This window comes from Kitasatospora sp. NPDC003701 (assembly GCF_053587085.1).
Genome location: NZ_JBSFNM010000059.1, coordinates 1 through 55,314 on the forward strand (window position 1 = coordinate 1; position 55,314 = coordinate 55,314).

Annotated in this window: 50 protein-coding genes, 1 pseudogene and 1 riboswitch (1 of these 52 only partly in view); of the genes and pseudogenes, 27 read left to right on the forward strand and 24 right to left on the reverse strand. The window is 73.2% G+C overall.

Going from position 1 to position 55,314, the window contains the following annotated elements; all coding sequences use genetic code 11:
• Positions 1–86: pseudogene (locus ACWDRR_RS35670) on the reverse strand (Holliday junction DNA helicase RuvB C-terminal domain-containing protein); the annotation flags it as partial.
• A 42-nt stretch (positions 87–128) separates the two neighbouring features.
• Complete coding sequence (locus ACWDRR_RS35675; RefSeq protein WP_449776419.1) at positions 129–401, reverse strand: DUF6343 family protein; 273 nt, start codon at positions 399–401, stop codon at positions 129–131.
• A 74-nt stretch (positions 402–475) separates the two neighbouring features.
• Between ACWDRR_RS35675 and ACWDRR_RS35680 the strand changes: the two genes are divergently transcribed.
• Complete coding sequence (locus ACWDRR_RS35680; RefSeq protein WP_449776420.1) at positions 476–664, forward strand: I78 family peptidase inhibitor; 189 nt, start codon at positions 476–478, stop codon at positions 662–664.
• Here ACWDRR_RS35680 and ACWDRR_RS35685 read toward each other — a convergent pair.
• Positions 615–1,400, reverse strand: coding sequence for a phosphatase PAP2 family protein (locus tag ACWDRR_RS35685; RefSeq protein ID WP_449776421.1), 786 nt, complete (start codon positions 1,398–1,400; stop codon positions 615–617). The two genes, ACWDRR_RS35680 and ACWDRR_RS35685, sit on opposite strands and share 50 nt — an antisense overlap.
• 232 nt (positions 1,401–1,632) lie before the next feature.
• Positions 1,633–2,400, reverse strand: a complete 768-nt coding sequence (fabG, locus tag ACWDRR_RS35690; RefSeq protein ID WP_449776422.1) for a 3-oxoacyl-ACP reductase FabG — start codon at positions 2,398–2,400, stop codon at positions 1,633–1,635.
• Positions 2,401–2,793: 393 nt separating this feature from the next.
• Between fabG and ACWDRR_RS35695 the strand changes: the two genes are divergently transcribed.
• Positions 2,794–3,690, forward strand: coding sequence for a MarR family winged helix-turn-helix transcriptional regulator (locus ACWDRR_RS35695; RefSeq protein ID WP_360643754.1), 897 nt, complete (start codon positions 2,794–2,796; stop codon positions 3,688–3,690).
• Between the two features lie 132 nt (positions 3,691–3,822).
• Here ACWDRR_RS35695 and ACWDRR_RS35700 read toward each other — a convergent pair whose 3' ends face one another.
• Complete coding sequence (locus ACWDRR_RS35700; RefSeq protein ID WP_449776423.1) at positions 3,823–4,689, reverse strand: aldo/keto reductase; 867 nt, start codon at positions 4,687–4,689, stop codon at positions 3,823–3,825.
• Between the two features lie 317 nt (positions 4,690–5,006).
• Here ACWDRR_RS35700 and ACWDRR_RS35705 point away from each other — a divergent pair, with 317 nt between their 5' ends.
• The 11 genes from ACWDRR_RS35705 to ACWDRR_RS35755 all read left to right on the forward strand — a co-directional run bounded on the left by ACWDRR_RS35705 (position 5,007) and on the right by ACWDRR_RS35755 (position 15,765).
• A complete protein-coding gene (locus tag ACWDRR_RS35705) occupies positions 5,007–6,779 on the forward strand; it encodes an ABC transporter transmembrane domain-containing protein (protein WP_449776465.1) in 1,773 nt (590 codons plus the stop codon).
• Between the two features lie 43 nt (positions 6,780–6,822).
• Complete coding sequence (locus ACWDRR_RS35710; protein ID WP_449776424.1) at positions 6,823–8,595, forward strand: ABC transporter ATP-binding protein; 1,773 nt, start codon at positions 6,823–6,825, stop codon at positions 8,593–8,595.
• A 153-nt stretch (positions 8,596–8,748) separates the two neighbouring features.
• Positions 8,749–8,994 (forward strand): LapA family protein, encoded by a 246-nt coding sequence (locus tag ACWDRR_RS35715; RefSeq protein ID WP_449776425.1) that lies wholly within the window; start codon positions 8,749–8,751, stop codon positions 8,992–8,994.
• 32 nt (positions 8,995–9,026) lie between these two features.
• A complete protein-coding gene (locus ACWDRR_RS35720) occupies positions 9,027–9,755 on the forward strand; it encodes an amino acid ABC transporter ATP-binding protein (protein ID WP_449776466.1) in 729 nt (242 codons plus the stop codon).
• Positions 9,756–9,779: 24 nt separating this feature from the next.
• The gene (locus ACWDRR_RS35725; protein ID WP_449776467.1) at positions 9,780–10,658 is read left to right on the forward strand and encodes a glutamate ABC transporter substrate-binding protein; all 879 of its coding nucleotides are present in this window, start codon (positions 9,780–9,782) and stop codon (positions 10,656–10,658) included.
• Between the two features lie 12 nt (positions 10,659–10,670).
• Complete coding sequence (locus ACWDRR_RS35730; RefSeq protein ID WP_449776426.1) at positions 10,671–11,315, forward strand: amino acid ABC transporter permease; 645 nt, start codon at positions 10,671–10,673, stop codon at positions 11,313–11,315.
• The gene (locus ACWDRR_RS35735; protein ID WP_449776427.1) at positions 11,312–12,175 is read left to right on the forward strand and encodes an amino acid ABC transporter permease; all 864 of its coding nucleotides are present in this window, start codon (positions 11,312–11,314) and stop codon (positions 12,173–12,175) included. Before ACWDRR_RS35730 ends, ACWDRR_RS35735 begins: the two co-directional genes overlap by 4 nt.
• A gap of 175 nt (positions 12,176–12,350) precedes the next feature.
• A complete protein-coding gene (locus ACWDRR_RS35740; RefSeq protein ID WP_449776428.1) occupies positions 12,351–13,265 on the forward strand; it encodes a LysR substrate-binding domain-containing protein in 915 nt (304 codons plus the stop codon).
• Between the two features lie 86 nt (positions 13,266–13,351).
• The gene (locus ACWDRR_RS35745) at positions 13,352–13,918 is read left to right on the forward strand and encodes a cysteine dioxygenase (protein ID WP_449776429.1); all 567 of its coding nucleotides are present in this window, start codon (positions 13,352–13,354) and stop codon (positions 13,916–13,918) included.
• Positions 13,919–13,931: 13 nt separating this feature from the next.
• The gene (locus ACWDRR_RS35750; protein WP_449776468.1) at positions 13,932–14,969 is read left to right on the forward strand and encodes a YeiH family protein; all 1,038 of its coding nucleotides are present in this window, start codon (positions 13,932–13,934) and stop codon (positions 14,967–14,969) included.
• Positions 14,970–15,054: 85 nt separating this feature from the next.
• Positions 15,055–15,765, forward strand: a complete 711-nt coding sequence (locus ACWDRR_RS35755; protein WP_449776430.1) for a spermidine synthase — start codon at positions 15,055–15,057, stop codon at positions 15,763–15,765.
• A 27-nt stretch (positions 15,766–15,792) separates the two neighbouring features.
• Here ACWDRR_RS35755 and ACWDRR_RS35760 read toward each other — a convergent pair whose 3' ends face one another.
• The 4 genes from ACWDRR_RS35760 to ACWDRR_RS35775 form a co-directional block, all read right to left on the reverse strand.
• Positions 15,793–18,063, reverse strand: coding sequence for a glycosyl hydrolase family 18 protein (locus ACWDRR_RS35760; protein ID WP_449776431.1), 2,271 nt, complete (start codon positions 18,061–18,063; stop codon positions 15,793–15,795).
• A gap of 360 nt (positions 18,064–18,423) precedes the next feature.
• Positions 18,424–20,427 carry a hypothetical protein gene (locus ACWDRR_RS35765; RefSeq protein ID WP_449776432.1) on the reverse strand — a complete coding sequence of 668 codons (2,004 nt, stop codon included), beginning with the start codon at positions 20,425–20,427 and terminating at the stop codon, positions 18,424–18,426.
• Positions 20,428–20,560: 133 nt separating this feature from the next.
• Entirely contained in the window at positions 20,561–21,553 is a 993-nt protein-coding gene (locus ACWDRR_RS35770) for a TetR/AcrR family transcriptional regulator (RefSeq protein WP_449776433.1), read from the reverse strand.
• A gap of 72 nt (positions 21,554–21,625) precedes the next feature.
• Positions 21,626–22,141 carry an NUDIX hydrolase gene (locus ACWDRR_RS35775; protein ID WP_449776434.1) on the reverse strand — a complete coding sequence of 172 codons (516 nt, stop codon included), beginning with the start codon at positions 22,139–22,141 and terminating at the stop codon, positions 21,626–21,628.
• Positions 22,142–22,217: 76 nt separating this feature from the next.
• Here ACWDRR_RS35775 and ACWDRR_RS35780 point away from each other — a divergent pair, with 76 nt between their 5' ends.
• On the forward strand, positions 22,218–23,441 hold the full coding sequence (locus tag ACWDRR_RS35780; RefSeq protein ID WP_449776435.1) for a serine hydrolase domain-containing protein: 1,224 nt from the start codon (positions 22,218–22,220) through the stop codon (positions 23,439–23,441).
• A gap of 46 nt (positions 23,442–23,487) precedes the next feature.
• Here the strand turns inward: ACWDRR_RS35780 and ACWDRR_RS35785 are convergent, their stop codons facing one another.
• The gene (locus tag ACWDRR_RS35785) at positions 23,488–23,811 is read right to left on the reverse strand and encodes a nuclear transport factor 2 family protein (protein WP_449776436.1); all 324 of its coding nucleotides are present in this window, start codon (positions 23,809–23,811) and stop codon (positions 23,488–23,490) included.
• A gap of 144 nt (positions 23,812–23,955) precedes the next feature.
• On the opposite strand from ACWDRR_RS35785, the gene ACWDRR_RS35790 reads away from it, so the two are divergent.
• Positions 23,956–24,384 (forward strand): DUF6325 family protein, encoded by a 429-nt coding sequence (locus tag ACWDRR_RS35790; RefSeq protein ID WP_449776437.1) that lies wholly within the window; start codon positions 23,956–23,958, stop codon positions 24,382–24,384.
• Between the two features lie 7 nt (positions 24,385–24,391).
• Complete coding sequence (locus tag ACWDRR_RS35795; protein ID WP_449776438.1) at positions 24,392–24,766, forward strand: SHOCT domain-containing protein; 375 nt, start codon at positions 24,392–24,394, stop codon at positions 24,764–24,766.
• Between the two features lie 168 nt (positions 24,767–24,934).
• On the opposite strand, the gene exaC is transcribed toward ACWDRR_RS35795, so the two are convergent.
• Both exaC and ACWDRR_RS35805 read right to left on the reverse strand, forming a co-directional pair.
• Positions 24,935–26,458: an acetaldehyde dehydrogenase ExaC gene (gene exaC, locus ACWDRR_RS35800; RefSeq protein ID WP_449776439.1), complete on the reverse strand. Its 1,524-nt coding sequence runs from the start codon at positions 26,456–26,458 to the stop codon at positions 24,935–24,937.
• 290 nt (positions 26,459–26,748) lie between these two features.
• Positions 26,749–27,696, reverse strand: coding sequence for a terpene synthase family protein (locus ACWDRR_RS35805; RefSeq protein WP_449776440.1), 948 nt, complete (start codon positions 27,694–27,696; stop codon positions 26,749–26,751).
• Between the two features lie 292 nt (positions 27,697–27,988).
• Here ACWDRR_RS35805 and ACWDRR_RS35810 point away from each other — a divergent pair, with 292 nt between their 5' ends.
• Complete coding sequence (locus ACWDRR_RS35810) at positions 27,989–30,979, forward strand: ATP-binding protein (protein ID WP_449776441.1); 2,991 nt, start codon at positions 27,989–27,991, stop codon at positions 30,977–30,979.
• A gap of 236 nt (positions 30,980–31,215) precedes the next feature.
• Positions 31,216–32,295 carry an aldose epimerase family protein gene (locus tag ACWDRR_RS35815; RefSeq protein WP_449776442.1) on the forward strand — a complete coding sequence of 360 codons (1,080 nt, stop codon included), beginning with the start codon at positions 31,216–31,218 and terminating at the stop codon, positions 32,293–32,295.
• A 154-nt stretch (positions 32,296–32,449) separates the two neighbouring features.
• On the opposite strand, the gene ACWDRR_RS35820 is transcribed toward ACWDRR_RS35815, so the two are convergent.
• The gene (locus ACWDRR_RS35820; protein ID WP_449776443.1) at positions 32,450–32,956 is read right to left on the reverse strand and encodes a GNAT family N-acetyltransferase; all 507 of its coding nucleotides are present in this window, start codon (positions 32,954–32,956) and stop codon (positions 32,450–32,452) included.
• Positions 32,957–33,263: 307 nt separating this feature from the next.
• Between ACWDRR_RS35820 and ACWDRR_RS35825 the strand changes: the two genes are divergently transcribed.
• From ACWDRR_RS35825 to ACWDRR_RS35845, 5 genes are all read left to right on the forward strand, one after another.
• Positions 33,264–34,541, forward strand: a complete 1,278-nt coding sequence (locus ACWDRR_RS35825) for an extracellular solute-binding protein (protein WP_449776444.1) — start codon at positions 33,264–33,266, stop codon at positions 34,539–34,541.
• 110 nt (positions 34,542–34,651) lie between these two features.
• Positions 34,652–35,656: a carbohydrate ABC transporter permease gene (locus tag ACWDRR_RS35830; protein WP_449776445.1), complete on the forward strand. Its 1,005-nt coding sequence runs from the start codon at positions 34,652–34,654 to the stop codon at positions 35,654–35,656.
• A gap of 43 nt (positions 35,657–35,699) precedes the next feature.
• Entirely contained in the window at positions 35,700–36,605 is a 906-nt protein-coding gene (locus ACWDRR_RS35835) for a sugar ABC transporter permease (RefSeq protein WP_449776446.1), read from the forward strand.
• Positions 36,606–36,638: 33 nt separating this feature from the next.
• Positions 36,639–38,351 carry a glycoside hydrolase family 13 protein gene (locus ACWDRR_RS35840; RefSeq protein WP_449776447.1) on the forward strand — a complete coding sequence of 571 codons (1,713 nt, stop codon included), beginning with the start codon at positions 36,639–36,641 and terminating at the stop codon, positions 38,349–38,351.
• 25 nt (positions 38,352–38,376) lie between these two features.
• The gene (locus ACWDRR_RS35845) at positions 38,377–39,396 is read left to right on the forward strand and encodes a LacI family DNA-binding transcriptional regulator (RefSeq protein ID WP_449776448.1); all 1,020 of its coding nucleotides are present in this window, start codon (positions 38,377–38,379) and stop codon (positions 39,394–39,396) included.
• 59 nt (positions 39,397–39,455) lie between these two features.
• On the opposite strand, the gene ACWDRR_RS35850 is transcribed toward ACWDRR_RS35845, so the two are convergent.
• Positions 39,456–39,656, reverse strand: a complete 201-nt coding sequence (locus ACWDRR_RS35850) for a hypothetical protein (protein ID WP_449776449.1) — start codon at positions 39,654–39,656, stop codon at positions 39,456–39,458.
• A gap of 168 nt (positions 39,657–39,824) precedes the next feature.
• On the reverse strand, positions 39,825–41,150 hold the full coding sequence (locus ACWDRR_RS35855) for a transglycosylase family protein (protein ID WP_449776450.1): 1,326 nt from the start codon (positions 41,148–41,150) through the stop codon (positions 39,825–39,827).
• Positions 41,137–41,263: riboswitch (cyclic di-AMP (ydaO/yuaA leader) on the reverse strand. It overlaps the preceding gene by 14 nt.
• A 426-nt stretch (positions 41,264–41,689) precedes the next feature.
• On the opposite strand from ACWDRR_RS35855, the gene ACWDRR_RS35860 reads away from it, so the two are divergent.
• Positions 41,690–43,810, forward strand: a complete 2,121-nt coding sequence (locus ACWDRR_RS35860; RefSeq protein WP_449776451.1) for a hypothetical protein — start codon at positions 41,690–41,692, stop codon at positions 43,808–43,810.
• A 92-nt stretch (positions 43,811–43,902) separates the two neighbouring features.
• Here ACWDRR_RS35860 and ACWDRR_RS35865 read toward each other — a convergent pair whose 3' ends face one another.
• Positions 43,903–44,823 carry a hypothetical protein gene (locus ACWDRR_RS35865; RefSeq protein WP_449776452.1) on the reverse strand — a complete coding sequence of 307 codons (921 nt, stop codon included), beginning with the start codon at positions 44,821–44,823 and terminating at the stop codon, positions 43,903–43,905.
• Positions 44,824–45,337: 514 nt separating this feature from the next.
• On the opposite strand from ACWDRR_RS35865, the gene ACWDRR_RS35870 reads away from it, so the two are divergent.
• Positions 45,338–45,583, forward strand: a complete 246-nt coding sequence (locus ACWDRR_RS35870; protein WP_329490764.1) for a DUF397 domain-containing protein — start codon at positions 45,338–45,340, stop codon at positions 45,581–45,583.
• Between the two features lie 294 nt (positions 45,584–45,877).
• Here ACWDRR_RS35870 and ACWDRR_RS35875 read toward each other — a convergent pair whose 3' ends face one another.
• Positions 45,878–46,399 carry an ATP-binding protein gene (locus ACWDRR_RS35875; protein ID WP_449776453.1) on the reverse strand — a complete coding sequence of 174 codons (522 nt, stop codon included), beginning with the start codon at positions 46,397–46,399 and terminating at the stop codon, positions 45,878–45,880.
• Positions 46,400–46,816: 417 nt separating this feature from the next.
• On the opposite strand from ACWDRR_RS35875, the gene ACWDRR_RS35880 reads away from it, so the two are divergent.
• Positions 46,817–47,683, forward strand: a complete 867-nt coding sequence (locus ACWDRR_RS35880) for a helix-turn-helix domain-containing protein (RefSeq protein WP_360641711.1) — start codon at positions 46,817–46,819, stop codon at positions 47,681–47,683.
• A 42-nt stretch (positions 47,684–47,725) separates the two neighbouring features.
• On the opposite strand, the gene ACWDRR_RS35885 is transcribed toward ACWDRR_RS35880, so the two are convergent.
• Together ACWDRR_RS35885 and ACWDRR_RS35890 are read right to left on the reverse strand one after the other, a co-directional pair.
• The gene (locus ACWDRR_RS35885; protein ID WP_449776454.1) at positions 47,726–48,331 is read right to left on the reverse strand and encodes a TetR/AcrR family transcriptional regulator; all 606 of its coding nucleotides are present in this window, start codon (positions 48,329–48,331) and stop codon (positions 47,726–47,728) included.
• Positions 48,332–48,553: 222 nt separating this feature from the next.
• A complete protein-coding gene (locus tag ACWDRR_RS35890) occupies positions 48,554–50,068 on the reverse strand; it encodes an MFS transporter (protein WP_449776455.1) in 1,515 nt (504 codons plus the stop codon).
• Positions 50,069–50,155: 87 nt separating this feature from the next.
• Between ACWDRR_RS35890 and ACWDRR_RS35895 the strand changes: the two genes are divergently transcribed.
• Positions 50,156–50,638 (forward strand): MarR family winged helix-turn-helix transcriptional regulator, encoded by a 483-nt coding sequence (locus ACWDRR_RS35895; RefSeq protein ID WP_449776456.1) that lies wholly within the window; start codon positions 50,156–50,158, stop codon positions 50,636–50,638.
• Positions 50,639–50,738: 100 nt separating this feature from the next.
• Here the strand turns inward: ACWDRR_RS35895 and ACWDRR_RS35900 are convergent, their stop codons facing one another.
• From ACWDRR_RS35900 to ACWDRR_RS35920, 5 genes are all read right to left on the reverse strand, one after another.
• A complete protein-coding gene (locus tag ACWDRR_RS35900; RefSeq protein WP_449776457.1) occupies positions 50,739–51,686 on the reverse strand; it encodes a M56 family metallopeptidase in 948 nt (315 codons plus the stop codon).
• 132 nt (positions 51,687–51,818) lie between these two features.
• Positions 51,819–52,382 carry a DUF5134 domain-containing protein gene (locus ACWDRR_RS35905; protein WP_449776458.1) on the reverse strand — a complete coding sequence of 188 codons (564 nt, stop codon included), beginning with the start codon at positions 52,380–52,382 and terminating at the stop codon, positions 51,819–51,821.
• A 261-nt stretch (positions 52,383–52,643) separates the two neighbouring features.
• Positions 52,644–53,429 carry an amino acid ABC transporter ATP-binding protein gene (locus ACWDRR_RS35910; protein ID WP_449776469.1) on the reverse strand — a complete coding sequence of 262 codons (786 nt, stop codon included), beginning with the start codon at positions 53,427–53,429 and terminating at the stop codon, positions 52,644–52,646.
• Between the two features lie 41 nt (positions 53,430–53,470).
• The gene (locus ACWDRR_RS35915; protein ID WP_449776459.1) at positions 53,471–54,502 is read right to left on the reverse strand and encodes an amino acid ABC transporter permease; all 1,032 of its coding nucleotides are present in this window, start codon (positions 54,500–54,502) and stop codon (positions 53,471–53,473) included.
• Positions 54,499–55,314, reverse strand: the 3' portion of a protein-coding gene (locus ACWDRR_RS35920; protein ID WP_449776460.1) for an ABC transporter substrate-binding protein. 57 nt of this gene lie beyond the right edge of the window; the window shows 816 of its 873 coding nt (coding positions 58–873); the start codon falls outside the window, past its right edge; it ends in the stop codon at positions 54,499–54,501. Before ACWDRR_RS35920 ends, ACWDRR_RS35915 begins: the two co-directional genes overlap by 4 nt.

Consider the following 55,314-nt stretch of genomic DNA (forward strand, 5'->3'; position numbering starts at 1 on the left):
GGCTCGGCGACCTCCTCGACCGTCTCGGCCTCCTCACCCACCGCGACCGCCAGTGTCGACAAACCGACCGGTCCGCCGCCGAACAGCAGTCGGCCGGGCCGACTTCCCACTCCGTGGGAGATACCGCGTCAGAGCTCGGTCCGGCGGCGCCGGATGACGACGACGAGATCGACGACGGCGAACAGGGTGAGGATTCCGCAGGCCACCGCGAAGCCGGTGAGGGTGCCCCGGCTGGGCGCGCCGTACTCCGGTGAGTTGGCCGCCCAGACCGCGAAGGCCACCGTGGCGATCGCGAACAGCGGGGTGAACGTCAGCGAGAGCAGATAGCGCAGTTTGAGGTCGCTCCGGGCGGTCCTGGGTTCGGTGCCGCTGCGCCAGCGCCGAGGCGTCGTGGCTCGCATACCCGTGCACCTCCCGTCGGCCGGGTGCGGTCTACGATTCCAGCGTACGTCCGGGGCACGAGCGGGGAGGCGCGATGACGGAGGCGGACGCGGAGGGCTACGCGGGGCTGCGGGTGGAGCGGGCGCAGGAACTGGCCCGTCGGCACGGCTGGGCATCGGTCCGGGTGCTGGCGCCCGACGCGATGATGACCATGGACCACCGGGAGGGGCGGCTCAACCTCGCGGTGCGCGACGGGGTCGTGGAACGCAGCTGGGAGGGGTGAGCGGGGGCCGCTGCCGCCGGGCGAGCCGGCTCTCGACGGCGCTCACCAGGGGCTCCAGCAGGGGCAGCGTGAGCAGCACCAGCAGGCCGGCGGCCCAGCCGGCCAGCACGTCGGTGACCCAGTGGGTGCCCAGGTAGACGGTGGTGAGCCCGACCGAGCCGGCGGTGGCGCCCGCGAGCGCCGCGCCGCAGCGCCGCAGCCGGACCGCCAGGTAGGCCAGCACTCCCCAGGTGACCACGGCGTTGGCGGTGTGCCCGGAGGGGAATATGGTGCCGCCGGAGAAGAGTTCGGGCGAGCCGACGTAGTGGGCGTAGTGCGGACCCAGCCGGCCGGTGACGATCTTCACCGCGCCGACCGTGACGTTGAGCAGCAGCAGGGCGGTGCCCATCACCAGCAGCGGGCGCAGCCGCCGCAGCCGGTGGGCCCGCCAGCCGAGCCAGGCGAAGGCGGCGACGGCGGACGGGCCGCGCTGCCCGGCCACCACCCAGTTGTCGAGCAGCGGTTCGAGGCGGGGCCACCGTTCGTAGGGGCGGGCGAGGCGCACCGTCCAGTCGAGGTCGACCAGCGGGGTGTCGAGGAGGACGCCCGCGACCACCACCAGGTAGCCGAGTGCGGTGAGCGCCAGCAGGCCGGTCCGCCGTCTGCCGAGCGGTGGCCAGCCCGGTTCTCCGGGGGTGCGGCGCGGGCGCTTGCGGCGGGTGGTCGGGTTCTCCTGCAATTCACTCGGCGCTTGCACGCCGGTGACCCTACCCAGCAGGTCGGCGCGACTCCCGGCGGAATTCGGAATTCTTCGGGGAGGCGTTTGAATGACCGGATCACTGTCATTCCCGTCCGATTTTCCGATATTCCCTTATCGAATATCCGAGCGATCGTCGAGCACGGATTCCCAAGGGCCGGCAAAGCACACGGAGTGGGAGACCGGCCTCGCCGGTTCCCACTCCGTGGTAACCCTGTGTAGGTTCGGTGGGTCAGTCGAGGGGGCCGCCGGCCACGTAGATGACCTGGCCGGAGACGAATCCGGCGCCTTCGCCGGCCAGGAACGAGATGGTGTTCGCGACGTCCTCGGGCACGCCGACCCGCTGCACCGGAATCTGCGAGGCGGCGGCGCGCTTGAACTCCTCGAACTCCATCCCGACCCGGGCGGCGGTGGCCGCCGTCATGTCGGTGGCGATGAATCCGGGGGCGACGGCGTTGGCGGTGACGCCGAACCGGCCCAGCTCGATGGCCAGGGTCTTGGTGAAGCCCTGCAGACCGGCCTTGGCGGCGGAGTAGTTGGCCTGACCGCGGTTGCCCTGGGCCGAGGACGAGGACAGGTTGATCACGCGGCCGAAGCCGGCGTCCACCATGTGCTTCTGCACCGCGCGGGTCATCAGGAAGGCGCCGCGGAGGTGAACGTTCATGACCGTGTCCCAGTCGGACTCGGACATCTTGAAGATCAGGTTGTCGCGCAGCACGCCCGCGTTGTTCACGAGGACGACCGGGGCGCCCAGTTCGGCGGCGATCCGGTCGACCGCGGCCTGCACCTGTCCGGCGTCCGAGACGTCCGCTCCGACGGCGATGGCCCGGCCGCCGGCGGCGGTGATCCGGTCCACGACGTCCTTGCCGGCCGCCTCCTCCAGGTCCAGTACGGCGACGGCGTAACCGTCGGCCGCCAGGCGCTCGGCGGTGGCGGCGCCCAGGCCGCGTGCGGCGCCGGTGACGACGGCGACCCTGGGGGCGGTGCTCTGCTCGGTCATGCTCGCTCTCGTCTCTCTCGGATCTCGCCGGGAGGCTCCCGCGGAGTCGCCCGGCGGAGGGTGGACCGCTGAGTGGGCCATACCCTACCGGCGAGTAGGGTGCGCGGCCAGGGCGGAAGGCGCAGGTGACCGAGGGTAAGGACCGGCCGGTCGGCTTTCTCCTGCGAACGGGTTACCGCCGGGTCGGCACGGCGCGTAAATATGCCAATGTTGCCGAACCTGCGTCTACTATCCGCCCCCGCCTGCCAGCGAGGGCCAGCCGTTTGTATAGTGTCCGCCAGCAGCCACCGGCTGCACGGCTGGAGCGCCCTCCCTCACAGCGGGACGCCCACTCGCCGTTACTGCCCCACCCGGGTGTCCCACACACACCGGGTGTGACATCGGGACGGATACATGGTGCTGGGGGAGATCCCGACGACCCGCGTGTCCGCGCGACTGCAGCAGTCGCCCGGGCACCTGATCCGCGTTGCACAGCAGGTACACACCCGTCTGTGGTCCGAACACGTCGGAGCCGATCTCACGGCTCCGCAGTTCGCCGTTCTGCTGGTCCTCGCCCTCGAACCGGGTGCTGACCAGCGGACGGTCGGCGAGCGCGCCTCGCTGGACAAGGCCACGATGGCCGAGATGGTCGCCCGGCTGGTCCGGCGCGGCCTGGTGCTGCGACGCCGCGATCCGGCCGACGGCCGGCGCAAACTGCTCGCTCTCTCGCAGAGCGGCGCACAGGCGGTGCGCGAGGCCACCGGCGGAGTGGTCCGTGTGCAGCGCACGCTCTTCGAGCCGCTCGCGGCCGAGGAGCAGCTGGAGATTGTCCGGGTGATGGCCAAGATAGCCAGGCTTGAACCCGCCGCGGTCGCCGTCCTCACCGACGCGCGGCCGATGCTGGACGCCCAGCGGGCGATCGGCTATCTGATCAGGGTGAGCCAGCAGGTGCACACCAAGCTCTGGTCGGAGCACGTCGGTTCGGAGCTGACGGCGCCGCAGTACGCGGTGCTCGACGCCCTCGAACTGGAACCGGGCGCGGACCAGCGCACGGTCGGTGAGCTGGCCTCGCTGGACAAGGCCACGATGGCCGAGATGGTCAGCCGGCTGGTCCGGCGCGGCCTGGTGCAGCGCCGGCGCGACCCCTCGGACGGGCGGCGCAACCTGCTGTCGCTCTCGCCGGCGGGTCAGGACCTGCTGCACCGCTCGGCTGCGGGCGTCGCCCAGGTCCAGCGGTTGCTGCTCGCTCCGCTGGACGAGGACGAGCACGAACCCGCGATGGCGCTGATCGCCAAGGCGGCCAGGCTCTAGGCCTCGCCGTCGAGTTCCAGCCAAAACGATTCGCCAACGTACCGAAGGCCGCCGACCCGAATGTGGGAAGGCGGCCTTCGGTGTTGACGCTCCTTCAGGAGCACGGCGCGGACGCCGTGCTCACCGAGGGTGTCAGCTCCAGTCGAACTCCTCCGGGTCCGGGCCGATCCGCACGCCGGTGGCGATGCCGGCGATCGCGGCGAGGTCGGCCCCGTCCAGCTCGAAGCCGGCCACGTCCAGGTTCTCCTTGATCCGGGACGGGGTGACCGACTTGGGGATCGCGACGATGCCGCTCTGCAGGTGCCAGCGGAGCACCACCTGGGCCACCGTGCGGCCGTGCTTCTCGGCGATCTGCACCAGCGCGGGCTCGGCGAGCAGCTCCTTGCCCTGGCCCAGCGGGCTCCAGGCCTCGGTGGCGATGCCGTGCCGGGAGTGGAAGGCGCGCAGCTCGTCCTGCGGGAAGTACGGGTGCAGCTCGACCTGGTTCAGCGCCGGGGCGACGGAGGCCTCGCCGAGCAGGCGGGTGAGGTGCTCGGTGCCGAAGTTGGAGACGCCGATCGACTTGACCCGGCCGTCGGCCTGGAGCTGCTCGAACGCCTTCCAGACGTTCAGGTAGCTGCCGTGCATCGGGCGCGGCCAGTGGATCAGGTAGAGGTCGAGGTACTCCAGGCCGAGCTTGGCCAGCGAGGCGTCGAACTCGCGCAGCACCGCGTCGCGGCCCTGCTCGCCCGACCAGTCGCGGGTGCCCGAGTTCCAGAGCTTGGTGGTGATGTAGAGGTCCTCGCGGGCGACGACGCCGCTCGCGATCGCCTCGGTGATCGCCTGGCCGGTGCCGGCCTCGTTCTCGTAGATCGCGGCGGTGTCGATCGAGCGGTAACCCGTCTCGATGGCGGTGCGGACGGCGGCCGTGGCCTCCGCGTCCGGCACCTGCCACACGCCGAAGCCCAGCTGCGGGATCTGCGAGCCGTTGTTGAGGGTGACGCTGGGGATGGTGCTCACGGGAAGGGGTGCCCTCCTGGTTGTCCATACGGTTCGAGTGGATCAACCGGCGCGTTGTCCGGATTGTTCCCGGCCGGGCAAAGAATTTTCCGACGCGTTGTACCGGCGTGCGCAGGCGGTGGGGAGGGGGGCGCGTGTCGCGGAAAACCTGTTGCGCAGATCACACCTGCCTTGACAGTCTCACTGCCATGACCTCCTGACCAGCACCTCCGGCCGTGACCGCACCGACCCCTCCCTCCCTTCCCCCGTGCTCCCGGCGCCACCGCGCGAGGAGCACGTCCGTGCCATTCGCCCGTACCACCCGCAAACGGAGCGTCATGCCGCTCAAGACCCTGCCGCTGGCCGATCCCGGCGACCCAGACCTCTCCTCCCCCCTCGCCTTCCTGCGCTGGCTCCAGCGCAGCCAGCGGCGCGGGCAGGTGCTCGCCACCTGCTGGTCGCTGCTGGAGATGGGCAGCCGGGCCGCCCTGCCCGTCCCGCTCGGCCTGGGCGTCCAGGCCGCCGTGGACGGTGACGCCGCCGGCATCCGGTGGGCCGGGGCCGCCGTGCTGGCCCTGGCCGTCGTCGCCGCCTTCGGCGCCGTCATGCTGCACCGCCAGGCGGTGTGGAACTGGATCCACGCCGCCACCCAGGTCCGCCAGCTGGTGTCCCGTCAGGCCTCCCGCCTCGGCGCCGGCCTGTCCCGGCGGATCGCCACCGGCGAGATCGTCGCCGTCGGCAGCGGGGACGTCGAGAAGATCGGCTGGTACGTCGAGCTGGTCGCCCGGCTGCGCGGCGCGGTGATCGTCTGGCTGGCGGTCAGCGTCGCCGTGCTGGTCGCCGAGCCCGTGCTCGGCCTCGCCGTCCTGCTCGGCGTCCCGGTGCTGGCCGCCTCCGTCTGGCCGCTGCTGGGCCCGTTCGAGCGGCGCTACTCCGAACAGCGCGCGCTCGGCGGCAAGGCGACCGAGCTGGCCGCCGACACCGTGGCCGGGCTCCGGGTGCTGCGCGGCATCGGCGGCGAGGAGCTGTTCCTCGACCGCTACCGGGCGGCCTCCCAGAAGGTCCGCGCGGCCGCCGTCCGCTCGGCCCGGGTCTGGTCGCTGATGCAGGCCCAGCAGGTCCTGCTGCCCGGCCTGTTCGTGGTCGGCGTCACCTGGTACGGCGCCCGGCTGGCCGCGAGCGGGGAGATCGGGATCGGCACGCTGGTCGCCGTGTACGGCGCCACCGCCTACCTGGCCGCGCCGCTGCGCATCCTCGGCGAGGCCGCGCACGCCTGGAGCGTCGCCCGGGTCTCCGCCGGGCGGGCCGCCCGGGTGCTCTCGCTCAGCCGGACGACCGGTACCGCCGAGGCCGTCCTGACCGGGCCCGGCGAGGCCGACCTGTACGACCCGGCCACCGGGCTGACCGCCCGGGCCGGTGAGCTGACCGCCGTCGTCTGCGGCGACCCGGACTTCGCCGGGGCGCTCGCCGGGCGGCTCGGCGGGCACGTCCCGCTGGGCGAGGGGGAGCAGCCGCAGTCCTCCGTCCGGCTCGGCGGCACCGAGCTGGACGCCGTCCCGCTGGCCGAGGCCCGGGCGGCGGTGCTGGTCCACGACAAGGAGCCGGTGCTGCTCTCCGGCACCCTGGCCGAGCTGTTCGACATCCCCGCCTCGGGCCGGGTCACGCCCGCCGAGGCACTGGCCGCCGCCCGCGCCGAGGACGTCCTGGACGCGCTGGTGGACGGCTCGCCCGAGTGCGGGGGGGACGCCATGCGGGCGGGGATCACCGAGCGCGGCCGCTCGCTCTCCGGCGGCCAGCGCCAGCGGCTGGCGCTCGCCCGCGCGCTGCTGGCCGACCCGCCGGTGCTCGTCCTGGACGAGCCCACCAGCGCGGTCGACGCCCACACCGAGTCCCGGATCGCGACCGGGCTGCGCAAGAGCCGGGAGGGGCGCACCACGGTGGTGTTCGCGACCAGCCCGCTGCTGCTCGACCAGGCGGACCGGGTGGTGCTGGTCCGGGACGGCCGGGCCGCCGCGGCCGGCCGCCACCGCGAGCTGATGCACACCGAACCCGCCTACCGCGCCGTGGTCACCCGCGACGAGGAGCCGGCGGCGGTCGGGGAGGGCGTGTGAACCACGCCCCCGCCCGCCGCCCCGCCCGAGCCAGGAGCACCGTATGAAGCCCCCCGCCCATCAGGAACAGGGGCCGGCCACCACCCTGCCGGTCGGCTCCCCGACCGCCGTTCGGTCCTACCTGCGGCTGCTCGCCCGCCGGCACCGGGCCGGCTTCTCCGCCGTGGTGGGCCTGCACTCGGTGGCCACCGTGGCCGGGCTGGTCGGGCCCTGGGTGCTCGGCACGCTGGTCGAGTCACTGGCCACCGGTACCGCCGGGTCCACCATCGCGGTCGCCGTCGCCTGGTACCTGCTGGCGCTGCTGGTGCAGTCCGCCTTCACCTGGTGGTCCCGGCTGCGCGGCAGCGTCCTCGGTGAACGCGTGCTGGCCGACCTCCGGGAGGACTTCCTGGTCCGGTCCGTGACGCTGCCGACCGGCGTCCTGGAGCGGGCCGGCACCGGGGACCTCGTCTCCCGGGGCACCACCGACATCGACCGGCTCGACAAGTCGGTCCGCGAGGCGGTGCCCGAGCTGGCCGTCGCCGTGGTCTCGCTGCTGCTGGTGCTCGGCGCCCTGGTGGTGACGTCTCCGCTGCTCGCGCTCACCTCGCTGATCGGCCTGCCGCTGCTGCTGGCCAGCTCCCGCTGGTACTTCCGGCGGGCCCCGCAGTCCTACCGCAACGAGTCGGCCGGCTACGCCGCGGTGAACACCGTGCTGGCGGAGACGGTCGACGCCGGGCGGACGGTCGAGACGCTGCGCCTCGGCGACGAGCGGGTCCGGCTGACCGACCGCAAGCTCGGCGAGTGGCTCGCCTGGGAGCGGTACACCCTCTGGCTCCGCTCGGTCTGGTTCCCGACCATCGACGCGGTCTACACGCTGGCCGTGCTCGGGACCTTGCTGCTCGGCGGCCTCTTCACCCTGCGGGGCTGGATCACCGTCGGCCAGCTGACCACCGGGGTGCTCTACGCCCAGGCGCTCACCGGCCCGGTCGACCTGATCCTGCGCTGGTACGACGAGCTGCAGATCGGGCAGGCCTCGCTGGCCCGGCTGGTCGGGGTCCGCGAGGTGCCCGAGCACGAGAGCGACGAGGACGCCCGCCCGGACGGCCGGCACGTCCGGGCGGACGGCGTCCGGTTCGGCTACCGCGAGGGCGCCGACGTGCTGCACGGCATCAGCCTGGACGTCGCCCCGGGCAGCCGGGTCGCGCTGGTCGGGCCCTCCGGCGCGGGGAAGTCCACCCTGGGCCGGCTGCTGGCCGGGATCTACGCACCCGGCCGGGGCACGGTGACGCTCGGCGGGGCGGCGCTCTCGCGGATGCCGGCCGAGCGGGTCCGGGCCCAGGTCGCGCTGGTCAACCAGGAGCACCACGTCTTCGTCGGCACCCTGCGGGACAACCTGCGGCTGGCCGCGCCGGAGGCCACCGACACCGAGCTGCGCGCCGCGCTGGACGCGGTGGACGCCGGGGACTGGGTGGACGCGCTGGCGGAGGGGCTGGACACCGAGGTCGGCTCGGGCGGCACCGCGCTGACCGCGCCGCAGGCGCAGCAGCTGGCGCTGGCCCGGCTGGTGCTGGCCGACCCGCACACCCTCGTCCTGGACGAGGCCACCTCGCTGCTGGACCCGAGGGCCGCCCGGCACCTGGAGCGCTCGCTCTCCCGGGTGCTGGAGGGCCGGACGGTGATCGCCATCGCGCACCGGCTGCACACCGCGCACGACGCGGACGTGATCGCCGTGGTGGAGGGCGGGCGGATCAGCGAGTACGGCAGCCACCCGGAGCTGGTCGCGGCCGGCGGTCCGTACGCGGCGCTCTGGCGGTCCTGGCGGGACGAGCGGTAAGCGGGCGGGGCGCCGGAGCCCTGGGTTCCGGCGGCCCAGGCCACCGGAGCCCGGTGACGCCGCGCAAACCCGCACGGGGAGGAGTTGCCCCGTGCGGGTTACTCCCGGGCGCGTAACCGGACAAGTCGGCCGATCGGCCCGCAGACTGCGCTTGTGACCAAGATTTCAGACGGTTCGTCCGGTTCCAAGCGCAGCGAGATCGCCGGTATCCCCACCCGCTACATCGGGATCGGCGTCCTCGTCGTGCTCGCGGTGTGGTTCCTGTTCGCCAATCTCGACCGGGTGAAGATCCAGTTCTGGGTGTTCACCGTCACCGCGCCGCTCTGGATCGCCCTGCTCGCCACCCTGCTCGCGGGCGGCGCGCTGGGCTGGCTGCTGAAGGGGCGGAGCGCCAAGTGACGGTGGCTCCGGGGCCCTCGGCCTTCGAGCCGCTGATCGAGATGCACGGCGTCAACAAGCACTTCGGCGAGTTGCACGTGCTGCAGGACATCGAGCTGACGGTGGGGCGCGGCGAGGTCGTGGTGGTGATCGGCCCCTCCGGCTCCGGCAAGTCCACGCTCTGCCGGGCGATCAACCGCCTGGAGCCGATCGAGTCCGGCAGCATCTCGATCGACGGCCGGCCGCTGCCCGAGGAGGGCAAGGGGCTCGCGCTGCTGCGCGCCGATGTCGGAATGGTGTTCCAGTCCTTCAACCTGTTCGCCCACAAGACCGTGCTGCAGAACGTCTCGCTGGCGCAGATCAAGGTCCGCGGCCGGCCGCGGGCGGAGGCGGACGCCAAGTCCCGGGCCCTGCTGGAGCGGGTCGGGCTGGTCGCGCAGGCGGACAAGTACCCGGCGCAGCTCTCCGGCGGGCAGCAGCAGCGCGTGGCGATCGCCCGCGCGCTCGCCATGGAGCCCAAGGCGCTGCTCTTCGACGAGCCCACCTCCGCCCTCGACCCCGAGATGATCAACGAGGTGCTGGACGTGATGCGCCAGCTCGCGCACGAGGGCATGACCATGGTGGTGGTCACCCATGAGATGGGGTTCGCCCGTGCGTCGGCCAATCGGGTGGTGTTCATGGCCGACGGGCGGATCGTCGAGGACCGCGCCCCCGAGGACTTCTTCAACGCTCCGGAGAGCGACCGCGCCCGGGACTTCCTGTCCAAGATCCTGAAGCACTGAGGCGGCGCCGTGACGAGGAAGTGGATGCTCGCCGCCGCGGCCGTGATCGTCCTGCTGGCCGGCTGCGGCAAGGAGGGCACCCCGCCACCGAAGGGGCCGCAGCCCAGCGCGCTGCCCAGCTACCAGGTGCAGGACGCCGCCGGCATCACCGGTTCGCCCACCCTGGACGCGGCGCGCGCCCGGGGCCACCTGGTGGTGGGGGCCAAGGAGGACCAGCCCTACCTCGGCCAGAAGAACCCGGCCACCGGGCAGTACTCCGGATTCGACATCGAGATCGCCAAGATGGTCGCCGCCGACCTGGGCTTCGCCCCGGACCGGATCGAGTTCCGGACGATCGCCTCCGCCAACCGGGAGACCGCCCTGCAGAACGGGCAGGTGGACTACTACGTCGGCACCTACACCATCAACGACAACCGCAAGAAGCTGGTCGGCTTCGCGGGGCCGTACTACCTGGCCGGCCAGTCGCTGCTGGTGCGCAGGAACGACGACACCATCCACGGCCCGGAGGACCTCAACGGCAAGAAGGTCTGCTCGGCGGCCGGCTCCACCCCGTACCAGCGGATCCAGAAGCAGTACCCCGACGTCAGGCTGATCGGCTACGACACCTACTCGGCCTGCGTGGACAACCTGATCACCGGCCAGGTGGACGCCGTCACCACGGACAACACGATCCTGATGGGCTACGCGGCCAAGGTGCCGGACGAGCTCAAGGTGGTCGGGCCGCTCTTCTCCGAGGAGCCGTACGGGATCGGCACGCCGAAGGAGGACACCGTGCTGCGCCTCGCGCTGGACGACGCCCTGGCGCGCCACGAGGAGAACGGCGACTGGAAGAAGGCCTACGACGCCACCCTCGGCCTGTCCGGGGTGCCCGCGCCCACCCCGCCGCCGATCGACCGGTACTGAGAGGGCCGCGCCGTGAAAACGCTGACCGACAACTGGTCGACCTACTGGGAGGGCTTCCTCGGCACCCTCTCGCTGTTCGTGGTGAGCGCGGTGCTGTCCCTGGTGCTGGGCGTGCTGATCGCCGGTTTCCGGGTCTCCCCGGTACGGCCGCTGCGGGTGTTCGGAACGGTCTGGGTGACGCTGCTGCGCAACACCCCGCTGACCCTGCTCTTCTTCATCGTGGTGCTGGGCCTGCCGCGGTTCGACATCACGCTGCCGTTCTTCACCTTCGCGGTGCTCGCGCTCGGCTGCTACACCTCGGCGTTCGTCTGCGAGGCGATGCGCGCGGGGGTCAACACGGTGCCCGGCGGCCAGGGCGAGGCGGCCCGGAGCCTGGGGATGACCTTCGGCCAGACGATGAGCCTGGTGGTGCTGCCCCAGGCGTACCGGTCGGTGGTCGCCCCGATCGGCAGCGTGATGATCGCGCTGGCCAAGAACACCGCGATCGCCGGCTCGTTCAGCGTGACCGAACTGCTCGGCAGCTACCGGACCATCAACGAGCTGGGGTACAGCATCGTCTGGACCTTCGTCTGGATCGCCGTCGGCTACCTGATCATCACCCTGGCCGTCAGCGCCCTCTTCAACGTGCTGGAACGACGGGTGGCGGTGTCGCGATGACGGTGGAATCCTCGGCGCTCTACGACATCCCCGGTCCGAAGGCGCTCGCCCGGCACCGGCTGTACGGGCTGATCGCGCTGCTGGCGATCGCCGCGCTGCTCGGGTGGATCGTCTACATGCTGTTCCACACCAACCAGTTCACCCATCAGAAGTGGATGGCCTTCGAGTACCAGGGCGTGCAGGAGCTGCTGCTGCGCGGGCTGGGGAACACGCTCAAGGCCTTCGGGTGGACGGTGCTGTTCGCGCTGCCCTTCGGCGCGCTGTTCGCGGCCGGGCGGCTCTCCGACCACCGGGTGGTGCGCTGGTTCTCCACGCTGGTGGTGGAGTTCTTCCGGGCCATGCCGGTGCTGGTGATGATCTTCTTCGTCTTCGTCGCGCTCAAGGTGGAGCCGCTCTGGGCGCTGGTGGCCGGCCTGGTGCTGTACAACGGCTCGGTGCTGGCCGAGGTGTTCCGGGCCGGCGTGCTGGCGGTGCCCGCCGGGCAGCGCGAGGCGGCGTACGCGCTGGGCATGCGCAAGACCCAGGTGATGACGTACGTGCTGGTGCCGCAGGCCAACCGGGCGATGCTGCCGGCCATCATCAGCCAGCTGGTGGTGGCGCTCAAGGACACCTCGCTGGGCTTCCTGATCACCTACGAGGAGTTCCTGCACGCGGGCAAGCTGATCGCCACCAACCTGGACTACGACCTGCCGTTCATCCCGGTGGTGATGGTGATCGCGCCGGTCTACATCGGGATGTGCCTGGCGCTCTCCTGGCTGGCCCGCTGGGTCGAGCGCCGCAGCCGGCGCAGCCCGAGCACCCAGGGCGGCGCGCCGGTCGCGCCGGCCGGGCTGGTGCTGGGCCTGCCGCCGGAGGAGTAGCGGCGGCGGGGCTGCCGCCGGGGGAGCAGCAGTGGCGGTGCTGCCGCCGGAGGAACAGCAGTGGCGGGGCGGGAGCTCTCCGGAGAAACCATAGGTGCGAACGGGATCAGCTCCGAGACCTCCAAAGTCTGCTTATGATTCCCTGGGACCAGGCGGGCGGGCAGGTGGAGGGGCAGTGGAGCCGGTATTCGACTCGCGGCACATCAGGACCTTCCACGAGGTCGTCCGGGCCGGCTCCTACTCGGCCGCCGCCCGCGAACTGGGCTACACCCAGCCGGCCATCACCCAGCAGATGAAGGCGCTGGAGCGGTCCGTCGGAGTGCCGCTGTTCACCCGCGCCGGCCGCGGGCTGCGCCTCACCGAGGCCGGCGAGGCACTCGCCCGGCACGCCGAGCTGATCCTCGGCAGCCTCTCCGCGGCCCAGCAGCAACTCGCCGCACTCGCCCGGCTGCGCGCCGGGAGGGTCCGGGTCTGCGCGTTCCCGAGCGCCAACGCGACCCTGATACCCCAGGCGATGGCGCGGCTGCTCGCCGACCACCCCGGTGTCCGGGTCGAGCTGCTGGAGGCCGAACCGCCCGACTCCGTGCAGCGGCTGCTGCGCGGCGAGTGCGACATCGCGCTGTCCTTCCGCTACCCGGGCGCCGCCGTCGACCTGCCGCCCGAGCTGGACGAGATCCCGCTGATGGAGGACCTGCTCACCGTGCTGCTGCCGGTCGGCCACCCGCTGGGCCGCCGGCACGCCGTCCGGCTCGCCGACCTCGACGGCGAGCGCTGGATCGCCGGCTGCCCGCGCTGCCGGGCCAACCTCCTGCACGTCTGTGCGGAGGAGGGCTACGCACCCGACATCGTCTTCTCCACCGACGACAACCTCGCCGTGCAGAGCCTGGTCGCCGCCGGGGTCGGTATTGCGCTGATGCCCGCGCTGGTGCTCTCCTTCATGTGCCACCGCAAGGTCACCGGGCGCGCCGTCGAGCCGCACCTGCGCCGGCACGTGAGCGCGTACGTGCTCCGCGAGCACCGCCGGATCCCGGCCACCGCGCTGGTGCTGGACCAGCTGCGGTCCGCGGCGGCGGCGAGGGTCGGCTGCTGAGCCGCGTCGACCCATAAGCCGGCTTTGGGAGAACGCGAAAGAACCCTCCTTGGACGTGATGGGTGGGCCGGGTCGACCCTGCTCCCATGACACCCTCAGCCACGGTCGGCAGCGACCGGCTCACCGAGCGCATGACCGCCCTGGTCGGCGAGATCCGCGCGGTTGTGGACCGCGGCCTGCCGCCGGAACTCACCGCCTACCTGGTCGGCGAGCGGCTCGCCCCGCACCTGGGGGACCCGGACCTGCTCACCGACGCGCAGCGCGAGGGGGATCCGGAGCGCTACCGCCAGCACGTCCTGCACGCCGAGGCCGACGGCGGCTTCTCCGTCGTCGCGCTGGTCTGGCTGCCCGGCCAGCAGACCCCGATCCACGACCACGTCTCCTGGTGCGTGGCCGGCGTCCACCGGGGCCAGGAGAGCGAGACCCGCTACCGGCTGGTCTCCGACGGGCGAACCGCCCACCTGGTGGAGACCGAGCACGTGGTCGGCCCGGCCGGCAGCGTCGCCGCCTTCGCCCCGCCCGGCGACATCCACCTGGTCCGCAACGCCTGTTCCTCCACCGCCATCTCGATCCACGTCTACGGCGCCGACGTCGCCCGGCTGGGCACCAGCATCCGGCGCGTCTACCGGCTGCCCGCCGACGACCAGCGGTGAGCGCGCCGTGGCACTGACCATCCGGGACCGCGGCGTCCGCACCCGTGCCCTGCCCCCGCTCGGCGGGGACGCCCCCGGTCTGCTGCTCGCCGCGCTCGGCGTGGCCGCCGCGCTCGCCGTCCACCAGGCCGTCCCCGCCGTCCCCAAGCTCACCGCCGCCGTGGTGCTCGGGATGGCCGCCGCCCACCTGCCCGGACTGCGGCCGGTGGTCCGGGGCGTGGCCCGGTCCGGCCTCTCCACCGCCGGGCGGCGGCTGATGCGGCTCGGCATCGTCCTGCTCGGACTCAAGCTGAGCCTGGGCGACGTGGTCGGCCTCGGCTGGGCCACCGTCGCCATGGTGATCGCCGTCGTCGCCGCCACCTTCGCCGGCACCGTCTGGCTCGGGCGCCGGCTCGGCCTGCCCGGCGACCAGCCGCTGCTCGTCGCCACCGGGTACTCGATCTGCGGGGCCTCGGCGATCGGCGCGGTCAGTCAGGCCGCCGGCAGCGAGGAGGAGGACGTCGCCGCCTCCGTCGCCCTGGTCACCCTCTGCGGCACCCTGGCCATCGCCGTCCTGCCGCTGCTCCACCAGCCGCTCGGGCTCGGCGAGGCCGAGTTCGGGCGCTGGGTCGGTGCCAGCGTGCACGACGTCGGGCAGGTGGTCGCCACCGCGCAGACCGGTGGCGCGGGTGCGCTGCACGAGGCCGTCCTGGTCAAGCTGATGCGGGTGGTGCTGCTGGCGCCGCTGGTCGCCGGGGTCGCCGTCGCGATGCGGCGCTCGCGCCGGGGCACCACCGCGACCGCCGGCAAGCGGCCGCCGATCGTGCCGCTCTTCGTGGCCGGTTTCCTCGCGATGATCGCGCTGCGGACCACCGGCGTCCTGCCCGAGCAGGCGCTCACCCTGGCCGGGGACGCGCAGGAGCTGCTGCTGGCGGCCGCGCTGTTCGGCCTCGGCAGCGCCGTGCACCTGCCCACCCTGCTGCGCACCGGCGGGCGGATCGCCCTGCTGGGCCTGGCCTCCTGGGTGATGGTCGCGGGTGTCAGCTACGCGGGGGTGCTGATCACGACGTGACCGGCGTGGTCGGGGCCTCCGCTATTGTCGGGCGGGTACTCGTTCGTCGAGCCGTTCTGCACCCGAACCTGGGAGGAAGCGCCGCATGTCCACCGCACTGCCCGAACGGGACGGCCGGGAGGCCGTTGTCACGCTCGACCGGCGGGAGGGCCCGTTCGGCGAGGTGGTACTGCGCCGGCGCGGACGGCACTTCGAGATCATCGCCAACGGCTGCTTCCTGATGGACACCGCCGACGGCCGCTCCGAGCGGCTGCTGATCCAGGCGGCGCTGGACGAACTCGACCGGACCGGCACCGCGGTGGAGCGGCCCGCGGTGCTGATCGGCGGACTCGGCGTCGGCTTCTCGCTGGCGTACGCGGTGGCCGAGCCGCGCTGGGGCCGGATCGCGATCGTCGAGCGCGAGAACGCGATCATCGACTGGCACCGGAGCGGTCCGCTGGGCGCCTTCTCCGACGGCGCCCTGGCGGACGAGCGGGTGGCGGTGCTCCACACCGACCTGCTGGAGTACCTGGCGGCGGCGGACGGCGAGCGCTACCACGCGCTCTGCCTGGACATCGACAACGGCCCGGACTGGACGGTCACCGACTCCAACGCCGGGCTCTACGGCGCCGACGGGCTGGCGGTGCTCTGGCACCGGCTGCAGCCCGGCGGGGTGCTGGCGGTCTGGAGCGCGCAGCCCTCCCCGGCCTTCGAGGAGGCGCTGCGCGCCGCGGGCTTCTCGGACGTGGTCACCCACGAGATCGAGGTCGCCCGGGGTGTGCCGGACGTGGTGCACCTGGCCCGCCGCGCCGACTGAGCGGCTCGCCGGGCCAGGTCCGGCCCGCTACTTCAGACCGTTGTCCACCGCGGCCATCAGCTCGCCGTTCGGGGTGTCACCGTCGAAGGCCCAGACCATCGCGCCGGCCAGCCCCTGGGACTTGATCCAGGCGGTCTTGCGGGCGATCTCGATCGGGTCGTCGTAGGTGTAGAAGACGGACCCGTTGTAGATGTACGCGTGACCGGCCACCGGATCCCGGTAGATGGTGTAACCGCCGCCGGTGGCCATCTGCTTGAGCTTCTTGTAGTCCTCGAACCCGGCCTCGTAGGTGCCCGGGCCGGGGCCCGTGGCGGACTGGAACAGGCCGTTGGTGGTGCCGCGCGGCACACCCGTCCAGCCGCGTCCGTAGAACGGGATGCCCAGGGTCAGCTTGCTCTTCGGAGCGCCGCCGGTGACGTAGGCACCGATCGCGATCTCGGAGCTGAACTGGCGGTCCGGGGTGCTCGGGTCACCGGCCGCGAGCTTGATGGCGGACTGCTGGTTGGTGCTCATCTCCCAGCCGCCGTGGTAGTCGTAGCCCTGGATGGTGGCGAAGTCGAAGGCGCCGAACAGGCCGGGGATGTCGATGCCCGCGGTGATCTTCGCCGGGTCGGCCGGGAGGAAGGCGCTCAGCGTGTAGTGCTTGCCGGTGGTGGTGCCGAGCGCGTCCAGCTGGCGGCGGAACTCCTGGGCCAGCAGGGTGTAGTTGGCCTTGTCGGTGGGCCGGAAGATGTTCCCGTCGTGCCCGCCGGAGGCCGGCCACTCCCAGTCGAGGTCGATGCCGTCGAAGATGCCGGCCGCGCTGCCCGCGCCGCCGCGTCCGTCGATGACCGGCAGGTTGCCCTTGATGTACATGTCGATGCAGGAGCTGACCAGCGCCTTGCGGGAGGCGTCGGTGGCGGCCGCGTCGGAGAACCACTTGCTGTACGACCAACCGCCCAGCGAGATCTGGATCTTGAGGTTGGGGTACTTGGCCTTGAGCTGCTTCAGCTGGTTGAAGTTGCCGGCCAGCTTCTGGTCCCAGGTGTCGGTGGTGCCGGCCACCGAGCTGCCCGCGTCCCAGCCCTTGCCGAAGTCGGCCCAGGCGTCACCGGCTCCGTCACCCGCGTTCGGGTCGTTGTCCGGCCCGGCCGCCTTGTTGGTGATGAAGCACTGCTTGGTGGTCGGGTGGATGTTGGCGAAGGCGTAGTTGAGCGTGGTGAGGCGCCCGGCCGAGCCCGAGGTGTCGAGCTGCTTCACGCTGTAGCCGCGGGCGTAGATGCTCCACTGGGTGAAGTAGCCGATCTTCAGCGCGCCGGGGTTGCTCCCGCCGGGCTGGGTCTTCCCGCTCACCGCGTTCGAGGCCGGGGAGACGTTGCCGGCCGCGTCGCGGGCCTTGACGGTGAAGGTGTACGAGGTGTCCGGCGCCAGGTTGCCCACGGTGGCGGAGGTGCCGGTGACGGTCGCGGCGAGCCCGGTGCCGTTGTAGACGTCGTAGGCGGTGACGCCGACGTTGTCGGTGCTGGCGCCCCAGGTGAGCGAGATGCTGTTGGCGTCCGAACCGGTGACGACCGGGGTGCCGGGGGTGCTCGGCGCCTGCTTGTCCGGGTCGGTCGGCGGCTTGGTGGTGGCGCTCACCGGTCCGGCGGCGGCCGAGTGGTTGCCCGCCGCGTCGAAGGCCTGCACGGTGAACTGGTAGGCGGTGCCGGCGGTCAGGCCCTGGACGGTGACGCCGGTGGCGCTGCCGTCCGTGGTGGCCACCTTGGTGGCGCCCTGGTACACGTCGTACCCGGTGACGGCGACGTTGTCGGTGCTCGCCGTCCAGGACAGGTCGACCGTGGTCTGGGTGGTGGTGCCGGCCTGGAGGTTGCCCGGTACCGTCGGCGCGGTCTGGTCCCCGCCGGTGCCGTCGCACGGCTGGCCGTTCAGCTTGCAGTTCAGCAGCGGCTTGTAGGCGCCCGAATAGGCGATGTTGAAGCCGAAGTTGTACGTGCCGCCGGGCGGGAGGTTGGCGGCCCAGCCGGGGTTCTTGACCGTGACGTGCGAACTCGCCGTCGTGTAGCTCGCGTTCCAGAGCGAGGCGACCGTGTTGGCGGCCGGCAGGTCGAACTCCAGGGTCCAGCCGTTGATGGCGGTGCTGGAGCCGTTGGTGATGGTGTAGCTGCCCTCGTAGCCGCTGCCCCAGTCGCTGCCCTTGGTGAACGCCGCGGTGGCGGACCCGGCGGCGTGGGCGGCGGTGCTGGGCAGGGAGACGGCGAGCAGCGGGACGATCAGGGTCCCGGCGGCCAGCAGCGGCAGCTTGATCCGACGTCTGCGCATGGGTGTGGCTCCTGTCCTGGGGCCTCCGGGCATGCCGGGTCGCCCCGTTACCTGTGGGGAGGTGTCAGGTGCGTGGAGCAGCGTGCGGGAGCTCCGGGCCGTGGGGCGGCGCGGAGCCGGAGACCTCGGGCCGTCGGGGTGCCGTGAGGATCCTGTGCTCCCCGAGGGTAGGGAGCCGGTCGGCAACTGGCAATAGGTCTGTACCAGTTGGCGGTTGTGAACATGGCAGGCGATGGTGCGGAGCCGGCGGCCGCCCCTGGTGGGACGGCCGCCGGCTCCGGTCCCGGCTCGGTTTCGGCCCCGGTCTCGGGACCGGCCTCCGCCTTGGGACCGGCCTTGCTCTCGGGACCGGCCCCGGTCTCAGCCGAAGGGGCTGGTCTCCGGCGCGGCGGCCGGTGCGGCCTCGGGCGCGGCGGGGGCGAGGTCCTCGGGCGGCAGCGGGGCGAAGGGGTTGAAGTCCGGCGGCGGCACCATCACGGGGGTGCCCTTGGGCCGGCGCCGCGGGTCGTCCGGCTCGCCCTCGGCCACCTGATCGGCGGTCGGCAGGGTGACGGTCGGCGCGGGAACGGCCGGCGGGGCGGTGGGCGGCGGCGGGACGGCGGCGGGCTGCTGCGGGAGGGTGGTGCCGAACGGGTCCTTCGGCACGTCCGCCGTCACCGTGCCGAACGGGTCGACGGCCTGGACGGCGGTCGGTGCGGCCTCCGGGGCGGCGGGGGTGAGGCTGTCGGGCGGCAGCGGGGCGAAGGGGTCGAAGTCCGGCGGCGGCACCATCACGGGGGTGCCCTTGGGTCCGCGGTCCGGGTCGTCCTCCGCCTGCGGCACGGTGGCGTCGGCGAGCGTCGCGGCCTGCGGGGCGAACGGGTCGAAGTCCGGCGGCGGCACCATGACCGGGGTGCCCTTGGGCCGGCGCTCGGCGGCCTCCGGGCTGTCGTCCGGCACCAGGAGGGGCTCGGCGGGCGTCGGGTCGGCGACCGGGGCGAAGGGGTTGAAGTCGGCGGGGGGAATCCGCACCGGTGTGCCGCGCAGGTGGACCGGCAGCGGCGTGGCGTCGGCGGGCGGCTCCTCGGCGGACGCGAACGCGGGCGCGGGTTCGGACGCGGGCTCGGTGGCGGCGGGGAAGGGCTCGGCCGGTACGCCCCGGGCGGGCGTCGCGGTCGCCACCGGCGTGAAGGCGTGCGCCGGCGGGGTGAGCTGCCCGGCCACGCCGTCCCAGCCGAACTGCACGCTCTTCAGCAGCTCGGCGAAGGCCTCCGTGTACAGGTCCCAGTCCTGCGGCTGAGCGGTCGCGAGCTGGACGCAGAGCACCGAGACGCCGTCCGGCAGCGGGACGAACGCCTCCACCACCGAGGTGACCGCCCAGCGCCGCCGGCCGTCGGCGGCCAGCGGAGCGGGGACGGGGACGCTGCGGCCCTCGACCAGGACGGCGGCCGGGCCGGCCGGCAGCAGCACCGTCCAGACCTCGGCGTGCCGGCGGACGGTGGCCAGTTCGGTGGCGAGCCCGGCGATCGGCAGCGGGTGCCGGGCGAGCGAGACCACCAGGGTGGCGTCGGTCGGGCGACCGGCCACCTCCAGGGCGCAGACGCCGGCGTAGACCGTGCCCGAGGTGGTGATGGCGTCGGCCAGGGAGGCGGCGATCACCGCGAAGTCGCGGCGCGGCGCCGGACCGGTGCCGCTGAACAGCTCTTCGGCGACCTCGGCCAGATGCGCGGTCAGCTCGGCGGCGGCCGCGCCGGTGGCCGGGTCGAGGCCCTTGACGGTGGCCACGGCGTCCGCGCCGGTGGGCACGGTACGGGCGGAGACGCCGACCGGGCCGCCGGGGGAGGTCAGCGGGTGGAAGCCGGGCGGGACGACCAGGCGGACCTCGGCGCCGGCGCCGGTGGCCAGCTCGACCGGCTGGCGGGTCTGCTGCCCGGCGGCGAGCGCCGCCAGCGCGGCGGCGAACGGCGGGCGCAGCTCGGGGGCGGCGATCTCGCCGGCCACCGGAAGCTCGAACAGTGCGGCCGAGGGGGTGCCCCGGTCGGCCACCGCGCCGCGGACCGGGCCGCCGCCGTAGCGGGCCAGCAGCGCCTCGCCGGCCGGCTCGGCCAGCGGGGCTCCGGTGCCCGGGCGGGCCGTGCCGGCGGTGACCACGGTGCCGAGCCGGTCGACGGCGTCGTGCACCGGGCCGTTGGGCGCCAGCGGAAGGTTGAACAGGGCCTCGGCCGCCGGGTGGGCGCCGCCGCGCAGTGCCGTCAGCGAAGCCGCCGGGTGGCGCGAGGTGTGCTTGTCGAAGAGGCCTTCGGTGAGCGCGCCGAGCGTCGCGGACACCTGCTCGGCCGGGGCGAAGGGATTGGCCTCCGCGCTGAACTGGCCGTCCTGGGTCAACTGATGAGCCCCCCGCTCTGCTGCGTGTGCGTTCGGTGGTTCGGTGGGTCCGGGCGCGCCGGTGACCGGCGCGCCGTCAGATTCCGGTCACATTCCTATCAGAGGCCGCCGCTGTGGCAGAACCGGCGTCCGGTCAGTTCGCGGGCTCGACCACCAGCGCGGCGACGGCGCCGGCGATGCCGGGGTCGGCGAACAGGACGGCGAGTTCGCGCACCAGCCGGCCGGTCGGGCCGTCGGGGCGCTCGGCGGCGAAGAAGCCGGCCAGCTCGGCGGCCAGCGCGGGCTCCCGGGCGGCGGTCAGGGTCAGGGCCGCCACGAACTCCTGGACCAGGTGGAGCTGGAGCTCCTCCAGCGGCACCGAGCGGTCGGCCAGCCACTCCAGCGAGGTGATCTCGGCGTTGGCGATCCAGGCGCGGACGGTCAGCCGCAGGCCCGGGCTGGGCGAGGGGACCGCCAGGTGGGACAGGATCTGGTCGTGCGCGGCCCGCCGGACCTCGTCGATCACCGCGGACGTCCCGGCGCTGGCCGCCACCGAGCCGCCGCGCAGCAGCGCGGCGAAGCCGGGGCCGTGGCTCTGCACGAAGTCCAGGTAGCGGCCCATCACCCGGTACAGCCGCTCGGAGAGCGGGCCGTCGGCCGGCTCCTCGAAGCGGCCGGCCAGCTCGCGGCCGGCCCGGCGCAGCGACTCCTCGTACAGCGCCTGCTTGCCGGGGAAGTAGTGGTAGACCAGCGGGCGGGAGGCGCCGGCGGCGGCCGCGATGTCGTCGATCGACACCTCCTCGGGCGGGCGCCGGCTGAACAGCTCCAGCGCGACGGCGATCAGCTGCTCGCGCCGCTCGTCCACGCTGAGCCGCCGGCGCGGCCGCTCGCCGCTCCGGTCGGCGCCCTTCCCGGCCGGGGTGCTCTCCTCGGCCGGGCTGCTCTCCTCGGCCGGGGCGCCCTGCCGGGCCCGGGTGTCCTGCTCGGCCCGGCCGCCCTTCCGGGCCCGGACGGGCGCGGGCGCGGTGGCGGGTGCCGTGGTGTCCGGCGTCGGGCCGCCCGGGGTGTCGGTGCTGCCGGCGGCCCGGGCGCCGCTCCGGCCGGTGCGCGGGGACGTGGGCGCCGCCGACGGCGTACGGGAAGCCATGGGCGCCACCCTATCCGCCCGGCGCGGCCGCCGTGGATCTTGCCCGGTGCCCGGCGGTACCCGGCTGCGGCCCTAGACCGCGCGCAGTTCCCGGTAGCGGCGGTAGGCCTCCAGGCCGTCCGGGACGAACGCGTCGCGGGCCAGCCGGGCGTCCAGCTCCGCCGGGGTCAGCCAGGCGTGCCAGGCGACCTCGGACTCCTGCGGCGCGACCGGGCCGTCCCACTGCGCCTCGTAGAGGTCGCACCACCAGGAGAGCCGCTCCTGCTCCTGCCGGAAGAGGAACTTGAGCAGCGGGCGGGGCTCGATCCCGCTGACGCCGAGCTCCTCCTCGGCCTCGCGGACCGCCGCGCTCGCGTACGTCTCACCGGCGCCGACCACTCCGCCGACGAACATGTCGTGGAAGCCCGGCGCGAACAGCTTGGTGTCGGTGCGCCGGTGAACGAAGATCCGTCCGGCCCGGTCACGGACCAGGATGAAGACGCAGCGGTGGGTCAGCCCCCGCCGGTACACCTCTCCGCGCGGGGCGGTCCCGATCACCCGGTCGTGCTCGTCGACGACGTCCAGCAGTTCTTCGGCAGGGTTGGTCATGACGGACAGGTTAGGGTTTCCGGGCCCGGTTCGAACGCGGGCACGACAGAATTCGGACGACTCCGGGTGGCGCGCGGTGGTGGAGATCTGGGGCGAGACGGCCGAGGGCTTCGAGCCCGTACGGGAGGCCTTCGCGCGGAACTTCCGCGAGTACGGCGAGCTCGGCGCGGCGTTCGCGCTGTACGTGCGCGGGCGCAAGGTGGTCGACCTGTGGGGCGGCGACGCCCGGCCCGAGGTCGGCGGGCGGCCCGCGCCGGCCGTGCCGTGGACGGCGGACACCGCGCAGGTGCTGCGCTCGGTCACCAAGGGCCTGACCGCCACCACGGCGCTGCTGCTGGCCGAGCGCGGGCAGCTCGACCTGGACGCGCCGGTCACCTCGTACTGGCCGGAGTTCGCGGCGGCGGGCAAGGGCGGCGTGCCGGTGCGCTGGCTGCTCTCGCACCAGGCCGGCGTGCCGGCGCTGGACGTGCCGCTGCGGCTGGAGGACGTGCTCACCTGGGAGCGGGCGGCCGCGGCCGTGGCCGCCCAGGCGCCCGCCTGGGAGCCCGGCACCGCGCACGGCTACCACCCCTACACGTTCGGCTGGCTGGTCGGCGAGGTGGTCCGCCGGGTGAGCGGGCGCACGGTGGGCCAGTACTTCGCCGAGGAGATCGCCCGGCCGCTCGGGCTCGACCTGTGGATCGGGCTGCCGGCCGGGGCCGCGCCGCGGGTCGGCCGGCTGGTGGACCTGCCCGCGCCGGAGGCCGCCCGGACCGGCCCGAGCGGGCTGCGGCTGCGTCCCAAGCAGGCGGTGCGGGACGCCTACCAGGACCCGGCCTCGCTGACCGCCCGGGCGTTCGCCTCGGTGCGGCCCGGCGTGGACCTCAACGATCCGGCGGTGCAGGCCGCCGAGATCCCCGGGGCGGGCGGGATCGGCACCGCGCGATCGCTGGCCCGCTTCTACGCGGCGCTCGTCGGCGCGGCCGACCGGCACGGCGGTGCGCCGGGGACGGCGCTGCCGCCGCTGCTGGGACCGGAGGTGCTGGCCCGCGCGGCCGGGCCGGTGGTCAGCGGGCCGGACCGGGTGCTGATCGTCAATTCGACCTTCGGCCTCGGCTTCTTCCGGCACGGCCCGACCGCGCTGATGGCCTCGCCGGCGAGCTTCGGCCACCCGGGCCGGGGCGGCTCGCTCGGCTTCGCCGACCCGGAGCTCGGCCTCGGCTTCGGCTACGTCACCAACGGCATGCAGCCCGGGGTGACGGGGGACGTCCGCTCCCGCCGGCTGATCCACGCGGTGCGCGGCTGCCTCGGGCTGTCCTGAGCGGCGTCAGGCTGTTCCGGGGGACGTCGGGCCGTCCTGAGCGGTGTCAGGCCTGGCCGGTCTCGAAGCGGCTGATCCGGTTGCCGTCGACGACGAAGCGCCAGGCGGTGCGCATCTCGCCCCAGGTCTCGTTGCTGTAGTTGGCGACCAGCGAGCGGCCGCCGTCCGCCTCGGACTGGACGTCCATGTGGCCGCGGCTGGAGAAGATCTCGCGGTCGATCCAGTCCGCCAGGTCGCGGTCGGAGCCGTCGTCGGACATCGTGGCGTCCTCGGTGAGCAGGGCGACGAAGGCCGCTCGGTCGCCCGCGTTGATCGCGGCGACGGCGGCGCGGACGGTCGGGTCGGAGAGCTTGGCGATGGCGATGGTCATGAGGTCTCCCGGAGGTGAAGGGACGGGACTCCTGTCTAAGGCGTCCGCCGGGCGTGTCCGGGCATGTCGGCGGCGCGTCGGTGATTTTCGATATTCATGTGCTTAGATCCCGATATGGGCGATTTGCTCGTAGAAGGGAGCCCCATGGGTCCGGCCGAACTGCTCGTCCTGACGTTCCCCCAGCAGACCATCACCGTCGAGGCGGCCACCGCGCTCGGCAAGCTGCGCACCGGGGGTGACGTCCGGGTGATCGACTCCCTGGTGGTCACCCGCCACCCGGACGGGGAGGCGACCTACGGCGAGCTCGCGGACTTCGAGGACCTGCGGGGCGTCGTCCCGGACGGGCACGCCGCGCTGCCGCTGATCGGACCGGAGGACGCCCAGGAGGCGGCCGAGCTGCTGACGCCGGGAACGGTGGCGCTGCTGGTGCTGATCGAGCACGTCTGGGCGCAGGAGGGCGCCGAGGCGCTGCGCGCGGTCGGCGGGCGGATCGCCTCGGGCGTCCGGATCCCGCCGGAGCACATCGACGAGGCCGTCCGCGCCGCCGAGGCGCACCGCGCGGCCGGGAAGTGAGGACGCCATGTTCCGACCTCTGCGCCCGATCCGTCCGGTGCGGGTGATGCGGCCGGTGGGCGCGCCCTTGGTGCGCGGGCTGGTGGTGGGCGGCGCCGCGTACGCGGCGGGCCGCAGCGCGGCCGGCCGCCGGCAGGGCGAGCTGGACCAGAACGAGGCGATCGCCCAGCTGCAGGCCCAGCAGGCCCAGCAGGCCCAGCAGGCCGGGCCGCCGGTGCCGGCCGCCGTGCCGGCGGGTGCACAGGCCGGAGCGCAGGCCGGTGCGCAGGCCGGTGCGCCGGACATCGCCGACAAGCTTTCCGACCTGGGCCGGCTGGCCCAGCAGGGCCTGCTCACCCCCGAGGAGTTCGCGACGGCCAAGGCGCGGCTGCTCGGGGTGTGAGCTCGGGAGAAACGCGGTGGGGCACCTCGAACGGGGTGTCGCGCCGCGGACCACGGGGAGTGGTTGCGGAGTGGGAAGTCGGCCGGTTCGACTTCCCACTCCGCGTTTTCGTGTCACCGGGGCCGCCGCCCGCGGGCGCTGCGCCCGCCGCGGCCCGGAAGCGGTGGTCTAGAAGAAGCCGAGGGCGTCGGGGGAGTAGCTCACCAGCAGGTTCTTGGTCTGCTGGTAGTGCTCCAGCACCGCCTTGTGGGTCTCGCGGCCGATGCCGGAGTTCTTGTACCCGCCGAAGGCCGCGTGCGCGGGGTAGAGGTGGTAGCAGTTGGTCCAGACCCGCCCGGCCTGGATGGCCCGGCCGGCCCGGTAGGCGGTGTTGCCGTCCCGGCTCCAGACGCCCGCGCCGAGCCCGTACGGGGTGTCGTTGGCCTGGGCGATGCCGTCGTCGAAGTCCTCGAAGCGGGTGACCGCGAGGACCGGGCCGAAGATCTCCTCCTGGAAGATCCGCATGCTGTTGACGCCCTCGAACACGGTGGGTGTCACGTAGTAGCCGCCGGCCAGCGACCCGCCGAGGTCGGCCCGCTCACCACCGGTCAGCACCTTGGCCCCCTCGGCCTGGCCGATCTCGATGTACGAGAGGATCTTCTTCAGCTGGTCGTCGCTGGCCTGCGCGCCGACCTGGGTCTCGGTGTCCAGCGGATTGCCCTGGCGGATGGTCCGGACCCGCTCCAGGCCGTCGGCGAGCAGCCGGTCGTAGACCGCGGACTGGATCAGCGCCCGGCTCGGGCAGGTGCAGACCTCGCCCTGGTTGAGGGCGAACATCGCGAAGCCCTCCAACACCTTGTCGTAGAAGGCGTCCTGTTCGGCCGCGACGTCGGCGAAGAACAGGTTGGGGCTCTTTCCGCCGAGCTCCAGCGAGACCGGGATCAGGTTGCCGCTGGCGTACTGGGAGATGAGCCGGCCGGTGGTGGTCTCGCCGGTGAAGGCGATCTTGCGGATGCGGCTGCTGGATGCCAGCGGGCGGCCGGCCTCCAGGCCGTAGCCGTTGACCACGTTGAGCACGCCGGGCGGCAGCAGGTCCGCGGTCAGCTCGGCCAGCAGCAGGATCGACGCCGGGGTCTGCTCGGCGGGCTTGAGCACCACCGCGTTGCCGGCCGCCAGCGCCGGGGCGAGCTTCCAGACCGCCATCAGGATCGGGAAGTTCCACGGGATGATCTGGCCGACCACGCCCAGCGGTTCGTGGAAGTGGTACGCCACGGTGTCCTCGTCCAGCTGGGAGAGGCCGCCCTCCTGGGCGCGCAGGGCACCGGCGAAGTAGCGCAGGTGGTCGACGGCCAGCGGCAGGTCGGCGGCCAGCGTCTCGCGCACCGGCTTGCCGTTGTCCCAGCTCTCGGCGACCGCCAGCTCCTCCAGGTGATCGGCTATCCGGTCGGCGATTCGCAGCAGCACCTGGGCGCGGTCGGCGGGCGGGGTGCGGCCCCAGGCCGGGGCGGCGGCGTGGGCGGCGTCGAGGGCGGCCTCGATGTCCTCGGCGGTGCCGCGGGCGATCTCGGTGAAGACCTCGCCGGTGACCGGGCTGGGGTTCTCGAAGTACTCACCGCGGACCGGCGGCGTCCAGCGGCCGCCGATCCAGTGCTCGTAGCGGGACCGGTAGGCGACGATGCTGCCGGGTTGCCCCGGGGACAGGTAGACCGTCATGTGGTGGGTGCCTCCTCGCGCTGTCGGGGGCGCCGCCGCGGCACGCGGGCCGGGCGGCGCGCCGGGCCGCGGACCGGCGGCCCGGCGGAGGGTACGGCCGCACACGCGGGCAGGGCGCCGCCGGGGCGCCCGCCGCTGGGCGTGTCGGACACGCCCTGGCACCCTAGCCGGGGACGGCGGCCGCGGCTACCGTCCGTACGGGAAGCGCCCACGGAGGGTGCGCGTTCCGGCCGATTTCCGCCGCCGGCCCCACCGGGTGCCGCGCCGGCTCCGGTCCGCGGCGGTCCGGTTCAGGCGGACTGGTAGCGGCCGGTGCGCGATTCCCAGCTGAGGTAGCCGGCCAGCCAGGTGACCAGGCCGTCGGCGTACCGGCCGGCGATCGCCCGCTCCACCCGGGCCAGGCCCAGCTCCCGGAAGACGTCGGGGAGTCGACCGTGCAGCTCGCGGCAGCGCTCGACCATCAGCTGGGCCTCGGCCATCACCACGGCGCAGGCCTCCTCGGCCGAGCAGCGGCGCTCGCGCTGCACGATCATCACCAGGTTGTTGACGTCGCCGCGCGGGGCCTCCAGCGGGAAGGACCGGACGTCGTTGCTGAGGGACGGTATGTCGGCGGCGAGCTGGCGGAGTTGACGCAGGACCGGGTGGTGGAGGACGGCGGCGGGCACCTCGAAGTTGCCGAGGCGCTCCACCATGTCGAAGATCGTCTCCATCGCGGCGGTGCCCCGCCGGAGCACCAGGTAGCCGTCGCGGTCCGGCGGTCGGTCGGAGATCCGCCCGGCGGCCTCGGCCGGGTGACTGGCCAGGTACCACTCCCAGTTGTAGGCCGCGCGGGCCTGCCAGCGGGCGGGCATGCCGCGCACGCTGCGGTCCCAGAGGTCGGCGAACGCCGTCTCGACGGGGGAGGAGGCGTCGGGGCGGGCGCCGTGCAGGACGGCGATCAGCCGCTCGCAGATCGGGGCGACCTCGGTGGGGCGGCGGCCCAGCGGTCCGTCGAACTGGTCGTCGAAGAGGAAGTAGAAGCCCATCAGGTCGGCGGCCAGGGCGAGTTCGTCCGGCCCGCTGTCGGGGTAGCCGAGGGCCGCGAGGTCGACCACGTCCCAGTGGGCGTAGGACGGGTGGGCCGGGTCGGGGAGCAGTGGGTGCCGGGTCAGCCAGGCGCGGTGCAGCTCGGTGGCGTAGGGGCCGTGGGGGCTGCGGCGGTGCGGGAACGGAAGCTGAAGTGAGGTGTCGTCAGACATCGGACTCCCGGTGCGGCGGAGGGTGGGGGCGCTGGCGGTACTGGTGCTGATTGTGGGGGAGTTGGCGCGAAGTGTTCCCACGGGGGTGGCCCGCATGGCAAGATCAACTCGATGAGAATGCCGTAGAGTATCTGATGCAATGATCGGACGTTAGGGATATAGGGCAATTGCCCTTGGCAAGCCGTCCGAACCCTCAATCTCCGCCCCAGCCTGCGCGAATGCCACGCAACGCGCCCCCGGCGGCGCTAATCTCGGCTCCACGGGCAGGGAACAGCGAGGCGGAGGCACGACGGTGACCGAGCAGGGACACGAACTTCGGGCGGGGGCGGTCACCGGCGGGCGGGAGACGGACGCCCTGTCACCCCGGGTCAGGCTGCGCGACCGCGATGCCGAACTCCGCTCGGCCGAGGCCTCGGTGGAGAAGCTCTGCCGCGAGTTCGCCGCCGGCGGCACCGAGATCGGCGAGCTGCTCACCTTCTCCGGCCGGCCCGGTATCGGCAAGACCAGTCTGCTCCACGAGGTCCGCCGGATCGCCAAGCTGCGCGAAGGCGCCACGGTGCTCTTCGCACGCGGCGGCGAACGCCAGTTCAACGAGCCGTACCACGTCCTGCGCCAGCTGCTCCAGCCCGTCCTCGGCAGCCTCGAACCCGATGTGTTCCGCCAGGTGATGGGCACCTGGGAGGAGGTCGTCGGACCGGCCATGGGCCTCAAGCAGCCGAAGTCCGGGGCCCGGCGCCTCGACCCGCAGGGCGTGCGCGACGGCCTCGACTACGTCCTCACCCAGCTCGCCCCGCGCCGTGCCCCGCTGGTGATGATCGTCGACGACCTGCACTGGGCCGACCTCGAATCGCTCGGCTGGCTCACCCAGTTCGCCGTCCGGGCGCGTGAACTGCCCGTCCTGCTGGTCTTCGCCTACCGGGAGGACGCCGCCGACTGGCAGCCCGAGGCCCAGGAGCAGCGGACCGCGGTCACCGGGCTCGCCACCCGCCGGCACGAGCTGAGCCGGCTCTCGCTGGTCTCCGTCACCGACATGATCCGCGCCGAGTTCGGGGCGAAGGCCGAGGACTCCTTCTGCTACGAGTTCTGGAACGTCGTCAACGGCAACCCGTACGAGGCCGTCGCCCTGCTCGACCAGGTCCGTGACCAGGACCTCGACCCGGTCGAGGAGAACTCCCAACAGCTGCGCGAACTCGCCGTCGACGCCACCGGGATGACCCTCAAGGGCTGGTTGGACCGGCTCGGCGCCACCACCCTGCGGTTCGCCTGGGCCGCCGCCATGCTCGGCACCGACATCCGGCCCGACCTCGCCGCCCGGATCTCCACCCAGAGTGCCGAGGGCTCCCGCGAATCCATCAAGCAGCTGCGCCGCCAGCGGGTCCTCACCCAGACGCCCAACGGGAACCTGGAGTTCGTCCACCCGCTGATCGGCAGCTCGATCTACAACACCATGCCGGAGTCCACCCGCACCGGCATGCACGGCGTGGCCGCCGCCGAGATCGAGCACGCCGGACTCGGCCTGCTTGCCGCCTCCCGCCACCTGGTCGAGACCTTCCCCGGCGAGGGCGACGACCGCACCGTCCGCAAGCTGCGCCGGGCGGCGCAGGAGCACCTGCTGATCGGCGCGCCCGAGGCCGCCCAGCGCTGCCTGCACCGCGCGCTCGCCGAGCCGCCGGACGACGAGGACCGCGCCGAGGTGCTCTACGAGCTCGGCTGCTCCGCCCTGCTGACCGACCCCGTCGCCACCGTCAACCAGCTGCGGCTCGCGCTCGACCCCGAGGAGGGTCCGCTGCGCCCCGCGCTGCGGGTGGACGCGACCTTCCGGCTCTCGGAGGTGCTCGCGCACAGCGGCCAGCTCGGCGAGGCCGCCCGGGTCTGCCAGGAGGAGGCCGAGAAGACGGTCGACGACCCGGCCGGGCGGCTCCGGCTGGAGGCCGCCTCGTTCATGTGGCACGCCTACCGCAAGTCCGAGGAGAACGGGCCGGCCCGCTCCGAGCGGCTGGGCGCGCTCTGCCGCAGCCTCACCGGCCGCGAGGCCGCCGACCGGGCGGTCCTCGCGCTGCGCACCTGGGACCTCACCCTGCGCGGCGAGCCCTCCGCCGAGGTGCTGCGCCACGCCGACCAGGTCCTCGACCAGGGCCGGCTGCCCAAGGGCCTCGGTTGGACCGACAACACCTGGGGCTTCGAACTGCCCGCCACGCTCGGCCTCTCGTACACCTACAGCGACCGCATCGCCCAGGCCGAGCGGCTGTTCGGGGACGCCATCGTCCAGTTCGAGGTGGCCGGCTGGAGCGGTGCCCACCGCGGCTTCGCGTACTTCCTGATGGGCCTGGCCCGGTTCCGCCGCGGCCTGCTCGCCGAGGCGGAGGACTTCCTGCGCCGCGCCCTGCGGCTCTCCGAGCGGATCGGTCCGAAGCTGCCGCTCGCCTGGGACGCGGTCGGTGTCCTGGTGGACACCCTGATCGCCCGCGGCCGGATCAACGAGGCCTGGGAGCTCGCGAGCGGGTTCGGCTTCAGCCCGCCGTACCACGAGACCGCGATGGTGCTGCCGGACGCCGCCTCCTTGTACGGCAAGCTGCTGCTCGCCAAGGGCCGCAACGCCGGGGCCGCCGCCGCGCTCACCGAGGCCGGTGCCCAGCTCGACGCCCGGGGCTGGCACAACACGGTCTGGGCGCCCTGGGCCGGCCACCTCGCCATCGCGCTCGCGGCGGACGAGCCCGAGCGCGCCCGCATGTACGCGGAGCGGTCCGTCCGGGACGCCCGCCGGTTCGGCACCGCCTCGGCGATCGGCACCGCGCTGCGGCTGCACGCCCAGATCGAGGACGGCCAGCAGGCGGTGGAGCTGCTGGAACAGGCCGTGCGGCACCTCGGCCAGTCGCCCGCCGGCTACGAGCACGCCGTCGCCCTGGTGGACCTCGGTGCCGCGCTGCGCCGGGTCGGCCGGCTGGAGGACGCCCAGGAGTACCTGTACCAGGGCATCGAGCTGGCCCAGCACTGCGCCGCCGACGGCCTGGTCGAGCAGGCCCGCCGCGAGCTGGCCAACTACGGCCTGCGGCCCAACCGGCTGGGGGACGTCCGGGAGATGCTCAGCCAGCCCGAGTGGGACGTCGCCCGGCTGGCCGTCCGGGGTGTGCCGCCGCAGCGGATCGCCGAGGAGCTGGGGGTCCACCTGAGCCTGGTCAACCGCCGGCTGGCGGCCGTCTACCGCAAGGCGGGCAGCGGGCCGGACGGCCTGGCCTCGGCGCTCGGCATGCCGCCCGAGCAGCGCGACGGCACGGCGGACTAGCGCGTCCGCCCCGGCGTTCGGCCCGTGCGGCTCGGAACGACGCGGCGGGAACAGCTCGACGGAAGCAGCCCGGCGGGAACAGCCCGGCGGACGGAGGCGGCGCAGCGGCGCGCGGGAGCGTCAGGAGCGCCCACGCCGCCGCCCCGCTGACTAGGCTGGCCCACGGGGCTGCGGGCCCCGGACGGACCCGGTACCAGGGGCCGCGGCACGCCGCGGCCGCCAGTGAGGAGCAGGCCATGGCGACCCCGGCGAACGGCTCGCAGCCGACGAGTGTGCGGCGCGAACCCCTCGAACCCGCGGGCGCGGGCGCCGCGATCGAGCGCTGGACCCTGCGGGCCGGCCCGTACGAGGCGAGCGTGCTCACCCTCGGCGCCACCCTGCACACCCTGAGCGCCCCCGACCGCGCCGGCCGGTCCGGCCAACTGCTGCTCTCCTCCGACCGGTTGGCCGACATCCTCGGCCCGGCCCGGCACTACGGCACCGTCGTCGGCCGCTACGCCAACCGCATCGACGGCAGCCGGGTGACCATCGACGGGGAGGAGCACCCGCTCGCCCCGACCGGCGACGGTGTGACCCTGCACGGCGGCCCGGACGGCTTCGCGCACCGGATGTGGGAGGCCGAGCAACTGCCCGCCGGCGTCCGGCTGCACCTGCACAGCCCCGACGGCGACCAGGGCTTCCCCGGCGCGCTCGACGTCACCGTCGAGTACACGCTGAGCTCCGCCGGCGAGCTGACGATCGCCTACCGCGCCGTCACCGGTGCGCCGACCGTGATCAACCTGACCAACCACGCGTACTTCAACCTGGCCGGCGAGGGCAACGGGGACGTCCTCGGCCACCTGCTCACCCTCGACGCCGACGCCTACACCCCGGCCGACGCGCGCCAGATCCCCTACGGCCGGACCGAGCCGGTGGCCGGCACGCCGTTCGACTTCACCGTCGCCCGGCCGATCGGCAAGTCGGTGCACGACGACCACCCGCAGCTGACCGGGCCCGGCGGCTACGACCACAACTGGGTGCTCCGCCCGCGCCCGGCCGACGGCACTCCGGCCCGGGCGGCGCTGCTGGAGGACCCGGTCGGCGGCCGCACGCTGGAGGTGCTGACCACCGAACCGGGACTCCAGGTCTACACGGCCAACAAGTTCCAGGGCGCGGTGACCGGCGCGAGCGGAGTCCCGTACGGGCCGTTCGCCGGGGTCGCGCTGGAGACCCAGCACTTCCCGGACTCCCCGCACCACCCGGAGTTCCCCCGCACCGAGCTGCGGCCCGGGGAGGAGTTCCGCTCGACGACGGTGCTGCGCCTCGGCGTGAGCTGAGCCGGACCGGGGTGAGGCCCGGCCGGTGGCGAGGCCCGGCCGGTGGTGACGCCCGGCCGGTGGTGGGGCCCGGTCGGTGGTGACGCCCGGCCGGTGGTGAGGCCCGGCGCCGGTGGCGAGGCCCGGTCGGTGGTGAGCCGGCCGGGCCGGGCCGTCAGCGCGCCGGGAGCTCCCGGCGCATGCAGAGCCGGGGCCAGCGGTCCAGGCCGTGCTCGGCCTCCCGGCGGCGGATCTCCCGCAGACCGGGGGTGACCTCGCCGGCGGTGAGCGGCCGGAAGCCGCAGCGGGCGTAGTAGGGCGCGTTCCAGGGCACGTCGGCGAACGTGGTGAGGGTCAGGGCGGGCGCGTCGGTGCCCGCGGCCAGGTGCTCGATCAGCGCCCGCCCGATCCCCCGGCGGGCGTGGCCGGGGTGGACGGAGACCTGTTCGATGTGCAGGGCGCCGTCCACCGGCTCGGCCAGCAGATAGGCGACGGGCGCGCCCCCGGCGTCCAGCGCGACCAGCGCGACGCCCTCGTCCAGGAAGTGGGCGAGCTCCTCCGGGGCGGGCGGCTCGTCCTGCGCGATCTCCGGCATCCCGATGGCCGCGAACGGCGCCCCGGCGGCCCGTTCGAGTGCGCACAGCAGCGGCAGTTCTTCCCGCGTGGCGGTTCTGATCAGCATGCGCCCAGTCTGCTGCAAGGGGCTTGCCGCAACCCAGCGTATTTTCCGCCCGGCCGAGCACCGGGGCGAAACGGACAAAGCACAACAGGACGTTCCACTGTCAACTACCGTGCGGCTACGTCCAGGACACGCGGGCGTAACGATCGGCGAATCTTGCAGAAACTTGCTGCAAGGACTTTCGGTGATGATTGCGCCGCTGTTAACTTCCTTCCAGCCCGACGGCAGCAACGGTGCGGTCGGCGCGAGGCAGCCATTATGCGCCTGTCTCGCAACATCTCGGGCACCCCCACCCTCCCAAGGAGTTCTCATGCGGCGTGGCATCGCGGCCTCTGCCCTCGTTGTGGCCCTCGCGGTCTCGATGGCTGCCTGTGGCAGCAGCGGCTCCAGCTCGGACGGCAAGGCCGACGGGCCGGTCACCCTCACCTACTGGGACACGTCGAACGCGACCAACGAGGCGCCGAACTACCAGGAGCTCACCAAGAAGTTCGAGGCCGCCAACCCGAACGTCAAGGTCGACTTCGTCAACGTGCCGTTCGACCAGGCGCAGAACAAGCTCCAGACCGCCATGGGGGCCAAGGGCGCTCCGGACGTGTTCCGCTCCGAGGTCGGCTGGACCGCCGCCTTCGCCAAGGCCGGCTACCTGGAGCCGCTCGACGGCACCCCGGCCGCCGCCGACTCCGCCGCCTTCCAGCCCACGCTGATCCAGCAGGCCAAGTACGAGGGCAAGATCTACGGCATCCCGCTGGTCACCGACACCCTGGGCCTGCTCTACAACAAGGAGCTCTTCACCAAGGCCGGCATCACCGCCCCGCCGAAGACCTGGGACGAGCTGAAGACCGCCGCCGCCACCGTCAAGGACAAGGCCGGCGTGGACGGCTTCTGGCTGAAGGCCGCCGACGGCTACTACGCGATGCCGTTCCTGTTCGGCGAGGGCACCGACACCGTCGACGCCGCCGGCAAGAAGATCACCATCGCCTCGCCCGAGGCCGTCAAGGGCATCGAGACCTACAAGTCGCTGTTCACCGCGCCGGGCACCGCCAAGGCCGACGTCACCACCGACGCCTACGCGCACATGATGGACGCCTTCAACAGCGGCAAGGTCGCGGCGATCATCCAGGGCCCCTGGGAGATCACCAACATCTACAAGGGCTCCGCGTTCGCCGACAAGACCAACCTCGGCATCGCCCCCGTCCCGGCCGGCTCCGCTGGCAAGGCCGGCGCCCCCACCGGCGGTCACAACATCTCCGTCTACGCGGGTGCGGACAAGGCCCACAAGGCCGCCGCCGAGAAGTTCGCCGCCTTCATGACCTCGGCCGAGAGCCAGGCCTTCATCGCGCAGAAGAACTCCACCCTGCCGACCCGCGCCGACGCCTTCACCCCCGAGGTCAAGGCCGACCCCGGCATCGCCGGCTTCCAGGCCGTGCTCACCAGCGCCAAGCCGCGCCCCGAACTCCCCGAGTACAGCTCGCTGTTCGCCTCGCTCGGCACCAACCTCGGCAAGGTCGTCCAGGGCACCGGCACCCAGGACGGTCTGAACACCGTCGCCACCGACTACGCCAAGCTCCTCCCGGGCTTCGCCAAGTAGTCCACCCGGCCGTCCGGCCCGCCGCCACCTCCCGGCGGGCCGGACGGCCAGACCCGTAGCAGCAGTCGCCGAAGCGAGGCGGCGGACCTCCTCCGAGAAGGTGTCGAACAATGTCAGTCGCCGTGCAGGGCGCCACCGGCCAGGGCAGCCGGGAGCGCGATCCGCGTCCGGGCCTGATGGAGCGCCTCAAGCGCTCGTACGCCAAGCACTGGTACGCCTACGCGATGATCGCGCCGGTCGTGCTGGTGCTCGGCGGGCTGGTGCTCTACCCGCTCGCCGAGGGCATCTGGCTCACCCTCACCGACGCCAACAGCCTCAACGCCGCCCGCACGATCGGCGTCAACGAGATCCCGGCCAGCTACCACTTCGTCGGCTTCGACAACTACGCCGACATCCTCTGGGGCCCGGGCTCGTACGACCGCTTCTGGTCGCACTTCGTCTGGACCATCGCCTGGACGGCGCTCTGCGTCTGCCTGCACTACACCATCGGCCTCGGCCTCGCCCTGCTGCTCAACCAGAAGCTGCGCGGCCGCGCCGTCTACCGGATGCTGCTGATCCTGCCCTGGGCCGTGCCGACCTTCGTCACCGTCTTCTCCTGGCGCCTGATGCTCGCCGACGGCGGCGCCGTCAACGGCCTGCTCTCCGCCCTGCACCTGCCCGAGCCCGGCTGGCTCGACGACCCGGTGGCGCAGAAGGCGGCCGCGATCCTGGTCAACACCTGGGTCGGCGTGCCGTTCATGATGATCTCGCTGCTCGGCGGCCTGCAGTCGATCCCGGCCGAGCTGTACGAGGCCGCCGAGATGGACGGCGCCACCGCCTGGCAGCGGTTCCGCCACGTCACCCTGCCCGGGCTGCGCACCGTCTCCTCGACCGTGGTGCTGCTCGGCGTGATCTGGACGTTCAACCAGTTCGCCGTCATCTTCCTGCTGTTCGGCGCCAACGGCGCGCCCGACGCCCAGCTGCTGGTCACCTGGGCCTACCGGCTCGGCTTCGGCCAGCAGCCCCGGGACTACGCGCAGTCCGCCGCGTACGGCGTGATCCTGCTGTCCATCCTCATCGTCTTCACCTCCTTCTACCGGCGCTGGCTCGCCCGCAACGAGCAGGCCAACGGCTGACGCCGACCGGTAACCAAGCGACCCACGAAGGCAGGTAACCCCGATGAGCACCACCACCGAACGACCCACCGTCCTCGCCGCCCCGGTGGCGGCCGCCAAGCCGGCCAAGGCCCGCCGCCGCGGCGAGTCCGGCCCGCTGGGCAAGGCGCTGGCCCACGGCGCCCTGATCCTGGCCAGCCTGATCGCGCTGTTCCCGGTGGTCTGGATCCTCTACGTCTCGCTCGGCCCGGACAAGACCGACTACCTCCACCCCGGCGAGATCCTCGACAAGATGACGCTGTCGAACTACCACAAGGTGCTGTTCGACACCGACTTCTTCACCTGGTTCGGCAACGCGTTCCTGGTCTCCGGGGTGACCACGGTGTTCGGCGTGCTGATCGCCGCCACCACCGGCTACGCCGTCTCCCGGATGCGCTTCCCCGGGCACAAGCCGCTGATGTGGTCGCTGCTGGTCACCCAGATGTTCCCGATCGCGGTCCTGATCGTTCCGATGTACACGATCCTCTCCGAAATCGGCCTGCTGGACAGCTACCTCGGCCTGATCCTGGTGTACTCGACCACCACCGTGCCGTACTGCGCCTGGCTGCTGAAGGGCTACTTCGACACCATCCCGGTGGAGATCGACGAGGCCGGCCGGGTCGACGGGCTCACCCCGATCGGCACCTTCTGGCGGCTGGTCCTGCCACTGGCCAGGCCGGGCCTGGCGGTGGCCGCGTTCTACTCCTTCCTGACCGCCTGGGCCGAGGTGGCCTTCGCCTCCACCTTCATGCTCAGCTCCGACAAGTACACCCTGGCCGTCGGCCTGCAGACCTTCGTCAGCGAGCACGACGCCCAGTGGAACCTGATGGCGGCCACCGCGGTCCTGATCGCGATCCCGTCCTCGGTCCTCTTCTACCTGGTGCAGCGTCACCTGGTCACCGGTCTGACCGCCGGCGCCTCCAAGTCCTGACCTGCCGCTCTCTAGTCCCAAGGGATACCGTCCATGACCCAGAACCTGGCCGACACCTCCCGGCCCGCCGCCGACGCCACCGCTCACGAGGCAAGCACCGGCGCGTCGAGAGGCTGGTGGCGGGATGCGGTCATCTACCAGGTGTACCCGCGCAGTTTCGCCGACTCCAACGGTGACGGCATGGGCGACCTGCCCGGCATCCGCAGCCGTCTGCCCTACCTGCGCGACCTCGGCGTGGACGCCGTCTGGCTCTCGCCGTTCTACGCCTCCCCGCAGGCCGACGCCGGCTACGACGTGGCCGACTACCGCGCGGTGGACCCGATGTTCGGCACCCTGCTGGACGCCGACGCGCTGATCCGCGACGCGCACGGGCTGGGCCTGCGGATCATCGTGGACCTCGTCCCCAACCACTCCTCCGACCGGCACGAGTGGTTCCAGCGCGCGCTGCGCGAGGGCCCGGCCTCCCCGCTGCGCGAGCGCTACCACTTCCGCCCCGGCAAGGGCGAGAACGGCGAACTGCCGCCCAACGACTGGGAGTCCATCTTCGGCGGCCCGGCCTGGACCCGCACCGGGAACCCCGACGGCACCCCCGGCGACTGGTACCTGCACCTGTTCGCCCCCGAGCAGCCCGACTTCAACTGGGAGAACCCGGCCGTCGCCGACGAGTTCCGCTCGATCCTGCGGTTCTGGCTGGACATGGGCGTCGACGGCTTCCGGATCGACGTCGCCCACGGCCTGGTCAAGGCCCCCGGCCTGCCCGACATCGGCGGCGGCGACCAGCTCAAGCTGCTCGGCAACGACATCATGCCGTTCTTCGACCAGGACGGCGTGCACGAGATCTACCGCAGCTGGCGGAAGATCCTCGACGAGTACCCGGGCCAGCGGATCGGCGTCGCCGAGGCGTGGACCCCGACCGTCGAGCGCACCGCCAACTACGTCCGCCCCGACGAGCTGCACCAGGCCTTCAACTTCCAGTACCTGGGCACCTCCTGGGACGCCGCCGAGCTGCGCTCGGTGATCGACCTCTCGCTCGACTCGATGCGCCCGGTCGACGCCCCCACCACCTGGGTGCTCTCCAACCACGACGTCACCCGGCACGCCACCCGCTTCGCCAACCCGCCGGGCCTGGGCACCCAGATCCGCACCCCCGGCGACCGGGGGCTCGGCCTGCGCCGGGCCCGCGCCGCCACCCTGCTGATGCTCGCGCTGCCCGGCTCCGCGTACGTCTACCAGGGCGAGGAGCTCGGCCTCCCGGACGTCACCGACCTGCCCGACGAGGTCCGCCAGGACCCGTCCTTCTTCCGCAAGGCCGGCCAGGACGGCTACCGCGACGGCTGCCGGGTGCCGATCCCGTGGTCCGGCACCGAGGCGCCCTACGGCTTCGGCCCGACCGCCGGCGGCCCCAGCTGGCTGCCGCAGCCCGCCGAGTGGGCCGGGCTCAGCGTCGAGGCGCAGACCGGCGACCCGACGTCGACCCTGGAGCTGTACCGCAGCGCGCTGGCCGTGCGCCGGGAGCAGCCCGGGCTGGGCGCCGGCACCGAGGTCGAGTGGCTGGACGGGCCCGAGGGCACCCTGGTCTTCCGCCGCGGCTCCTTCGTCTGCACGGTGAACGCCACCGCCGAGCCGGTGCGGATACCCGCGCCCGGCCGGCTGCTGCTCTCCTCCGCGGACGCCGTGGCGGACACCGTGCCGGTCGGCGGCGAGACGGTGCTCGCTCCGGACAGCACCGACTGGTGGGCGGTCTGACGTGGTTGCAATAGGCTCTGGGACCGTGACTACGGCGCGACTCTCAGACATCGCGGCGCAGGCGGGGGTCAGCGAAGCCACCGTCTCCCGCGTACTCAACGGCAAGGCGAACGTCTCCGCCGCCACCCGGCAGACCGTGCTGGCGGCGCTGGACGTGCTCGGCTACGAGCGGCCGACCCGGCTGCGCCAGCGCAGTGCGGGCCTGATCGGGCTGATCACCCCGGAACTGAGCAACCCGATCTTCCCGGCGCTGGCCCAGGTGATCGAGCAGGTGCTGAGCCGGCACGGCTACACGCCGGTGCTCTGCACCCAGACGCCCGGCGGCTCCACCGAGGACGAACTGGTGGAGATGCTGGTCGACCGGGGCGTGGCGGGCATCGTCTTCGTCTCCGGCCTGCACGCCGACACCACCGCCGACCACGACCGGTACGCCCGGCTGACCGGCCGGCAGGTGCCGTTCGTGCTGATCAACGGCTTCAGCGAGAAGATCGACGCGCCGTTCATCTCGCCGGACGACCGGGCCGCGATGTGGATGGCCGTCCAGCACCTGGCCGAACTCGGCCACGAGCGGATCGGTCTCGCGGTCGGTCAGAAGCGGTACGTCCCGGTGCTGCGGAAGATCGAGGGCTTCACGGCGGCGATGCGGGAGGTGTTGGGGCGGACCGAGGAGCAGGCCCGGGAGCTCGTCCACCACACGCTGTTCAGCGTGGAGGGCGGGCACGCGGCGGCCGGCGCGCTGCTCGACAAGGGCTGCACGGCGATCGTCTGCGGCAGCGACATGATGGCGCTCGGCGCGATCCGCGCGGTGCGCCAGCGGGGCCTGTCCGTCCCGCAGGATGTCTCGGTGGTCGGTTTCGACGACTCGCCGCTGATAGCTTTCACCGAGCCGCCGCTGACCACCATCCGCCAGCCGGTCGAGGCGATGGCCACCGCGGCCGTCGACGCCCTGCTGGAGGAGGTGGGCGCGAACGCCGCCCAGCGCGGGGAGTTCATGTTCCAGCCGGAGCTGGTGATGCGCGGTTCCACGGGCGCCTGCGCCCGCTGAGACGAGACCGGGGCCCCGGAGAGCCGTTCGTGCTCTCCGGGGCCCCGTCGTGTCCGCCCTCAGCCCTCCTGCGCGGTCGGGCGCCGGCGGCCGGTCCGCTGTCCGTCGGCGGCGTCGCCGGTCCGGCTCCCGGTGCGCCGCCCCCGGGCCAGGTGGTCGAGCAGGATCAGCTCGACGGCGGCCTGCCGGCTCCTGGTGCCGGAGAGCATCATCGCGTCGATCGCGGGATCGGCGTCGAGCGTGACGGTGACCCGGGCCATGTGACTCCTCCTCGGGTGCGGAGCAGCGGCATGCCCGCCGGGGTCGGGGGCCGACCACGGCCCGGCCGTCCCGCGGACGGGCGCGCCGCAGCCCCCGGGGAGGAGCGACCGGACTCTCCCCGGGGGCTGCGGCGGGTGCGCGGGCCGGATCGGCCCGCGCACGAGGGATCAGACCCGGCCGGCGAAGTCCGGGGCCCAGTTGGCGATGGTCTGGGTCCGCACGCCCGAGCTCGGGTTGGCGGCCTCGACGTACTTGCCGTCGCCGATGTAGAGCGCGACGTGGTAGACGCCCGAGTCCTGGCCGTTGTTGGACCAGAACAGCAGGTCGCCCGGCTTGAGGGCGTCCAGCGAGACGTGGGTGCTGGCGGCGGCCTGGTCGGCGGCGACGCGCGGGACGGAGATGCCCGCGGCGCGCAGCGCGGCCTGGGTCAGACCGGAGCAGTCCCAGCCGCCGTTGCCGGTGCCGCCGTAGACGTAGGCCTGGCCGACCTTCGACTGGGCGAAGGAGACCGCGGCGGCCATGCTGCCGGTGGCGGCCTGGGCCGGAGCCTGGGCCGTCTCCTGGGCGGCGGGCTTGGCGGCCGGGGCCTGGGTCTGCGCGGCCGGCGCGGCGGCGGTCGCGGTGGAGCCGGCGGCCTGGCCGGTCGCGCCCGAGGAGCGGTTGAACCAGTCGAAGCCCTGGCCGGACCCGTTCGAGGCCTGGGCCTTGGCGCGGTCACCCAGGCTCAGGTGCTGGCCCGGGTAGATGACGTGCGGGCCGGCGGTGAGGGAGCCGCGGTTGAGCTCGTACAGCCGCTCCCAGCCGCCCTGGATGTTGTTCTTGTCGGCGATCGAGGACAGCCAGTCGCCGGCGACCACGGTGTAGTCGTCGGACGTGGCCCGGGAGTCCTGGCCGTCGCCCTGGCGGTGGTACTGCTGCCAGTTCTGACCGCCCTGCGACTGCTGGGCGGAGTCGGCGGCCGGGGTCTCGGTGGCGGCCTTCGGAGCCGCCTTGGGCGCGGCCGGCTTGGCGGCGGGGGCCTGGGTCTGCGCCGGGGCCGGGGCGGCCTTCGGGGCGGCCGGCTTGGCGGCGGTGGAGGTGTCGACGGCGGCCGGGGTGCCGCCCTTGGTCAGACCGGCCTGGACCGAGCAGACGGGCCAGGCGCCGGGGCCCTGGGAGGCGAGCACCTTCTCGGCGATCGCGATCTGCTGGTCCTTGGTGGCGAGGTCGGCGCGGGCGGCGTACGCGGTGCCGCCGAACGCCGCCCAGGTGCTGCTGGTGAACTGGAGGCCGCCGTAGAAGCCGTTGCCGGTGTTGATGCTCCAGTTGCCGGTGCTCTCGCACTGGGCGACCTTGTCCCAGGTGGCGACGGAGGCCGCGGAGGCGGAGCCGGCGGTGAGGCAGGGGACGGTGAGGCCGATGCCGACGACGCCGAGGGTGGCGATCGCGCGGCGGGTGCGGCCGGACAGGCGGGTGCCGTTGGTGGGCAGCATGAAGACGCGGTCCTCTCCCACGCCTGCGAGGTGAGCTGTCGGATTCGGGCTGGAGTTGCCCGGCCGCGCTGTGGACGCGGCTTCACCCCTAGCCCCGAACCGGTACGAGTACCGGTCCCGGGCGACTTACCTGTGGTTCCCCCGCTCCTGCCGTGGTGCGTTCTGCGCTGCCAGCGCACCCGACGGCAGGACTCGGCGTTGCGGGTGAGCTGGGTCCGTGTGGCCACGAACGGGGAGCACGTTAAGCAGACTTAAGTTCAAACCGCAAACATGTGTGACGCTCGTCACGGTTTACGAAAGAGGTGGTGAATGGCTGTCCACCATGATCAGAAATGACCGATTTCCGGCAACGCCCGTCGGGGTCACGGCAACTGCCTATGCTTCAGGACGTCAGGATCGACGCGGCCGCCCGGGGGGAGGGCTACGCAACGATGGCCATGGACGAGGACCCGGAGGCCGGTCGGCCGGCTGCGCGACCGCGCGGAGCGCATCGCCGGGCAAAACACCGCAGAGCGGACATCCCGCCCGAAGGGTCCCGAACTCCCTTACGTCGTCGGACGATGCTGCGCTGGCTCGCCGTCGGCACGGTCTTCGCGGCGGTCGCCGGCGAGGAGGCGCTGCGGCGCTCCCTGGGCGGCCGCTCCGAGCCCGTCGCCGCCGTGGAGGGCCCCACCCCGGGCCCGGGGGCGGACAGCCCGGGTGCGGGGCACCAGCACGGCGCCCCGTCGCCCTCGGGGGCGCCCGGGGGGAGCGCCGCGCCCGCAGGCACTCCCGAGGGCGCCGCCGCGCCCGCCCCCGCGCCCGCCCCCGACCAGGGCGGCCGGCACTGGTCCGACCCGGCCGGCTGGGGCGGCAGGGTGCCCGGCCCGCAGAGCGCCGTCCGGATCACCGACCGGGTCCTGCTCGACACCGACGCCACCGTCGGCTCGCTGCTGGTCGAGCCCGGCGGCGCGCTCACCTTCGCCGCCGACCGCAGCCTCACCCTCGCCGCGAACGGCAACGTCGAGATCCGCGGCACCCTCGCGCTCGCCCCCGACGGCGCCGCCGTGCACACCGTGCGGTTCCCCGCCGTCGACGAGCGGCGCTTCCGGGGCGACGGCATGAAGGTGGTCGACACCGACGTCGGCCTCTGGGTCACGGGCGCCGGGTACCTGCGGCTGGACGGCGCCGCCAAGACCGCCTGGGTGCGCGCCGCCCGGGCGCTCGCCGCCGGCGACACCACCGTCACCCTGGCCGCGCCGCCCACCGGTTGGCTGCCCGGCGACGAACTGGCCGTCACCCCGACCGGCCCGCCGGACGAGGACGGCTTCTCCACCCGCTACGACCTCGCCGTCGTCCGGTCCGTCAGCGGATCCACCGTCACCCTGGAGGCGCCCCTGAGGTACGCGCACCCCCGGGTGAGCGCCGGAGGGGGCGTCACGGTCGGCGCCGAGGTGCTCAACCTGACCCGCAGCGTCCGGGTCGAGGGCACCGCCGAGGGCCGCGCCCACGTCCACCTCACCAGCTCCCGCCGGGCCGATGTGCGGCACGCGGCGCTGCGCTGGCTCGGCCCGCGCACCGACACCGCGGAGACCTGGAAGGGCCCGGACGGCAGCGCCCCGGTCACCGCGCCGGTGCTCGGCCGGTACGGGCTGCACTTCCACATGCTCGGCGACACCACCCGGGGCACCGTCGTCGAGGGCGTGGTGGTGCGCGACGCGGGGAGCCACGCCTTCGTCCCGCACGCCAGCCACGGCATCACCTTCCGCAGCTGCATCAGCCACGACACCTGGGAGGACGCCTACTGGTGGGACGGCCCGACGGACACCCGCACCCCGCAGCAGCCGTCCGACGACATCGCCTACGAGTCCTGCGTCGCCTCCCGCACGCTGCTGGAGCCCAACCCGCGGGCCTACCGGCTGACCGGCTTCAACCTCGGTGCCGGCACCGGCGGCAGGGCGGTGGACTGCGTGGCGGTCGGCGTCCAGGGGGCCGACGGCGCCTCCGGCTTCGAGTGGCCGGAGAACAGCGAGGGGGTCTGGGACTTCCGGCGCTGCCTGGCCCACAACAACCTGCGGGACGGCATCTTCGTCTGGCTGAACGCCCAGCGGCACCACGTGGTCACCGAGTTCGCGGCCTACCACAACGGCGGGTGGGGCATCGAGCACGGCGCCTACCTCAACGACTTCGACTACACCGCGAGCGTGCTGTACGGCAACGGCGGCGGGGGAGTGGAGCTGCACTCGCTCGGCCGGGACAAGGGCACCCTCTTCGACGGGCTGTTGATCGACGCCGCCGGGCAGAGCGACTTCGCCGTCTCCACCGCGCGGCACGAACTCGCCGGGGAGGCCGTCACCTTCAGCCGCAGCCGGTTCACCGGCCACCGCCGGGCCGGGATCGCCTTCCGGGCCACCCCGGACGGCAAGCCGGACGACATCCTCGTCCTGGACTGCGAGTTCGGCGGCAACGAGCTCTGGATCGATCCGGAGGCCGCGCCGCCCAAGAACATCCTGCTGCGCCGCGCGGGGCAGACCGAGGTGCTCCAGATCCGCAAGGCGGACGGCGACGGCGCGCAGCCGCAGTGGAACGCGACCGGGGTGCCCGTGGCGGCCTTCGCCGCGCAGTCCCGGGCGGTGCAGCTGCCGGCGCTGCGGCTGGGGGACGCCGCGGCGGCCACCGGCCGGGTGGGCGGGCGGTCCTGAGGCCGGTGCGGGTGCGGCGCCGGGCGGGCCCGGGCCCACGCGTCGAGGGCCCGGAGCGGGTGCGCTCCGGGCCCTTCGGCGTCGGCGGTCCGCTACTCGGCGGCGGCCTCGCCGGCGTGCCCTCCGGCGGCCTGCTCGGCGGCGGCCGCCTCGGTGTACGCCTCCGGCGCGACGGCCGGCAGCACGGCCAGGTAGGTGGAGGCGATCAGCTGGCCCACCGTCGGGTAGGCGCCGAGCGGCGCGGCGCTCGGGCAGCCGGTCTCCTCGGCGGCCGTGGCGAGCAGCTCGGAGTCCGCCTCCGGGCCGATCACCAGCGGTGCCAGCGCCGGGCGCTGGGAGCCGGTCTCCTTGAGGTGCGCGACGGCGGCGGCCACCGAGCCGGGCACGTCGAGCGCGGCGGGGACGACCGGCACCGCGAGGCGGGCGGCCAGCAGCACGCCGGTGATCCCGGCCGCCGCGGCGGCCTCCTCGCCACCGACCGTGGTGAGGACGACGCCGTCCGCGGCCGTCGCGATGGCGAACAGCCGGGCGCGGTCGGCCCGGGCCAGCCCGGCCTCGGAGAGCCGGACGTGGACGGCCTCGGCGAGCAGCGGGTGCGGGCCGAGGACGTCGGTGACGTGGGCGCCGTACTCGGCGGCCAGCGCGTGCAGTTCGGACAGGAAGCCGTGCGGGCCGGGGACCAGCGGCACCACGACCGGGGCGGGCAGGCCCGCCTCGGCGGCGTGCGCCAGCAGGTCGGCGACGGTGAACTCGTCACTGCCGGGCTCGCTCTCGCCCGCGACGCCGAGGTAGCCGGCCGCGGTCTGCACGCCGTTCTGCTCGCTGCGTACGATCGAGAGCAGTTCCTCGACGACGGAACGGGACTCCGGCCCGGCGGTCGCGGGCACCGCGAGCACCAGGGCCGGGGAGCCGGCCGGGATCTCGGGGCGCTCGGGGCGGCGGTGGCGCCCCCGCGCACGGGAGCCTGGGGTGCGGACGGGCAGTGGCGCGCCCGGGATGGCTGCGGTGCTCATGGCGGAGATCGTAGGACATCGGCCCGCCAAGGCTGCAGTCGGCTGCCGTACCGGGAGGGGCGGGCCGCCCGAAAACCGGACATACCGTGACCAATCCCTGTGTGACCACCACTTCTCCCTGGGACGTGACAGGAGGTGCGGCACGTTGCAGCGGTGGCGCGTGAGATGTCTCACAGCATGCGGACGGCCTGACGGAGCGTCACGGCGGTGCGACTCCGGGCGTTCGAAGATCAACATTCAGCGGGCGACCGCCTACGGGCGGTTATCGGAGTCTTCCCGATTCAGTCGGCTATGTCCGCTTACGTTCCACCAGGTGTCGAGGCGGTGAAGAGTTCCGATTTGTCGACGAAAGCCCCGTGCACCTGCAACGTCCCGTGCTGATGCACGTGCACTGGAGCTATCATCGCGTCAAGTGAGGCGTTGTGCCGGGCCGGTACGGGGCCGGTCCAGTCGTTCGGCTGAGGGCCGGGGCGCCGAGCTGGACGACCACTCCGGAGCTCTTCGGGAGATTTCTATGCACGACAGGTACGACACGTACAACGGGATGGCGGCTGCGGACCTCAAGGACGTGGTCTGGCAGAAGAGCCTGCACAGCAACTCTCAGGGCAACTGCGTCGAGTTCGCTGCCCTCCCGGGGGGCGACGTGGCGATGCGCAACTCACGCTTTCCCGACGGTCCGGCACTGATCTACACCCGGGCCGAGATCGCGGCGCTGCTGCTGGGCGCCAAGGACGGGGAGTTCGACCACCTGGCGGTCTGACCGTTCGTCCTCTTCACCATCGGGGGGCCGTCGTGGGTGCTGACACCACGACGGCCTTTGTCTTCTCCGGCCGTCCGCCCCGTGGTGGGCGCCGCTGCGCGGGTCCTGCCGTGCTGGCCGTCGCCGGGGGAGGCCGTCGTCGGACGGCCGGGTGCCGCGTGACCGGCTGCCGCGGACCGGGCCGCCGCGGGGAGCGGTGGCTGCCGCGTGACCGGGTGCCGCATGGGTGCGGCGGGGGTGTGCGGGGCGTCGGGTCGGGGGTGGCGCGGTCCTGCCCGGTGCCGCGGGCCACGACTAGGCCGAGCGGCGATGCCGCCCGCCGAGCTCCGGAAGCGCGGTCGCCTCGGCCTCGAACAGGGCCCAGACCACCTTGCCGCCCCCCAGTGGGTGCCAGCCCCAGGACCGGCTGAAGGAGTCCACCAGGTGCAGTCCGCGACCCGACTCGGCGACGAAGTCCGCCTCCCGGGCCACCGGTCCGGTGCTGCTGGGGTCGCTGACCGCGCAGACCACCTGCGGTGCGCGGTGCACCAGGCTTATTCGGATCGGCAGCCGTCCCTCGGGCGCGGGCTGGGTGGGAAAGTCGTAGTCGTCGAGCGCGCCGCCCGTCGCGCCGGGGCACGCACCGATCGCGTGCCGCAGGGCGTTGGTCACCAGTTCCGAGGCCACCAGCGCGACATCGTCGAACAGCTCGCCCAGCCCCCAGCGCTGAAGAGCGGTCCTGGCGAAGTCGCGCGCGGTTCTGACGGCTTCGTAGCGAGGGGCGAGCGTACAGGTGACCACATGGGGATCGACTGCCAAAGCCGTACCGGTGCTCATGAAGAGCTCCTCCCATAAGGGGGCGGACACGGCTGGACCCGCCGGGGTCATGCCGGTCACCTCCGACTCGCTAGGCCGCGCGGCCGCCCCCTCGACCAGGCGCGCGCGCACACGAACGCCCGGTGGCGCGAGGGCGCTGCCGGGCTGGTGCGCGGAGTCGCGCGTGGGGTCGACGCGGAGCCCGCGGGATTGCCAGGGATGTGCAGGTGCACGTGCACCATGGTCCTCTGCGCTCACTGCAGATGCAAGAGTCGATTCACGTGCAGTCGTACAAATGGCATATGCAAGCGCCGAATGCACGTGCATCCTGGTGTGTGGGGTGCAGAACTGATAGGAACATCCGTCAGTATCGGCACCGTGAGCGCTCAACTGATGGCAGACTGTGCGCTGTTTGCCCTAGGTGGAGGTTTCGACCGCATGACCACAGTTCAGCCGGGCGGCGGCTCGATGGTCCGCCGGATCCTCCTCGGCTCCCAGCTGCGCCGGCTCCGCGAGGCGCGCGGCATCACCCGCGAGGACGCGGGCTATGCGATCCGTGCCTCCGAGTCCAAGATCAGCCGCATGGAGCTCGGCCGCGTCAGCTTCAAGGAGCGTGACGTCGCCGATCTGCTCAGCCTCTACGGCGTGGACGACGGCGGCGAGCGCGAGGCACTGCTCGGCCTCGTCCGGGAGGCCAACAAGTCCGGCTGGTGGCACAGTTTCAACGATGTGCTGCCGGGCTGGTTCCAGACCTATGTCGGCCTGGAGGAGGCCGCCGCACTGATCCGCACCTACGAGGTCCAGTTCATCCCCGGCCTGTTGCAGTCCGAGGAGTACGCACGGGCGGTTTTCGGCCAGAGTCGTCCGGTGATCAGCGAGGACGAGGTCGAGCGGCGGGTCAGCCTCCGGCTGCGCCGTCAGAAGCTGCTCACCGAGGGCAGCAGCCCCCGGCTCTGGGCCGTCATCGACGAGGCCGCGCTGCGCCGGCCGGTCGGCGGCCCCAAGGTGATGCGCGGTCAGGTCCAGTACCTGATCGACATCGCCGAGCAGGCCAACGTGGTGATCCAGGTGATGCCGTTCCGCTTCGGCGCACACGCCGGGGAGTCCGGGGCGTTCACCATCCTGCGCTTCCCCGAGCAGGACCTCGCCGACGTGGTCTACCTGGAGCAGCTCACCAGTGCGCTCTACCTCGACAAGCGCGACGACGTCGACGCGTACATCCAGGTCATGGAGCGGCTCTGCGTCGACAGCCTGACGCCGGAGCGCACCATCGACCTGCTGGCGTCGATCCTGAAGGAGCGCTGACCCCGCCCGACCGCTCCACCGAACGGCCGCCGGCCGCCGCGTTCACCCGCGGGCCGGCGGCCGTTCGCGCTCCGGCGGCAGCGGCTGCGGCGGGAGGCCGAGGCGCCACTCCAGGTCGTAGCGGCCGAACAGGTCGGCCCGGATCAGCGCCAGCGGCAGCTCGGCGCCCGGCAGCAGCACCCCGATGCAGCCGCCCATCAGCGCGCTGCGCAGCACCGCGTGCTCGGCGAGCGGGTCGGGCGCGCCCCAGTCGCGCAGCAGCCCCTGGAGGATCGCGCCGAGCTGCCGCTGCTCCGGGTCCTGGACGAACGCGCCGGTGTCCGGGTCCAGGATCAGCGCCAGGTGCGAGCGCATCACCCGGGGGTGGTCCATCGCCAGCCCCAGCACCGTGTCTATCGCGCGGGCCAGCCGGGCCTCCGGCGAGGAGCCGCGCCCCAGCTCGTCCAGCGCGGTGGACAGCGCCTGGTGCATCATCCGGTGGGTCGCCGACTGCATGAGCAGCCGTTTGCCGTCGAAGTAGTAGGAGAGCAGGCCGCGGGCGAGCCCGGCCCGCTCGGCGATGTCGGTCAGCGTGGTGCCCGCGTAGCCGTGCTCGTCGACGAGTTCGACGGTGGCGCGCATGATGCGCCGGCGGGAGCGTTGACGCATTTCCTCATTGACCGAATCCCCGCGAGGTGCCATCGTGTCTGCTCCGTACGTTCGTTGGCTCGTGGCCAATATACTGGCGGCGCGAGCGGCCGATCCGTGGACCCCGCACTTCGGCGGGCCTGCGGGGATCGGCTCGTACGGAGGCGCCGGCTCCACCGACACGGGGGTTTGGTGGAGCCGGCGCGCGCCCGATGACGAGGGGGCGGGTCCGGGCTGGTGGGGTCAGCTCCTGGTCAGGATCTCGTCCCGCCGGTCGGCCAGGTCGACGGACGGATAATCATAGTCCGGGACGGGCACGGCAGTTGCCTTCTTCCGCCGGTCCAGCACGGCGCCCACGGTGGCGATCAGGAAGCCCAGCACCGCGATCGCGGTGACGAGGACCAGGGCGGGCCGGTAGCCGTCCAACTGGGCCTGGGCGCTGTCCCCGCCGGCACTGCCCGCGGTGATCATCGCGGTGGCCCCGGCGAGCACCACCGCCGTGCCGACCTGGATCGCGGTGTTGACCAGCCCGGAGGCCAGGCCCTGCTCCTTGTCGGCCACGCCGTCGGTGGCGGCGATGTTCACCGAGGGGAAGGCCAGGGCGAAGCCGACGCCCAGCAGGATCATCGACGGCAGGACCAGGGTGACGTATGAACTGTGCTCGTCCAGCCGCAGGAACAGCGCGAACGCGGCGGCCAGGGCGAGCAGGCCGATCGGCAGCAGCCGGCCGGTGCCGAACCGGTCCACGATCGGGCCCATGAACGGGGCCGACAGGGCGATGAAGGCGCCGGCCGGGAGCAGTCCGAGCGCCATCTGCAGGGCCGACCAGCCGAGCAGGTGCTGCAGGTAGAGCGTGACCACGAACTGGAAGCCGCCGTAGGCGCCGGTCATGGTGAAGGCGATCACGTTGGCCCGGGCGACCGAGCCGTTGCGGAAGATGCCGAGCCGGACCAGCGGGTGCGCGGTGCGGCTCTCGATCACGAGGAAGGCGGCGGCCAGGGCGGCGACCACGGCGAGCGAGCCGAGGGTGCGCAGGCTCAGCCAGCCGGCGCCCTGCGCCTCGGTGACGGTGAACACCAGCAGCAGCACGGTGAGCGTGCCGGTGATCGCGCCGAGTACGTCGTACCCGCCCTTGGCCCGCTCCTCGGTGGGGCGGGGGAGCAGCCGGATCGCGAAGAGCAGGGCCAGCAGGGCGACCGGGACGGGCATCAGGAAGGTCCAGCGCCAGCCGACCGAGGTGAGCAGACCGCTGAGCACCAGGCCGAGCGAGAAGCCACTGGCGCCGCAGGTGGTGTAGATCGACAGCGCCCGGTTGCGGGCCGGGCCCTCGGCGAAGGTGGTGGTGATGATCGACAGGCCGGCGGGTGCGGTGAAGGCCGCGCTGACGCCCTTGAGGAAGCGGGCGGCGATCAGCAGGCCGCCGTCGTCGACCAGGCCGCCGAGCAGCGAGGCGCCCGCGAACACGCCGAGGGCGACCAGGAAGACCCGGCGGCGGCCGAGCAGGTCGGCGGCGCGCCCGCCGAGCAGCAGCAGGCCGCCGTAGCCGAGGACGTAGCCGGAGACCACCCATTGCAGAGCGGAGGTGGAGAGGTGGAGCTCGGAGCCGATGGACGGAAGGGCGACGCCGACCATGGAGACGTCCAGGGCGTCCAGGAACATCGCGGCGCAGAGCACGATCAAGGTGCCCCAGAGGCGGGGACTCCAGCTCAGCCCGCTGGTTGAAGGGTCGTCAGTTGCGGTGACGGTCGCGGTGGTCATGGGGAGGACACTACATGCACGTGCATTCAATGCAAGTGAATTAAATGCGAACGCATAAGTTTCACGTGCACGTGGTACTGTGGCGACGTGGCTGAACTCGACTCCCCGGCGGAGGCAGGTCTGGTCGCCGAATGGCGCGACCTGCTGGCTCGCCATGCCGCGACGACCTGCGCGCTCGATCGCGAGCTGGGGGAGAAGCACGATCTGGGCGTGAGCGAGTTCGAGGTGCTGGAGCGCCTGGTCGAGGAGCGTGACAGCGCCGTCGGCCATCAGCTGCGGGTCCAGGAGTTGGCCGACACCGTCCATCTGAGCCAGAGCGCGCTCTCGCGCCTGATCGGCCGGCTGGAGAAGGCCGGGCTGGTGACGCGGGCGATGTGCCCCAACGACCGGCGCGGCATCCAGGTGGCGCTCACCGAGGCCGGCTGTCGCCGCTACGCCGAGGCCCGGCCGCTGCACCGCGAGGTGCTTGCCCGGACGCTGGGTGCCGTTGGTGCCGTTGGTGCCGTTGGTGGCGGCAGTGTCGGTGGTTCCGGCGGCGAGAGGCCGGCGTCGGCCTGTCGGTTCGACTGACGGACCGTCAACGACCCTGCGGGGTGGGGTCGGTGTGAACTGACCGTGCGTCAGCGATGCTCCGGGGCGGGGGCCGGCCGGGAGCAGGGCGCGGCCGGGATCAGAACAGCGTCGAGAGCCCCGGTGCGGCGGCCAGCAGGACGACGACGGCGGGCGCGGCGAGCGCGGCCAGGGTGAGCTGCAGCCGGTGGGCGACGGGCAGTCGGGGCCGCCCGGCGAGCAGTCGGTCCACCCGCTTCGGGGACTGCGCCAGCCCGGGCGGGCAGGAGCCGAACACCCCGCGGCTCAGGTTGAGTTCGGCCAGTGCCACGGCGGTGGTGTGCCGCCCGTGCCGGCGCGCCGCCCGGTCGTCCGCCGCCAGCTCCACGAGCTCGCCGACCTGGTCCCGGAAGGCGCTGAACACCCCGACCCCGGGGAAGCCCGAGGCGAGCGCCTGCGAACACTGCGAGAGCCAGTGGTGCCGGGCCCGCACGTGTCCGCGCTCGTGGCTCAGCACGGCCGCCAACTCCCGGTCGGTCAGCTGCTGGAGAGCCCCGGTGGTGACCACCAGCCGGGAGCGGTGACCGGGCAGCGACCAGGCCTCCGGGCGGACGTTCTCCAGCACCACCAGCCGCTCCCGGCGGTGCTTCAGGGTGTCGATGGAATCCGGCAACTCGGGAGCCCGGCTCGCCAGTTGGGCATGCCGCCGGTTGCGCAGCGCCTTCGCCGAGCGGACCTCGCGGGTCAGGGCCAGCACGGTCTGCAGGGCGCCCGCCGCCAGGATCGCGGCACAGAGCCGCCCCCAGCCCTCGGCCTCCTGGAGCGCGTACGCGGCCTCCACACCGTGCGGCGCGCCGGTGAAGATCAGCTCCCGCAGTGCCGGCAGGGCGGCCGAGGCGGCCAGTACCAGGCTCAGCGCGCAGCACAGCAGGACCGCGACCACCAGGCACTGCCAGACCAGCAGGGCCAGCACGGGTTCGCGCTCGGCCCAGCGGGCCCGGGCCAGCAGCCGGGGCGCCCCGGTCGAGAGCAGCAGTCCGAGCAGCAGCAGGCCGAGCAGGGCCGTCATGGCATGGGCTCCCCGAGTACGCACGGAACGCGACAGCGCGCTCCCCGCCAACCTAAGCGCTGGCGGCGCCCGGTGGAACGGCTTTCGGCCACCCAGTGACCAACGCCACGCGCGGGCCCGCGCGGACGGGTCTCACATCGTCAGGAGCATGGCGAACATGCCGACGCCCATCGCCATCCGGCAGGCCCGGGGCAGCCCCGCGGTGCGGGCGCTCCCGGTGACCACGCCGCCCGGTGCGGCCAGCAGCCGGGTACCGGCCCAGAGCGAGTAGCCGCCGAAGTAGAGCAGCAGCGCGCCGGTCAGTAGCGGGGCGCCCGCGCTCGCGGCGTGGTGGTGGCCGTGCGCGGGCGCGGCGGCCATCGCCAGCGCCATGTACGTCATCGCCAGCCCGCCGAGCGCGTGGTGCAGCCGGTGCGCCCGCCCGGTCCGGCCGCGCACCGCCGCCAGCAGGAACGCCACCGCCGGCACCCCGAACAGCCAGGCCCAGAGCGCGGCGGGGACGGCGGCCCCGGTGAGGGCCATCGCCGCCATCCCGAGCCCCATCAACGCCTCGGCGGCGTCCGACTCGTAGGCGTGCAGGCGCCCCGCCCCGGCGTCCGCCGCGCAGGGCGTGCGGCCCAGGCGGCTGAGGCAGTAGGCGCCGGACGTGGCGGTGAGGGCGGCCAGCAGCCAGCTGACCAGGACTGGTCCGTGCAACGGCGGCCTCCCGGAGAGCGGGGACGGGCGTACTGTCCACGATCACCGCTCGGGGCCGCGCGCAGCAGGGCGCGAACGGGGGCGCACGGGAGTGCCCGGCGTAGTGAAGCCTCGGGAGGGCACTCCCGTTGCCCAGGAGGCGCTACTCCGTTCGAGTGAGGCTCCCCCGTTCGAGGGGCGGCTCGGCCCGCCGTCGGCGGCCCCGCGGTCCCGCGGTCCCGCGGGCCGCAGGGCCGAACCGCCCCTGCGGCCGAGCCGCCGCTACCGGCCGAGCCGCCCGGAGGCGACGACCCGGCTCAGGAACTGCCTGGTCAGGGCGTGCTGCGGATCGCCGAACACCTGCTCCGGCGGGCCCTGTTCGAGCACCACCCCGGCCTCCAGGAAGCAGACCTGGTCCGCCACCTCGCGGGCGAAGCCCATCTCATGGGTGGAGACGACCATCGTCATGCCCTGCTCCTTGAGGTCCCGCACCACCGCGAGCACCTCGCCGACCAGCACCGGGTCGAGCGCGGCGGTGATCTCGTCGAGCAGCAGCAGCCGCGGCCCGGTGGCCAGCGCGCGGACGATGGCGACGCGCTGCTGCTGCCCGCCGGAGAGCCGGTCCGGGTACTCCCGGGCCTTGGCCGCGAGCCCGAGCCGGTCCAGCAGCTCCAGCGCCCCCGCCTCGGCCTCGGCCCGGGTCCGGCCGTGCACCCGGCGCGGGGCCAGCGTGACGTTCTCCAGCACCGTCATGTGCGGGAACAGGTTGTACGCCTGGAACACCACGCCGATCCGGCGCCGGACGGCGTCCTCGTCGGTGCGCGGATCGGTGATCTCCTCGCCGTCCAGGAAGATCGCACCGTCGTCGATCCGCTCCAGCAGGTTGGCGCACCGCATCAGGGTGGACTTGCCGGAGCCGGACGCGCCGATCAGTGCCGTCACGGAGTGCTCGGGCACGGCGAGGTCCACGTCGCGCAGGACCAGCTGGGAGCCGAAGCTCTTGCGCACCGACTCCAGCCGCAGGACCGGGTCGCTCGTCGCCGGGGCGTTCGTCGCCTGGTCGGTCATTGCCGGGCCGGTCGCCGGGCCGGTCGTCTCCGGGTCGGTCGTCACACCGCACCTCCCTGGTGCTGACGGCGGTTCATCCGGCGGGTCAGCCAGTCGGTGAACCGGGTGAGCGGGACGGTCAGCACGATGAAGACCAGCCCGGCCACCACGTACGGGGTGTAGTTGAACGACCGGCTGGCGATGATCTTCGCCGCGTACACCGCGTCGATCGCCCCGCCGATCGACACCAGACCGGTGTCCTTCTGCAGGCTGACCAGGTTGTTCAGCAGCGGCGGCACCACCCGGCGCACCGCCTGCGGCAGCACCACGTACCGCATCGCCTGCGCGTTGCTCAGCCCCAGCGAACGGGCGGCCGCCCGCTGGCTCGGGTGCACCGAATCGATGCCGGCCCGGAAGACCTCGGAGACGTACGCGGAGTACGTCAGCACCAGCGCGGCGCCGCCGAGCAGCATCGGATCGGTGGTCACACCGGTCAGCCGCAGTGCCGGTACGCCGGTGATCATGACCAGCAGGCAGATGATCATCGGCAGGCCGAGGAAGAAGTCCACGTACGCCGTGGCCAGCAGTCGCACCGGCAGGAACACCGGCCCGCGCAGCGTCCGCAGCACCGCGAGCAGCAGGCCGAGGACCAGGATCAGCACTCCGCAGCCGAACATCAGCTCCAGGTTGATCCGCAGGCCCTTCAGCACCTCCGGCAGCGCCCGGCGGGCGTAGTCCGCGTTGAAGAAGGCCTTCCGGGTGGCCTCCCAGCCGGGGGAGTTCACCACCAGCAGGTAGAGCGCGACGGCCGTCGCCAGGGTCGACACCCCGGCGATCAGCGCGGAGCGGCGGCTGCGGCTGCGCCGGTACGCCTCGTGCGCCAGCCGCCGCGCGGACGGGCGGTAGCCGTCGTCCGGCCCCTGCGGCCGAGGGTCCGTCCGCGGGTTCCGGCGCAGGCCCTTGCGGAGACTGCCGCCGCCGACCCGGCCGCCGCCCTCGCCGCCCGCCTCGCCGCCCGCCTCGCGGCCGTCCTCGCGGCCGTCCTTGCGCAGCCCGGCCGCCCCGGCCTCGGCGCTCATCGGGGCCTCGCTCACTTCAGGACGGGTGCCGAGACGGCGTCGGAGAGCCACTGCTGCTCCAGCTTCGCCAGCGCGCCGCCGGCCCGCAGGGCGTCCACCGCCTGCGTGACGCAACCGGTGAGCCGGGAGCCCTTGTCCAGCACCAGCCCGAACTGCTCGCCCTGCGCCGCCCCCTCGAACTGCCCGACCACCTGGGCGTCCGTCACCTCGGCGCCGGTGATGTAGAAGGCCGTCGGGAGGTCCACCACCAGCGCCTCGATCTGGCCGTTCTTCAGCGCGGCCTTCGCCAGGTCGTTGGAGTCGAAGACGGCGGGCTGCACGGTCGGCCTGATGGTGTTGGTGACGACGTCCAGGCTGGTGGTGCCGACCTGCGCGCCCAGCTTGGCGCCCTTGAGGTCGGCGATGCTCTTGGCCCCGGCCGCCTTGGAGCTCTTCAGCGCGATCACCGCCTGCCGCACGTCGTAGTAGCCGGAGGAGAAGTCGACCGCCTGCTTGCGCTCGTCACTGATCGACACCTGGTTGATGTCGAAGTCGAAGTCCTTGGCACCCGGGGTGGTCGCCTTGCCGAAGGGCGCGACCACCCAGGTCACCTTCTCCTTCGGGTAGCCGAGCTTCTCGGCCACCGCGTACGCCACCGCCGACTCGAAGCCCTTGCCGTTCTCCGGCTTGTCCTCCGTGAACCACGGGTCGTAGGCGGGCTTGTCGGTGCCGATCGTCAGCGTCCCCGCGGTACGGGTGGCCAGCGCGCCCGGCGCGCAGCCGCCGGCCGTTCCCGACGCGCTCACGGCGGCGCCCGCGTCGGACGCGGAGTCCTGCGGGGCGCACGC

Excerpts from the sequence above, each read along its gene's own strand:
- ACWDRR_RS35675 (WP_449776419.1), bottom strand. The coding sequence starts at position 401 with ATGCGAGCCACGACGCCTCGGCGCTGGCGCAGCGGCACCGAACCCAGG.
- ACWDRR_RS35680 (WP_449776420.1), top strand. The coding sequence starts at position 476 with ATGACGGAGGCGGACGCGGAGGGCTACGCGGGGCTGCGGGTGGAGCGG.
- fabG (WP_449776422.1), bottom strand. The coding sequence starts at position 2,400 with ATGACCGAGCAGAGCACCGCCCCCAGGGTCGCCGTCGTCACCGGCGCC.
- ACWDRR_RS35695 (WP_360643754.1), top strand. The coding sequence starts at position 2,794 with ATGGTGCTGGGGGAGATCCCGACGACCCGCGTGTCCGCGCGACTGCAG.
- ACWDRR_RS35705 (WP_449776465.1), top strand. The coding sequence starts at position 5,007 with ATGCCGCTCAAGACCCTGCCGCTGGCCGATCCCGGCGACCCAGACCTC.
- ACWDRR_RS35710 (WP_449776424.1), top strand. The coding sequence starts at position 6,823 with ATGAAGCCCCCCGCCCATCAGGAACAGGGGCCGGCCACCACCCTGCCG.
- ACWDRR_RS35725 (WP_449776467.1), top strand. The coding sequence starts at position 9,780 with ATGCTCGCCGCCGCGGCCGTGATCGTCCTGCTGGCCGGCTGCGGCAAG.
- ACWDRR_RS35735 (WP_449776427.1), top strand. The coding sequence starts at position 11,312 with ATGACGGTGGAATCCTCGGCGCTCTACGACATCCCCGGTCCGAAGGCG.
- ACWDRR_RS35745 (WP_449776429.1), top strand. The coding sequence starts at position 13,352 with ATGACACCCTCAGCCACGGTCGGCAGCGACCGGCTCACCGAGCGCATG.
- ACWDRR_RS35755 (WP_449776430.1), top strand. The coding sequence starts at position 15,055 with ATGTCCACCGCACTGCCCGAACGGGACGGCCGGGAGGCCGTTGTCACG.
- ACWDRR_RS35760 (WP_449776431.1), bottom strand. The coding sequence starts at position 18,063 with ATGCGCAGACGTCGGATCAAGCTGCCGCTGCTGGCCGCCGGGACCCTG.
- ACWDRR_RS35770 (WP_449776433.1), bottom strand. The coding sequence starts at position 21,553 with ATGGCTTCCCGTACGCCGTCGGCGGCGCCCACGTCCCCGCGCACCGGC.
- ACWDRR_RS35775 (WP_449776434.1), bottom strand. The coding sequence starts at position 22,141 with ATGACCAACCCTGCCGAAGAACTGCTGGACGTCGTCGACGAGCACGAC.
- ACWDRR_RS35785 (WP_449776436.1), bottom strand. The coding sequence starts at position 23,811 with ATGACCATCGCCATCGCCAAGCTCTCCGACCCGACCGTCCGCGCCGCC.
- ACWDRR_RS35790 (WP_449776437.1), top strand. The coding sequence starts at position 23,956 with ATGGGTCCGGCCGAACTGCTCGTCCTGACGTTCCCCCAGCAGACCATC.
- ACWDRR_RS35795 (WP_449776438.1), top strand. The coding sequence starts at position 24,392 with ATGTTCCGACCTCTGCGCCCGATCCGTCCGGTGCGGGTGATGCGGCCG.
- exaC (WP_449776439.1), bottom strand. The coding sequence starts at position 26,458 with ATGACGGTCTACCTGTCCCCGGGGCAACCCGGCAGCATCGTCGCCTAC.
- ACWDRR_RS35805 (WP_449776440.1), bottom strand. The coding sequence starts at position 27,696 with ATGTCTGACGACACCTCACTTCAGCTTCCGTTCCCGCACCGCCGCAGC.
- ACWDRR_RS35815 (WP_449776442.1), top strand. The coding sequence starts at position 31,216 with ATGGCGACCCCGGCGAACGGCTCGCAGCCGACGAGTGTGCGGCGCGAA.
- ACWDRR_RS35820 (WP_449776443.1), bottom strand. The coding sequence starts at position 32,956 with ATGCTGATCAGAACCGCCACGCGGGAAGAACTGCCGCTGCTGTGCGCA.
- ACWDRR_RS35825 (WP_449776444.1), top strand. The coding sequence starts at position 33,264 with ATGCGGCGTGGCATCGCGGCCTCTGCCCTCGTTGTGGCCCTCGCGGTC.
- ACWDRR_RS35830 (WP_449776445.1), top strand. The coding sequence starts at position 34,652 with ATGTCAGTCGCCGTGCAGGGCGCCACCGGCCAGGGCAGCCGGGAGCGC.
- ACWDRR_RS35835 (WP_449776446.1), top strand. The coding sequence starts at position 35,700 with ATGAGCACCACCACCGAACGACCCACCGTCCTCGCCGCCCCGGTGGCG.
- ACWDRR_RS35840 (WP_449776447.1), top strand. The coding sequence starts at position 36,639 with ATGACCCAGAACCTGGCCGACACCTCCCGGCCCGCCGCCGACGCCACC.
- ACWDRR_RS35850 (WP_449776449.1), bottom strand. The coding sequence starts at position 39,656 with ATGGCCCGGGTCACCGTCACGCTCGACGCCGATCCCGCGATCGACGCG.
- ACWDRR_RS35860 (WP_449776451.1), top strand. The coding sequence starts at position 41,690 with ATGCTGCGCTGGCTCGCCGTCGGCACGGTCTTCGCGGCGGTCGCCGGC.
- ACWDRR_RS35865 (WP_449776452.1), bottom strand. The coding sequence starts at position 44,823 with ATGAGCACCGCAGCCATCCCGGGCGCGCCACTGCCCGTCCGCACCCCA.
- ACWDRR_RS35870 (WP_329490764.1), top strand. The coding sequence starts at position 45,338 with ATGCACGACAGGTACGACACGTACAACGGGATGGCGGCTGCGGACCTC.
- ACWDRR_RS35875 (WP_449776453.1), bottom strand. The coding sequence starts at position 46,399 with ATGAGCACCGGTACGGCTTTGGCAGTCGATCCCCATGTGGTCACCTGT.
- ACWDRR_RS35880 (WP_360641711.1), top strand. The coding sequence starts at position 46,817 with ATGACCACAGTTCAGCCGGGCGGCGGCTCGATGGTCCGCCGGATCCTC.
- ACWDRR_RS35885 (WP_449776454.1), bottom strand. The coding sequence starts at position 48,331 with ATGCGTCAACGCTCCCGCCGGCGCATCATGCGCGCCACCGTCGAACTC.
- ACWDRR_RS35890 (WP_449776455.1), bottom strand. The coding sequence starts at position 50,068 with ATGACCACCGCGACCGTCACCGCAACTGACGACCCTTCAACCAGCGGG.
- ACWDRR_RS35900 (WP_449776457.1), bottom strand. The coding sequence starts at position 51,686 with ATGACGGCCCTGCTCGGCCTGCTGCTGCTCGGACTGCTGCTCTCGACC.
- ACWDRR_RS35910 (WP_449776469.1), bottom strand. The coding sequence starts at position 53,429 with ATGACCGACCAGGCGACGAACGCCCCGGCGACGAGCGACCCGGTCCTG.